The organism is Phreatobacter oligotrophus, assembly GCF_003046185.1.
GTDB classification, from domain to species: Bacteria; Pseudomonadota; Alphaproteobacteria; order Rhizobiales; family Phreatobacteraceae; genus Phreatobacter; species Phreatobacter oligotrophus.
Map to the genome: position 1 here is coordinate 448,207 of NZ_PZZL01000003.1, position 54,703 is coordinate 502,909.

Annotated in this window: 54 protein-coding genes and 1 pseudogene (2 of these 55 running past the window's edge); 27 read left to right on the forward strand and 28 right to left on the reverse strand. The window is 69.4% G+C overall.

All coding sequences use genetic code 11. The features are described 5' to 3' along the window. Positions 1-1,300 carry the 5' end (the start) of a double-strand break repair protein AddB gene (gene addB, locus C8P69_RS09245; RefSeq protein WP_108176322.1) on the reverse strand. Its footprint begins 1,784 nt before the window's first position, so 1,300 of the gene's 3,084 nt are visible here — the first part of the coding sequence; the start codon lies at positions 1,298-1,300; its stop codon lies off the left edge, out of view. A gap of 191 nt (positions 1,301-1,491) precedes the next feature. Between addB and C8P69_RS09250 the strand changes: the two genes are divergently transcribed. Genes C8P69_RS09250 through C8P69_RS09260 form a run of 3 tightly spaced genes read left to right on the forward strand, consistent with a single transcriptional unit; the run spans position 1,492 to position 3,846 of the window. Continuing rightward, positions 1,492-3,108 (forward strand): ABC transporter substrate-binding protein, encoded by a 1,617-nt coding sequence (locus C8P69_RS09250; protein ID WP_425440752.1) that lies wholly within the window; start codon positions 1,492-1,494, stop codon positions 3,106-3,108. A gap of 48 nt (positions 3,109-3,156) precedes the next feature. Next, positions 3,157-3,459, forward strand: coding sequence for a type II toxin-antitoxin system HigB family toxin (locus tag C8P69_RS09255; RefSeq protein WP_108176324.1), 303 nt, complete (start codon positions 3,157-3,159; stop codon positions 3,457-3,459). Positions 3,460-3,468: 9 nt separating this feature from the next. Next, positions 3,469-3,846 (forward strand): helix-turn-helix domain-containing protein, encoded by a 378-nt coding sequence (locus C8P69_RS09260; protein WP_108176326.1) that lies wholly within the window; start codon positions 3,469-3,471, stop codon positions 3,844-3,846. A 140-nt stretch (positions 3,847-3,986) separates the two neighbouring features. Here the strand turns inward: C8P69_RS09260 and C8P69_RS09265 are convergent, their stop codons facing one another. Next, on the reverse strand, positions 3,987-5,105 hold the full coding sequence (locus C8P69_RS09265) for an NAD(P)-dependent oxidoreductase (RefSeq protein WP_342750200.1): 1,119 nt from the start codon (positions 5,103-5,105) through the stop codon (positions 3,987-3,989). On the opposite strand from C8P69_RS09265, the gene C8P69_RS09270 reads away from it, so the two are divergent. The 3 genes from C8P69_RS09270 to C8P69_RS09280 are packed head-to-tail and all read left to right on the forward strand — an operon-like array spanning position 4,995 to position 6,897. Next, positions 4,995-5,534, forward strand: coding sequence for a phosphonopyruvate decarboxylase (locus C8P69_RS09270; protein ID WP_108176574.1), 540 nt, complete (start codon positions 4,995-4,997; stop codon positions 5,532-5,534). The two genes, C8P69_RS09265 and C8P69_RS09270, sit on opposite strands and share 111 nt — an antisense overlap. Further along, positions 5,531-6,121: a thiamine pyrophosphate-dependent enzyme gene (locus C8P69_RS09275; RefSeq protein WP_108176330.1), complete on the forward strand. Its 591-nt coding sequence runs from the start codon at positions 5,531-5,533 to the stop codon at positions 6,119-6,121. The genes C8P69_RS09270 and C8P69_RS09275 overlap by 4 nt, the downstream gene beginning before the upstream one ends. Then, on the forward strand, positions 6,121-6,897 hold the full coding sequence (locus C8P69_RS09280; protein ID WP_108176332.1) for a HesA/MoeB/ThiF family protein: 777 nt from the start codon (positions 6,121-6,123) through the stop codon (positions 6,895-6,897). The genes C8P69_RS09275 and C8P69_RS09280 overlap by 1 nt, the downstream gene beginning before the upstream one ends. Before the next feature lie 148 nt (positions 6,898-7,045). On the opposite strand, the gene C8P69_RS09285 is transcribed toward C8P69_RS09280, so the two are convergent. Beyond that, positions 7,046-8,044, reverse strand: coding sequence for a 2-hydroxyacid dehydrogenase (locus C8P69_RS09285; RefSeq protein WP_108176334.1), 999 nt, complete (start codon positions 8,042-8,044; stop codon positions 7,046-7,048). A gap of 210 nt (positions 8,045-8,254) precedes the next feature. Between C8P69_RS09285 and C8P69_RS09290 the strand changes: the two genes are divergently transcribed. Both C8P69_RS09290 and uraD read left to right on the forward strand, forming a co-directional pair. Beyond that, positions 8,255-8,782 carry an SH3 domain-containing protein gene (locus C8P69_RS09290; RefSeq protein ID WP_108176336.1) on the forward strand — a complete coding sequence of 176 codons (528 nt, stop codon included), beginning with the start codon at positions 8,255-8,257 and terminating at the stop codon, positions 8,780-8,782. 56 nt (positions 8,783-8,838) lie between these two features. Continuing rightward, positions 8,839-9,339: pseudogene (uraD, locus tag C8P69_RS09295) on the forward strand (2-oxo-4-hydroxy-4-carboxy-5-ureidoimidazoline decarboxylase); the annotation flags it as partial. A 198-nt stretch (positions 9,340-9,537) separates the two neighbouring features. On the opposite strand, the gene C8P69_RS09300 reads toward uraD, so the two are convergent. Then, on the reverse strand, positions 9,538-10,896 hold the full coding sequence (locus C8P69_RS09300; RefSeq protein ID WP_108176576.1) for a formimidoylglutamate deiminase: 1,359 nt from the start codon (positions 10,894-10,896) through the stop codon (positions 9,538-9,540). 70 nt (positions 10,897-10,966) lie between these two features. Here C8P69_RS09300 and hutI point away from each other — a divergent pair, with 70 nt between their 5' ends. From hutI to hutU, 4 genes are all read left to right on the forward strand, one after another. Continuing rightward, on the forward strand, positions 10,967-12,172 hold the full coding sequence (gene hutI / locus C8P69_RS09305; protein WP_108176340.1) for an imidazolonepropionase: 1,206 nt from the start codon (positions 10,967-10,969) through the stop codon (positions 12,170-12,172). Further along, a complete protein-coding gene (gene hutH / locus C8P69_RS09310; protein ID WP_108176342.1) occupies positions 12,172-13,707 on the forward strand; it encodes a histidine ammonia-lyase in 1,536 nt (511 codons plus the stop codon). The genes hutI and hutH overlap by 1 nt, the downstream gene beginning before the upstream one ends. A 220-nt stretch (positions 13,708-13,927) precedes the next feature. Continuing rightward, a complete protein-coding gene (hutG, locus tag C8P69_RS09315) occupies positions 13,928-14,728 on the forward strand; it encodes an N-formylglutamate deformylase (RefSeq protein WP_108176344.1) in 801 nt (266 codons plus the stop codon). Between the two features lie 2 nt (positions 14,729-14,730). Beyond that, entirely contained in the window at positions 14,731-16,404 is a 1,674-nt protein-coding gene (gene hutU / locus C8P69_RS09320) for a urocanate hydratase (protein WP_108176346.1), read from the forward strand. 543 nt (positions 16,405-16,947) lie between these two features. Here hutU and C8P69_RS09325 read toward each other — a convergent pair. From C8P69_RS09325 to C8P69_RS09335, 3 genes are all read right to left on the reverse strand, one after another. After that, positions 16,948-18,153 (reverse strand): acetyl-CoA acetyltransferase, encoded by a 1,206-nt coding sequence (locus tag C8P69_RS09325; RefSeq protein WP_108176348.1) that lies wholly within the window; start codon positions 18,151-18,153, stop codon positions 16,948-16,950. Positions 18,154-18,155: 2 nt separating this feature from the next. After that, on the reverse strand, positions 18,156-19,616 hold the full coding sequence (locus C8P69_RS09330) for a 3-oxoacyl-[acyl-carrier-protein] synthase III C-terminal domain-containing protein (RefSeq protein ID WP_108176350.1): 1,461 nt from the start codon (positions 19,614-19,616) through the stop codon (positions 18,156-18,158). A 178-nt stretch (positions 19,617-19,794) separates the two neighbouring features. Then, on the reverse strand, positions 19,795-20,709 hold the full coding sequence (locus C8P69_RS09335) for an SDR family oxidoreductase (RefSeq protein ID WP_108176352.1): 915 nt from the start codon (positions 20,707-20,709) through the stop codon (positions 19,795-19,797). A 170-nt stretch (positions 20,710-20,879) separates the two neighbouring features. On the opposite strand from C8P69_RS09335, the gene C8P69_RS09340 reads away from it, so the two are divergent. Both C8P69_RS09340 and C8P69_RS09345 read left to right on the forward strand, forming a co-directional pair. Further along, positions 20,880-22,019: an acyl-CoA dehydrogenase family protein gene (locus C8P69_RS09340; RefSeq protein ID WP_108176354.1), complete on the forward strand. Its 1,140-nt coding sequence runs from the start codon at positions 20,880-20,882 to the stop codon at positions 22,017-22,019. A 131-nt stretch (positions 22,020-22,150) separates the two neighbouring features. Further along, positions 22,151-23,008: a MaoC/PaaZ C-terminal domain-containing protein gene (locus tag C8P69_RS09345; RefSeq protein ID WP_108176356.1), complete on the forward strand. Its 858-nt coding sequence runs from the start codon at positions 22,151-22,153 to the stop codon at positions 23,006-23,008. Positions 23,009-23,023: 15 nt separating this feature from the next. Here C8P69_RS09345 and C8P69_RS09350 read toward each other — a convergent pair whose 3' ends face one another. The 7 genes from C8P69_RS09350 to C8P69_RS09380 all read right to left on the reverse strand — a co-directional run bounded on the left by C8P69_RS09350 (position 23,024) and on the right by C8P69_RS09380 (position 29,580). Next, entirely contained in the window at positions 23,024-24,013 is a 990-nt protein-coding gene (locus C8P69_RS09350; protein WP_108176358.1) for a Bug family tripartite tricarboxylate transporter substrate binding protein, read from the reverse strand. 113 nt (positions 24,014-24,126) lie between these two features. After that, on the reverse strand, positions 24,127-25,110 hold the full coding sequence (locus tag C8P69_RS09355) for a Bug family tripartite tricarboxylate transporter substrate binding protein (RefSeq protein WP_245901952.1): 984 nt from the start codon (positions 25,108-25,110) through the stop codon (positions 24,127-24,129). Positions 25,111-25,241: 131 nt separating this feature from the next. Next, entirely contained in the window at positions 25,242-26,063 is an 822-nt protein-coding gene (locus tag C8P69_RS09360) for an IclR family transcriptional regulator domain-containing protein (protein ID WP_108176360.1), read from the reverse strand. A 291-nt stretch (positions 26,064-26,354) separates the two neighbouring features. Next, entirely contained in the window at positions 26,355-27,233 is an 879-nt protein-coding gene (locus C8P69_RS09365) for an SDR family oxidoreductase (protein ID WP_108176580.1), read from the reverse strand. 28 nt (positions 27,234-27,261) lie between these two features. Further along, positions 27,262-28,050 (reverse strand): enoyl-CoA hydratase/isomerase family protein, encoded by a 789-nt coding sequence (locus tag C8P69_RS09370; RefSeq protein WP_108176362.1) that lies wholly within the window; start codon positions 28,048-28,050, stop codon positions 27,262-27,264. A 98-nt stretch (positions 28,051-28,148) separates the two neighbouring features. Then, positions 28,149-28,856 (reverse strand): AprI/Inh family metalloprotease inhibitor, encoded by a 708-nt coding sequence (locus tag C8P69_RS09375; protein ID WP_170118188.1) that lies wholly within the window; start codon positions 28,854-28,856, stop codon positions 28,149-28,151. A 43-nt stretch (positions 28,857-28,899) separates the two neighbouring features. Then, positions 28,900-29,580: a transglycosylase domain-containing protein gene (locus C8P69_RS09380; RefSeq protein WP_108176582.1), complete on the reverse strand. Its 681-nt coding sequence runs from the start codon at positions 29,578-29,580 to the stop codon at positions 28,900-28,902. Here C8P69_RS09380 and C8P69_RS09385 point away from each other — a divergent pair. The 3 genes from C8P69_RS09385 to C8P69_RS09395 all read left to right on the forward strand — a co-directional run bounded on the left by C8P69_RS09385 (position 29,579) and on the right by C8P69_RS09395 (position 34,195). Beyond that, the gene (locus tag C8P69_RS09385) at positions 29,579-30,334 is read left to right on the forward strand and encodes a DUF429 domain-containing protein (RefSeq protein ID WP_108176366.1); all 756 of its coding nucleotides are present in this window, start codon (positions 29,579-29,581) and stop codon (positions 30,332-30,334) included. The two genes, C8P69_RS09380 and C8P69_RS09385, sit on opposite strands and share 2 nt — an antisense overlap. A 48-nt stretch (positions 30,335-30,382) precedes the next feature. Beyond that, the gene (locus C8P69_RS09390) at positions 30,383-31,324 is read left to right on the forward strand and encodes a threonine/serine dehydratase (RefSeq protein WP_108176368.1); all 942 of its coding nucleotides are present in this window, start codon (positions 30,383-30,385) and stop codon (positions 31,322-31,324) included. A 93-nt stretch (positions 31,325-31,417) separates the two neighbouring features. Beyond that, positions 31,418-34,195 (forward strand): TIGR02302 family protein, encoded by a 2,778-nt coding sequence (locus tag C8P69_RS09395; RefSeq protein ID WP_245901953.1) that lies wholly within the window; start codon positions 31,418-31,420, stop codon positions 34,193-34,195. 16 nt (positions 34,196-34,211) lie between these two features. On the opposite strand, the gene C8P69_RS09400 is transcribed toward C8P69_RS09395, so the two are convergent. The 3 genes from C8P69_RS09400 to pgsA are packed head-to-tail and all read right to left on the reverse strand — an operon-like array spanning position 34,212 to position 36,213. Then, complete coding sequence (locus C8P69_RS09400) at positions 34,212-35,330, reverse strand: MBL fold metallo-hydrolase (protein WP_108176372.1); 1,119 nt, start codon at positions 35,328-35,330, stop codon at positions 34,212-34,214. Between the two features lie 11 nt (positions 35,331-35,341). Beyond that, positions 35,342-35,593 (reverse strand): molybdopterin converting factor subunit 1, encoded by a 252-nt coding sequence (gene moaD / locus C8P69_RS09405; RefSeq protein ID WP_108176374.1) that lies wholly within the window; start codon positions 35,591-35,593, stop codon positions 35,342-35,344. Then, positions 35,590-36,213, reverse strand: a complete 624-nt coding sequence (gene pgsA / locus C8P69_RS09410) for a CDP-diacylglycerol--glycerol-3-phosphate 3-phosphatidyltransferase (RefSeq protein ID WP_108176376.1) — start codon at positions 36,211-36,213, stop codon at positions 35,590-35,592. The genes moaD and pgsA overlap by 4 nt, the downstream gene beginning before the upstream one ends. A gap of 100 nt (positions 36,214-36,313) precedes the next feature. Between pgsA and C8P69_RS09415 the strand changes: the two genes are divergently transcribed. After that, positions 36,314-36,868, forward strand: a complete 555-nt coding sequence (locus C8P69_RS09415; RefSeq protein ID WP_108176378.1) for a disulfide bond formation protein B — start codon at positions 36,314-36,316, stop codon at positions 36,866-36,868. Between the two features lie 4 nt (positions 36,869-36,872). Here the strand turns inward: C8P69_RS09415 and C8P69_RS09420 are convergent, their stop codons facing one another. Then, entirely contained in the window at positions 36,873-37,436 is a 564-nt protein-coding gene (locus C8P69_RS09420; RefSeq protein ID WP_170118195.1) for an HNH endonuclease, read from the reverse strand. On the opposite strand from C8P69_RS09420, the gene C8P69_RS23830 reads away from it, so the two are divergent. Beyond that, positions 37,384-37,554 (forward strand): hypothetical protein, encoded by a 171-nt coding sequence (locus tag C8P69_RS23830; protein ID WP_170118159.1) that lies wholly within the window; start codon positions 37,384-37,386, stop codon positions 37,552-37,554. The genes C8P69_RS09420 and C8P69_RS23830 overlap by 53 nt on opposite strands. Positions 37,555-37,569: 15 nt before the next feature. Here C8P69_RS23830 and C8P69_RS09425 read toward each other — a convergent pair whose 3' ends face one another. Then, positions 37,570-38,217 carry a DNA-3-methyladenine glycosylase family protein gene (locus C8P69_RS09425; protein ID WP_108176380.1) on the reverse strand — a complete coding sequence of 216 codons (648 nt, stop codon included), beginning with the start codon at positions 38,215-38,217 and terminating at the stop codon, positions 37,570-37,572. Between the two features lie 59 nt (positions 38,218-38,276). Here C8P69_RS09425 and gluQRS point away from each other — a divergent pair, with 59 nt between their 5' ends. Beyond that, entirely contained in the window at positions 38,277-39,173 is an 897-nt protein-coding gene (gluQRS, locus tag C8P69_RS09430; protein ID WP_108176382.1) for a tRNA glutamyl-Q(34) synthetase GluQRS, read from the forward strand. Positions 39,174-39,507: 334 nt separating this feature from the next. Here gluQRS and C8P69_RS09435 read toward each other — a convergent pair whose 3' ends face one another. The 4 genes from C8P69_RS09435 to rpoN all read right to left on the reverse strand — a co-directional run bounded on the left by C8P69_RS09435 (position 39,508) and on the right by rpoN (position 45,638). Then, a complete protein-coding gene (locus C8P69_RS09435; protein WP_108176384.1) occupies positions 39,508-41,049 on the reverse strand; it encodes an acyl-CoA synthetase in 1,542 nt (513 codons plus the stop codon). A gap of 27 nt (positions 41,050-41,076) precedes the next feature. Continuing rightward, entirely contained in the window at positions 41,077-42,639 is a 1,563-nt protein-coding gene (locus C8P69_RS09440) for a long-chain-fatty-acid--CoA ligase (RefSeq protein ID WP_245901954.1), read from the reverse strand. A gap of 212 nt (positions 42,640-42,851) precedes the next feature. Then, a complete protein-coding gene (gene cysE, locus C8P69_RS09445) occupies positions 42,852-43,706 on the reverse strand; it encodes a serine O-acetyltransferase (RefSeq protein ID WP_108176386.1) in 855 nt (284 codons plus the stop codon). 402 nt (positions 43,707-44,108) lie between these two features. Then, positions 44,109-45,638 (reverse strand): RNA polymerase factor sigma-54, encoded by a 1,530-nt coding sequence (gene rpoN / locus C8P69_RS09450; RefSeq protein WP_108176388.1) that lies wholly within the window; start codon positions 45,636-45,638, stop codon positions 44,109-44,111. A 195-nt stretch (positions 45,639-45,833) separates the two neighbouring features. On the opposite strand from rpoN, the gene C8P69_RS09455 reads away from it, so the two are divergent. After that, entirely contained in the window at positions 45,834-46,292 is a 459-nt protein-coding gene (locus C8P69_RS09455) for an SgcJ/EcaC family oxidoreductase (protein WP_170118189.1), read from the forward strand. Between the two features lies 1 nt (position 46,293). On the opposite strand, the gene lptB is transcribed toward C8P69_RS09455, so the two are convergent. From lptB to C8P69_RS09475, 4 genes are all read right to left on the reverse strand, one after another. Beyond that, positions 46,294-47,094 (reverse strand): LPS export ABC transporter ATP-binding protein, encoded by an 801-nt coding sequence (lptB, locus tag C8P69_RS09460; protein ID WP_273511160.1) that lies wholly within the window; start codon positions 47,092-47,094, stop codon positions 46,294-46,296. A 102-nt stretch (positions 47,095-47,196) separates the two neighbouring features. Continuing rightward, positions 47,197-47,871, reverse strand: a complete 675-nt coding sequence (locus tag C8P69_RS09465; RefSeq protein WP_108176392.1) for an LptA/OstA family protein — start codon at positions 47,869-47,871, stop codon at positions 47,197-47,199. After that, positions 47,868-48,617 (reverse strand): LPS export ABC transporter periplasmic protein LptC, encoded by a 750-nt coding sequence (gene lptC, locus C8P69_RS09470; RefSeq protein WP_108176394.1) that lies wholly within the window; start codon positions 48,615-48,617, stop codon positions 47,868-47,870. The genes C8P69_RS09465 and lptC overlap by 4 nt, the downstream gene beginning before the upstream one ends. 116 nt (positions 48,618-48,733) lie before the next feature. After that, positions 48,734-49,351, reverse strand: coding sequence for a ribonuclease D (locus C8P69_RS09475; RefSeq protein WP_108176396.1), 618 nt, complete (start codon positions 49,349-49,351; stop codon positions 48,734-48,736). A 97-nt stretch (positions 49,352-49,448) separates the two neighbouring features. Between C8P69_RS09475 and C8P69_RS09480 the strand changes: the two genes are divergently transcribed. After that, a complete protein-coding gene (locus C8P69_RS09480; RefSeq protein ID WP_108176398.1) occupies positions 49,449-49,880 on the forward strand; it encodes a DUF2948 family protein in 432 nt (143 codons plus the stop codon). 4 nt (positions 49,881-49,884) lie between these two features. Here C8P69_RS09480 and C8P69_RS09485 read toward each other — a convergent pair whose 3' ends face one another. Next, positions 49,885-50,766, reverse strand: coding sequence for a LysR family transcriptional regulator (locus C8P69_RS09485; protein ID WP_108176400.1), 882 nt, complete (start codon positions 50,764-50,766; stop codon positions 49,885-49,887). Positions 50,767-50,904: 138 nt separating this feature from the next. Here C8P69_RS09485 and C8P69_RS09490 point away from each other — a divergent pair, with 138 nt between their 5' ends. The 5 genes from C8P69_RS09490 to C8P69_RS09510 form a co-directional block, all read left to right on the forward strand. After that, complete coding sequence (locus tag C8P69_RS09490) at positions 50,905-51,720, forward strand: putative hydro-lyase (protein ID WP_108176402.1); 816 nt, start codon at positions 50,905-50,907, stop codon at positions 51,718-51,720. Continuing rightward, a complete protein-coding gene (locus C8P69_RS09495; protein ID WP_108176404.1) occupies positions 51,717-52,130 on the forward strand; it encodes a cupin domain-containing protein in 414 nt (137 codons plus the stop codon). The genes C8P69_RS09490 and C8P69_RS09495 overlap by 4 nt, the downstream gene beginning before the upstream one ends. 62 nt (positions 52,131-52,192) lie before the next feature. Continuing rightward, a complete protein-coding gene (locus C8P69_RS09500; protein ID WP_108176406.1) occupies positions 52,193-53,266 on the forward strand; it encodes a TRAP transporter substrate-binding protein in 1,074 nt (357 codons plus the stop codon). 134 nt (positions 53,267-53,400) lie between these two features. Further along, positions 53,401-54,039: a TRAP transporter small permease subunit gene (locus C8P69_RS09505; protein WP_108176408.1), complete on the forward strand. Its 639-nt coding sequence runs from the start codon at positions 53,401-53,403 to the stop codon at positions 54,037-54,039. Continuing rightward, a protein-coding gene (locus tag C8P69_RS09510) for a TRAP transporter large permease (RefSeq protein ID WP_108176410.1) crosses the window boundary here: on the forward strand, positions 54,036-54,703 show its 5' portion. 709 nt of this gene lie beyond the right edge of the window; only the first 668 of its 1,377 coding nucleotides appear in the window; it begins with the start codon at positions 54,036-54,038; the stop codon falls past the right edge of the window. The genes C8P69_RS09505 and C8P69_RS09510 overlap by 4 nt, the downstream gene beginning before the upstream one ends.

Consider the following 54,703-nt stretch of genomic DNA (forward strand, 5'->3'; position numbering starts at 1 on the left):
GCGCCGGCTCCTGCAGGGCCAGCGCTGCCGAAAGCCGCGCCACCGTCGCCCCAGCCGTGCCGGTCAGCGGCCGGCCGCCGGAATCATCGACCGCGACATTCCAGCGCCCGAGCTCGGCCATGACGCGGCGGGCAAGCTCGCGGTCCGGCGTGACGAGGGCGGCCTCACGCGCGGGGTCTTCCGCCACCTCGCGCAGGACGATGGCGATGGCGAGGGCCTCCTCGCGCTCGTTCGACGCCTCGATCACGGTGATGTCGTCGAGCGCCGCATCGGCAATGGCGATGCCGCCTGCCGCCCAGCGGTCAGTGGTCGCCGCCGGCCGCATCGCCTCCGACACGAGCGCCTCCCGGCCATGGGGCGCGGGCGGCGTTAGCACCGTGACGGAGTCCCGGTCGATGCCGACATGGGTGATGAGCCGCTTCAGGCCGAACTGCGGATGGGCGTGGGATGCGGCGCCCCCCTCGGCATCGATCGCCTCCCAGCCGGCCGCGTCGAGATCCATGTCGAGGCCGGGCAGCACCAGGGCCCCGCGCGGATGATGGGCGACGGTGCGCAGCAGGTCGCGGGTTGCGAGGATCGAGCCTGTGGAACCGGCGGCGATGATCGGGCCGGGCAGGGTTGCGAGGCGCGCGGCCTCGGCCGCGATCATCCGGTCGCGGCGGATGGCGGGTTCCTCCAGCCCCTTCTCGGCGAGATGGGCCGGCCAGGCCTCCCGGGCGATGCGCAGGAACTCCGCCGTCATCCGCCAGAACGGGTCGAGGGAGGAATCCACGATGGTGTCGAGCTGTGCCCACGGCACCCGCTCGGTGGCGACCTGGTCCATCAGCCGCATGAGGTCGGCGGCCAGCGCCAGGGCATCGGCAGTGCCGGTGGAGACGATCAGTGGGTCATCGGGCTGCAGCCTGAGGATCGCCTTGTCGACGCTTGCCGCCCAGTGCCGCACGAGGGTGGCCAGCGTCAGCCGGCGGTCCATGGCCGGCACTTCCGGGCCGATGGCATCGAGGCCGAGCGCGTCCAGCGGCATTGGGTCGGCAAAGGCCCATTCCTCCTCGTCCACATCGCCGATCGGGGCGATGCGCGGCAGCAGCACCGCGCCCTCCGTCGCCAGCTCGGCGAAGATGTCGCGCATGGCCCGGCAGGCCCGTCGGTTCGGCAGCAGGATGGTCCCGGCGGCGAGCGACAGCGGGTCCGCGCGGTCGGGCCAGCCGGGAATGACCTCGCCGGCGAGGATCGCCTCGGCCAGCACCTTCAGATGCGGGCGGGAGGCGGGAATGGTCAGGACGCGGGGGTGAGTCGGCATGTCCTAGTCGTGCCCCGGCGCAGGGCCTGCGACAAGTTCGCCACTGCACAGGAACGCAGCATTGCTGACATTTGTCTGGTCGGTGATACCACGACACTGCCCAAAGCCTGTTCAAAGGCAGCGCATATCTTCGTCTCGACAGATGTTGCACTGCAACTAGCCTCTCCGGGTCCTCGAGCCGGAGTTTTCCCATGACGATTGATCGCATCGACCGCCGCGACCTCATGAAGGGTCTCGCGGCCGCCTCGGGTCTCGCCATGCTGCCCGCGGGCGCCGCGCAAGCCCAGGAAAAGGTCATCCGCTACGGCATCTCCATGGCGGACATTCCCCAGACCACCGGCCAGCCCGACCGCGGCGCCGGCGGCTACCAGTTCACCGGCCACACCCTCTACGACCCGCTGGTCGCCTGGGAGATGAATGTCGCCGACCGCCCCGGCAAGCTCGTGCCCGGCCTCGCCACCAGCTGGGCCACCGATCCCGCCGACAAGAAGAAGTGGGTCTTCAAGCTGCGCGACGGGGTCAAGTTCCATGACGGCTCCGCCTTCGACGCCGACGCGGTGATCTGGAACTTCGAGAAGGTCCTCAACAACCAGGCGCCGCATTTCGACCAGCGCCAGTCCTCGCAGGTCCGCGCGCGCCTGCCCTCGGTCGCCAGCTACCGCAAGGTCGACGCCATGACGGTGGAGGTCACCACCCGCACGGTCGACGCCTTCTTCCCCTACCAGATGCTCTGGTTCCTCGTCTCCAGCCCGGCCCAATTCGAGAAGGTCGGCCGCGACTGGCAGAAGTTTGCGCTCCAGCCCTCGGGCACCGGCCCGTTCCGCCTCGCCCGCCTTCAGCCGCGCGAATTCGCCGAGCTCGTCCGCAATCCCGACTACTGGGACAAGAGCCGCATCGCCAAGGCGGACCGCATCGTCCTGTCCTGCCTGCCGGAGCCGATCACCCGCACCAACGCCATGCTGGCGGGCACCGTCGACTTCATCGAGGCGCCCGCCCCCGACGTAATGCCACGCCTTCGGCAGGCCGGCTTCCGGCTGATCGACAACGTCACGCCGCATGTGTGGAACTATCACCTGTCGACCCTGCCGGGCTCGCCCTGGACCGACATCCGCACCCGCCGCGCGGCGAACCTCGCCATCGACCGCGCCTCGGTGGTGGAGCTGATGGGCGGCCTCGCCAAGCCCGCCTATGGCCAGGTGGACCGCACCAATCCGTGGTTCGGCAAGCCGAGCTTCGAGATCAAGTATGACGTGGACGGCGCCCGCAAGCTGATGACGGAAGCCGGCTACTCGCGCTCGAACCCGCTGAAGACGCAGTTCATCATCGCCTCGTCGGGCTCGGGGCAGATGCTGTCGCTGCCGATCAACGAGCTCTGCCAGCAGATGTTCAAGGAGGCCTTCATCGAGGTCGACTTCCGCGTCGTCGAGCTGGAGCCGCTCTACCAGGCCTGGCGCCAGGGCGCGGCGCACGAGTCCCTGCGCGGCATCACCGCCAACAACGTCGCCTATCTCACCTCCGACCCGCTCTACGCCTTCATCCGCTTCTTCCATTCGGGCCAGATCGCGCCGGTCGGCGTGAACTGGGGCCACTACAAGAACCCCGACGTGGACAAGCTGATCGACGACGCGCTGGCGACCACGGTCGAGAGCGAGCAGAACGCCCTGATGGCCAAGGTCCACGAGAAGGTCGTCGACGACGCCCTGCTCGTCTGGGTCGTCCACGACACCAACCCGCATGTCGCGAACCCCAAGGTGTCGAGCTACACCCAGGCCCAGCACTGGTTCCAGGACCTGACGACGCTGGGGTGAGACGAAGCCAGAGTTGTTCCCGCCACGGGAACATGCTAGGGTTTCCCCATGCGGATCATTGCGCGCAGCACCCTTGTGGCGTTCGCCGATCGGCCTCCGCCGACGGCGGCGTCAGTGGACCATTGGCAGCGGATGGTCAGAAGGGCGAACTGGGCCACCCCGCAGGAGGTTCAGGCGGCCTTTTCCAAAGCCAAAGTGCTGAGCGGCGACCGGGTCCGCTTCGAGGTGAGCGGCGGCGACTTCCGACTGGTCGTCGCCTTTCGTTTCGACCTGCAGATCGCCTTCGTGAAGTTCATCGGCTCGCATGCCGAATATGACCGGATCGATGCGCTCACCGTGTCGCAGTATTAGGAGGCTGCCGTGGATCTTCGACCCATCAGGACCGACGAGGACCACCGCCGCGCGCTCGGCGAGATCGAACGGCTGTGGGATGCTGTGCCGGGTTCGGTGGAGGCCGACCGGCTCGATATCCTCACGACACTTGTCGAACGCTACGAGGAGGCGCGCCATCCTTTGCGGGCCGCCGATCCGGTCGAGACGATCAAGGCCCACATGGCTTGGACCGGGCGGAACCAGGCAGACCTCGCCGCCCTCCTCGGATCGCGTGCCAGGGCCTCCGAGATCCTCTCGCGCAAGCGCACCCTCACCATGGACATGGTCCGCAAGCTGACCAAGGTCTGGGGAATTCCGGCGGAGCCGCTGATCGAGCCCTACGCGCCTGTTGCGGCCGCCTCCTGATCATAGCCACACGACATCGCGGTCTCGCCCTGCGCGCCGAATGGCCTATGGAACCCGGCGCCGCCTGCACCGCATGCCCGCGATAAACCCGGGCATGACGGGCGGTGTGACGACCAGACGATGAGGGACCTGTGGCCCTCTCACGCCGGCGGCGTATAGCCCTTCGGCAGGCGCGCACGCTCGATCTGGGCGATGTCGCAGGCGACGTCCACCATGGCCGAGAAGTCGTTCTGCCCGTAGCCGCGGGCGCGGGCCTGCGAGAAGGCCTCGCGGGCCGCCGCCGCCACTGGGACCGGTACCCGGGCGGCGTTGGCCGCCTGGACGATCAGCGTCAGGTCCTTGTGGGCGAGGTCGATGGAGAAGCCCGGCTCCGTGTCCCCGGCCAGCACCTTGTTCGGCCAGTTGACCTTGAGCTGGCCGTTGGTCGCCGTCGTGCCGTAGAGCACGTCCAGCGTCTTGCCGAGATCCAGCCCGAAGCGCTGCGACAGCGACAGGGCCTCGGCATTGAGCTGGCAGAGGATGATGGCGAGGTAATTGTTGACCAGCTTCATCCGCGTGCCTGCGCCCGGCCCGCCGGAATGGTGGATCGTCGTGCCCATGGCCTGCAGCAGCGGCAGGGCGCGCTGGTAGTCGGCGTCATCGGCGCCGACCATGAACAGGCTCTGGCCGCGATCGGCATGCCAGGCGAGGCGGCCGACCGGTGCGTCGACGGCCGTCATGCCGCGCCGCCGCGTCTCCTCGTGGAGGCGGTCGGTGGTCTCCGGATCGATGGTCGACATGTCGAGGATCATCGTACCGGGCCTGGCATGGTCGAGGATGCCGCCGGGGGCGAGCACGACCTCCGCCACCTCCTTGCCGGTCGGCAGCATGGTGACCACGATGTCGCAGGCAGCGGCGATCTCGGCCGGCGTGCCGCGCTTTGCCCCCAGCGCCTCGAGCGCCGTCATCGGCGCCTCGACGACGTCATGGACCATGAGCGAGAAGCCCTTGGTCTGCAGGTTCGAGGCCATGCCCCGCCCCATCTTGCCCAGTCCGACGAAACCGATGGTCATGCCTGTCCTCCCCGTGGTCCTCTTGTGTCGGGCGGGGGCTGGCGTCATGGTCCGGCCCTCGCGAAGGACGGGGAGCCTATCCAGCCCATGAATGCCATGCACCCCCAGGCCGCGCATGCCTCGCCCGCCGGCTGGCCGATGGACATCTTTGCCGCCCTGAAGGCCGCGCATGTCCGGCAGGTCACCTATGTGCCGGACGGCGGCCATGCCCAGCTGATCCGTGCCGTCCATGACGATGCCGGCATGGTCGCCATTCCGCTCACCACGGAAGAGGAGGGCGTGGCGCTGGTCTCCGGCGCCTGGCTCGGCGGCGACCGCGCCTGCCTGCTCATGCAGTCCTCCGGCGTCGGCAACTGCGTGAACATGCTGTCGCTGGTGCGCAACATGGGCGGCCCCTTCCTCACCTTCGTGACGATGCGGGGCGAGTATGGCGAGTTCAATCCGTGGCAGGTGCCGATGGGCACCGGCACGCCCGACGCCTTCCGCCTGATGGGCGTGCATGTCATGCGCGCCGATACGCCCGACGCGGTCGGCCCGACGGCGGCTGCCGCCGCGCGGATGGCCTATGAGGGCGGCAATGCCGTCGCCGTGCTGCTCGGCCAGCAGCTCATCGGTGCCAAGGTCTTCGTGAAATGAGCGCGACCCCCGCCCGCCTCGACCGCCGCGCTGTCGTTGCCCGCCTTCTGCAGGACCGCGGCGACGCCATCGTCGTCACCGGCCTCGGCTCCCCGACCTATGACGTCGCGGCTTGCGGCGACCATGACCGCAACGTCTATCTCTGGGGCGCCATGGGCGGCTGCGCCGTGATGGCGCTCGGCATCGCGCTCGCCCGGCCCGATACGCCGGTCATCGCCGTCACCGGCGACGGCGAGATGCTGATGGGCCTCGGCTCCTTCGCCACCATCGCCGTCCAGGCGCCGAAGAACCTCACCGTCGTCGTCCTCGACAACAGCCTCTATGGCGAGACTGGCGGCCAGGCGAGCCACAGCGTGGTCACCGACATCGCCGCCGTCGCGGCCGCCACCGGCATCCAGGATGCCCGCGCCATCGCCGAGATCGGCGATGTCGAGGCGCTGGCGGGCCGCGCTACCTCGCTTGGCAACGGCCCCTGTGTCGCGGTGGTGAAGATCGACCAGGCCGAGCGCGAGCGCGTGCTGCCGACCCGCGACGGCCATGCCATCCGCGTCCGCGTGCGGCAGGCCCTCGGCCTGTCGATCGACTGATGTTCACGGCCGAAGAGCTCGAGCGCTACGCCCGCCACATCGTCCTGCGCGAGGTAGGCGGCCCTGGCCAGCAGCGGCTGAAGGCGGCGAAAGTGCTCGTCATCGGCGCCGGTGGACTGGGCGCGCCCCTGCTGCTCTATCTTGCGGCGGCGGGCGTCGGCACGATCGGCATCGTCGACGACGACGCGGTGGCGCTGTCGAACCTGCAGCGCCAGGTCATCCATCGCAGCGAGGATGTCGGAATCCTCAAGACCGAGAGCGCGGCCAATGCGATCCGCCGGCTCAACCCGCATGTCGAGGTCGTCTCCCATGTCGCGCGGCTGACGCCGGACAATGCGCCGGACCTCCTCGGGCCTTATGACATCGTCGCCGACGGCTCCGACAATTTCGCCACCCGCTATGCCGTCTCCGACGCCTGCTTTCATGCCGGCAAGCCGCTGGTGACCGCCGCGGTCGGCACCTTCGACGCCACGCTGACGACGCTGCGTCCGCACGAGTCCGGGCCCGATGGTCGCCCGAACCCGACCTATCGCTGCCTGTTCCCGGACGCGCCGCCGCCGGGCACCGTGCCCTCCTGCCAGGAGGCCGGCATCCTCGGCGCGCTCACCGGCATTGTCGGCTCGATGATGGCGCTGGAAGTGATCCGCGAGATCACCGGCTTCGGCGAGGGGCTCGTCGGCCGTCTGTTGATGATCGACACGCGCGCCATGCGCTTCGAGACGGTCCGCTACCGCTGGGACCCGGACAACCCGCTGAACGGTACGTCGGCGCGCTGAGGTTTGGAGCACGACCCCACCGCGTCATGCCCGCCCTTGTGGCGCGCAACCACGCCTTTGACACGGCTCATGGAGATGAAGTCGTGGATGCCCGGGACAAGCCCGGGCATGACGGTTGAAGCTGGGATGCCGGCCGGCGCGCTCCGGCTCAGAGCATGCTCGGCAGCACGCGATCCGGCGGCTTGTGGCCGTCCATGAAGGTCTTGATGTTGACGATGACCTTGTCGCCCATGTCGACGCGGCCCTCGACGGTGGCCGAGCCCATATGGGGCAGCAGCACGACCTTGCCGGCCTTGGCGAGCTTCAAGAGGCGCGGGTTCACCGCCGGCTCGTGCTCGAACACGTCGAGGCCGGCGCCCGCCAGCTCGCCCGCCTCGATCATCCGCGTCAGCGCCACCTCGTCGATGATCTCGCCGCGGGCGGTGTTGACGATATAGGCGTCCTTCTTGAGGAGCTTCAGCCGCCGCGCCGAGAGCAGGTGATAGGTCGCCGGCGTGTGCGGGCAGTTCACCGAGACGATGTCCATGCGGGCGAGCATCTGGTCGAGGCTCTCCCAATAGGTCGCGTCCAGCCCCTGCTCGAGCTTCTCCGGCAGGCGACGACGGTTGTGATAGTGGATCTGCATGCCGAAGGCGGCAGCGCGGCGCGCCAGCGCCTGGCCGATCCGGCCCATGCCGACGATGCCGAGGCGCTTGCCGTGGATGCGCTTGCCGAGCATCCAGGTCGGCGACCAGCCGCCCCATTCGCCATGCTCCAGCACCTCGAAGCCCTCGGCGAGGCGGCGCGGCACGGCGAGGATCAGCGCCATGGTCATGTCGGCCGTGTCCTCGGTGAGGACGCCCGGCGTGTTGGTGACGGTGATGCCGCGCTGCACGGCACTCGCCACGTCGATATTGTCGACGCCGTTGCCGAACTGGGCGATGAGCCGCAGCTGCGGGCCGGCCTGGGAGAGCAGCGCCGCGTCGATCTTGTCGGTGACGGTCGGCACGATCACGTCGGCCTCCTTCACCGCAGCGGCGAGTTCGGCCTGGCTCAGCGGCCGGTCGTCGACATTGAGCCGCGTTTCGAACAGCTCGCGCATCCGCGTCTCGACGCTGTCGGGGAGTTTCCTCGTCACGACGACGAGCGGCTTCTTGCGGTTCGCCATGCCCAAACCTCTGAAAAAGCGACACGTCCCGCTGGGGAACACGCGGCCATCAAGCCTGTCTTAACCCTGATGGGGGAGATTGGCCCTGGCGCGACCTCTCTAACAGAAGGGCTGCGCCAGACAAAGTCGTCGGACCGGCCGAAAGCCCCGTCTTTCGAAGGGTCCGCAGGCCTGTCGCAGGGGTTCCGTGCGTACCGGGTGAGTTGCGTCATGCGTTGCTTCCGACCGATTGCGGCCATTGCCGCCCTCGTCCTTGCCGTCGCCACTCCCGCGACGGCCATGGCCGAGGTCACCGGCTCCATCGGCTCGGCGACGCGCCTGCCGGTGCCGCGCTTCGTCAGCCTCAAGTCCGAGCGCGTCAATGCCCGCATGGGCCCGACCCGCGACCATCAGGTGGTCTGGATCTACCAGCGCTCCGGCCTGCCCGTTGAGGTCACCGCCGAGTTCGAGAACTGGCGCCGGATCCGCGACCACGAGGGCACCGAGACCTGGGTCTTCCACTCCATGCTCTCGGGCCGGCGCACCGGCATGGTCATGCCGCGCGGCAACACGAGCGAGCTCATCTCACTGATGAACCGCCCCGCCGGCGACCGCATCGTCGCCCGGCTCGAGCCGCGCGTGCAGGCCTCGGTGAAGAGCTGCAACGGCGCCTGGTGCCGGATCATCGGCCCGGGCTTTGACGGCTGGATCGAGCAGACGCGGCTCTGGGGCGTCTATCCCAACGAAAAGGTCGAGTGACGGCGCGCTTAGCCCTCGCTAGGGTCCGGCAATCCACTGCCGGAGCCGTCATGTCCCTGCCGTCCCGTCTCGACCGCGTCGCCTTCCTTGCGCGCTTCGCCGCCGTCTGGGAGCATTCGCCCTGGATCGCGGAAGGCGCCTTCGATCGCGGCCTCGGGGCCGGGCAGGACACCGCCGAGGGCCTCCACGCCGCGATGGTCCAGATCATGCGCGCCGCCGGCGACGAGGCCAAGATGGCGCTGATCCAGGCCCATCCGGATCTTGCGGGCAAGCTTGCCGCGGCCGGTCGTCTCACCGCCGAATCGACCGGCGAGCAGGCCTCCGCCGGCCTTGATCGCCTCACCGATGCCGAGCGCGCCGACTTCACCCGGCTGAACGAGGCTTACAAGGCGCGCTTCGGCTTTCCCTTCATCCTGGCGGTGAAGGGGAAGACCAAGGACGAGATTCGTGCGGCCTTCGAGGCGCGGCTGAAGAACGATGCCGCGGCCGAGTTCGCCGAGGCGCTGACCCAGATCGAGCGCATCGCGCTGCTGCGGCTGAAGGATCTGCTGCCCTGAGGCGCTGAGTCCTCGAGACAGCGCGAGCCGCATATGGCGCAGGAACCGCTGCCGTCATGCCCGGCCTTGTGCCGGGCATCCACGAATTGTCTTCCCAAGGACGGTGTTCAAGTCGTGGATGGCCGGGACAAGCCCGGCCATGACGCGGAACGGGTGGCGTGAGGGCGGCAGCCGATGAGCGAGCCGCAAGGCTGGCCCTTACCCTCCGATGACCCGCTCGAGCACTTTCCGCGCCCGTGTCTCCACCGGGCTGCGCGCCACGTGCCGGCCGCCCTCGACGACGCGCCGGCCCGACACCCAGACCTCGCGGATCGCGCCCGTCGAGGGCCCGAAGATCCAGGAATCCAGCACGGCATCCCCGCTCCGTCCCGCGAAAGCCATGTGCCCGGCATCCAGCACCACGAGATCCGCCGGCGCCCCGACCGCGATCCCCGCCGCGCCGAGCCCCAGCGCCTGCGCGCCGCCGGCAAGGCAGGCCTCGACCAGCGTCCGTCCCGTGGAGCGGCCGCGATCCGCCATGGCGGTGCGGCGGCGCGTGGCGAAGCGCTGGGCATAGTCGAGCATCGACAGCTCGCCCGTCGCCGAGATCGCCACGTTCGAATCCGTTCCGATGCCGAATCGACCGCTCCGGGTCTTGAAGTCCACGCCGGCGAAGAGCCCGTCGCCGAGATTGGCCTCGGTCACCGGGCACAGGCCGACCACCGCGCCCGCCGTCGCCATCTGCTGGACCTCGGCGGCATCGGCGTGGGTGGCGTGGATGAGGCACCAGCGCTCCGACAACTCCGCCCAGTCGCCGAGCAGGGCAATGGGACGGCGGCCATGGGCGGCGAGGCAATCCTCGACCTCCTTGACCTGTTCGGAGACATGGATGTGGACAGGACCTTGCGGGAAAGCCGCGAGCAGCGCGGTCAGCTCCGCCTCGGTGACGGCCCGCAGCGAATGCGGCGCGATGCCGAAGCCGCCGCGGGCATAGGCCCCCGCCGCCGCCCGGGCGCCCTCGCAGACGCGGCTGAACAGGTCGAGATCGCTGATGAAACGCCGCTGGCCCTCGCCCGGCGGCAGGCCGCCGAAGCCGGAATGGGCGTAGAAGACCGGCAGGATGGTGATGCCGAGGCCCGTCGCCTCCGCTGCGGCGATGCAGCGGCGGGCAAGCTCGGCCGGGTCGGCATAGGGCCGCCCGTCGCGGCCGTGATGGAGGTAGTGGAACTCGCCGACCGTGGTAAAGCCAGCCTCCAGCATCTCGACATAGGCGAGCGCGGCGATGGCCTCGACATCCTCCGGCTCGAGCGCCAGGGCGAAGCGGTACATCCAGTCGCGCCAGGTCCAGAACGAGTCCTCGCCCGTCCCGGCGACCTCGGTCATGCCGGCCATGCCGCGCTGGAAAGCGTGGGAGTGCAGGTTCGGCAGGCCCGGCAGCGCGATGCCGGGAATGCGCCTTGCGCCGGCTTCCGCGCCCTCGCTGATCGCTGTGATTCGCCCGTCCGCGCCGACCGTCACGGTCACGTTGTCGCGCCAGCCCTCGGGCGTCAGCGCCCGGTCCAGATGGAGCTTGTCCATCGCCGTCTCCATGCTACGGTTTTTCGCCTAGCACTGTTGGGCGAGGAATACGACGTGCCGAGAGCATCCCATGCGCGTTGACCGGCTCTTCCGCGACGCGCGGCTTGCCACCATGGCCGGAACCGGCGCGGACCATGGCCTCGGCCTGATCGAGGACGGCATCGTCGCGACCTCCGGCGGCCGCATCGTCTTTGTCGGCCAGCGCGCGGACGCCCCAAGGCTCGATCCCGTGGAGACCATCCGCTGCGACGGCCGCTGGCTGACCCCCGGCCTCATCGATTGCCATACCCACCTCGTCTATGCCGGCAACCGCGCCCACGAATTCGAGCTGCGGCTGAAGGGTGCGAGCTACGAGGAGATCGCCCGGGCGGGCGGTGGCATCGTCTCGACGGTGAAGGCGACCCGCGCCGCCAAGCCCCGCGACCTCGCCGAGGCGACCCTGCCCCGCCTCGACCAGCTGATTGCGGAAGGGGTCACGACGGTCGAGATCAAGTCGGGCTATGGCCTCGACCTCGACACTGAGGAAAAGCAGCTGCAGGTCGCCCGATCGCTTGCCGAGGCGCGGGATGTCGGCGTGGTCACGACCTTCCTCGGCGCCCATGCCCTACCGCCCGAGGCCCATGGCGACAAGGCGGCCTATCTCGAGCTCGTCTGCCACAAGATGATCCCCTCCATCGCCCGCCACGGTCTCGCCGATGCGGTGGACGCCTTCTGCGAGGGCATCGCCTTTTCGCCCGAGGAGACGGCGCGGGTCTTCGCCGCCGCGGCCCGGCATGGCCTGCCGGTGAAGCTCCATGCCGACCAGCTGTCGAACCTCCACGGCGCCAAGCTCGCCGCCGACCATGGCGCGCTCTCGGCCGACCATCTCGAATATACCGACGAGGAGGGCGCCGCGGCCATGGCCAAGGCCGGCACCGTCGCTGTCCTGCTGCCGGGCGCCTTCTATTTCATCCGCGAGACCAAGGTCCCCCCGGTCGAGGCCTTCCGCCGCCACGGCACGGCGATCGCGCTCGCGACCGATTCGAACCCCGGCTCCTCGCCGCTCACCTCGCCGCTCCTCGCCATGAACATGGGCGCGACGCTCTTCCGCCTGACCGTGGCGGAATGCCTGCTCGGCTTCACGCGTCATGCTGCGAAGGCCCTCGGTCGCGACGATATCGGCGTGCTGGAGCCGGGCCGGCGCGCCGACTTGTGCCTCTGGTCGGTGGAACGGCTCGCCGAACTCGTCTATCGGATCGGCTTCAACCCGCTTCACGCCCGCCATCGAGGCGCCTGATGACCGATCTGATCCGCGCCGGGGGCAATGCCCTCGGCCTCTGGCGGCGCGTTGCCGCCGGCGCCACCCCCGCCCTTGATCCGGCCACCGCGCCGGCCATCCAGCGGGGCCATGAGCTCCTCATGGCCAAGGCGCGGGGCAATGACGCGGCCTATGGCGTCAATACCGGCTTCGGCAAGCTCGCCAGCGTCCGCATCCCCGCCGACAAGCTGGCGGAGCTGCAGGTCAACATCGTCCGCTCGCACCAGGCCGGCATCGGCGAGCCGCTGGAGGAGCCCATTGTCCGTCTTGTCCTGGCGCTGAAGGCGGCGAGCCTCGCCCATGGCGCCTCGGGCGTGCAACCGGCGACCGTCGATCTCCTCGTCGCCATGCTGAAGGCCGGAGTCCTGCCGGTGATCCCGGCGCAAGGGTCCGTTGGCGCCTCCGGCGATCTTGCGCCGCTCGCCCATATGGCGGCCGTGCTGATCGGCGAAGGCGAGGCGACCCTCAACGGCGTACGGATGGATGGCGGCGCGGCCCTCGCCAAGGCGGGACTGAAGCCTGTCGTCCTCGGCCCGAAGGAGGGCCTCGCCCTGCTCAACGGCACGCAGGTCTCGACCGCGCTGGCCCTCCACGGCCTCTTTCTCATCGAGAACGCCTTCGCCGCGGCCCTTGTCACCGGTGCGCTCTCCACCGACGCCATTGCCGGCTCGGACACGCCCTTTGACGCGCGCATCCACACGCTGCGCGGCCAGCCCGGCCAGATCGTCGTCGCCGCCGTGCTGCGCGCGCTGATGGAGGGCAGCGAGATCCGCCGCTCGCATCTCGCCGACGATCCGCGCGTGCAGGATCCTTATTCCATCCGCTGCCAGCCGCAGGTGATGGGGGCGGCGCTCGACGTCATCCGCTCGGCGCAGGCCATGCTCCTCGCCGAGGCCAATGGCGTCACCGACAATCCCCTCGTCATGGCCGACAATGGCGACGTGCTGTCGGGCGGCAATTTCCACGCCGAGCCGGTGGCCTTCGCCGCCGACATGCTGGCGCTCGCGGCCTGCGAGGTCGGCAATCTCGCCCAGCGCCGCTGCGCCATGCTGGTCGATCCGGTGCTCTCGGGGCTCCCGGCCTTTCTCGTCCGCGAGCCGGGGCTCAATTCCGGCTTCATGATCGCCGAGGTGGCGAGCGCCGCGCTTGCCTCCGAGAACCGCCAGAAGGCGGCGCCAGCGGTGACCGACACGATACCGACCTCCGCCAACCAGGAGGATCACGTCTCCATGGCCACCCACGGCGCCCGCCGCCTCGGGCCCATGGCCGAGAACCTCTGCCGCATCATAGGCATCGAGGCGCTGATGGCGGCGCAGGGCATCGACATGCGCGCGCCGCTGCGCACCAGCCCTTTGCTGGAAAAGGCCCATGCGGCCATCCGCGCCATCGCCCCGATGCTCGACCGCGACCGGCCGCTCGCCGCCGAGATGGCTGCGGCCTCTGCGCTCGTCGCCGGCGGTGGCCTGACGACGCCCTTCGGGCACGTGGTCGAGCGGTTGTTCGGGGAGGCGTGAGGATGGCGCGCGCCTTGATCGCCCGAGCTTCCTCTTCACCTCTCCCCGGCGGGGAGAGGTCGGCCGAAGGCCGGGAGAGGGGGCGAGCCGCGTCCCCGCGAAGGCTCCCCCTCACCCGCTCCTCGCTGGCGCGCGGATCGACCTCTCCCCGCCGGGGAGAGGTGCGCCGCAGCGCCTTGCCCGGCTCGCAATCGCGCACCAAACAGCGTGTGAAGTCGCCATGACCCCCGTCACCGTCATCCCGGGCGATGGCCCGCTCGTCCTCGGCCAGCCCCATGCCGGCACCATGATCCCGCCTGAGGTGTCGGTGGAGCTGAACGATCTCGGCCGCTCCGTCCCCGACACCGACTGGTGGATCGACCGGCTCTACGAGGGCATCGCCCGCCGTACCGGCGCGACCGTCGTCCGGCAGAACCTGTCGCGCTTCGTCATCGACGTGAACCGCGACCCCTCCGGCGTCTCGCTCTATCCGGGCCAGAACACCACGACGCTCTGCCCCACCACCACCTTCGACGCCGAGCCGATCTACCGCGAGGGCCGCGAGCCCGGTCCGGCCGAGATCGGCCGGCGCAAGCAGCTCTATTTCGCGCCCTTCCATGCCGCCATGGCCGCGGCCATCGAGACCACGCGCATCCGCCACGGCTATTGCGTGCTCTACGACTGCCATTCGATCCGGTCGGAGGTGCCCAACCTCTTCCCCGGCACGCTCCCCGTGTTCAACATCGGCACCAACGACGGCGCGTCCTGCGCCACTGCCATCCGGGAGGCCGCGATCCGCGAGGCCGAAGCCTCCGGCATGACCTTCGTCGCCGATGGCCGCTTCAAGGGCGGCTGGATCACCCGCCATTACGGTGCGCCGGAGCGCCGAGTCCACGCCGTCCAGATGGAGCTGGCGCAATCGGCCTACATGCTGGAAAGCCCGCCCTGGACCTATGACGAGGCGGTCGCCGCCCGCACCGAAGCCGTCCTCACCCGCATCGTCGCGGCCATTCTCGACGCCGCCGCCACCCTGGAGCCCTGACCATGGCGACCCGCCTCGACAATTCCCGCCTCATCCGCGCCCCCCACGGCATGGCCATGACCGCCAAAACCTGGGGCGCCGAGGCGGCCTTGCGCATGCTGATGAACAATCTCGACCCGGAGGTGGCGGAGCGCCCCAACGAGCTCGTCGTCTATGGCGGCATCGGCCGGGCTGCGCGCGACTGGGAGAGCTTCGACCGCATCGTCGCATCCCTGCGTTCGCTCGAGCCGGACGAGACCTTGCTCATCCAGTCCGGCAAGCCGGTCGGCATCTTCCGCACCCATGCCGATGCGCCGCGGGTGCTGCTGGCCAATTCCAACCTCGTCCCGGGCTGGGCGACCTGGGACCATTTCCATCACCTCGATAAGCTCGGGCTGATGATGTACGGCCAGATGACCGCCGGCTCGTGGATCTATATCGGCAGCCAGGGCATCGTTCAGGGCACCTACGAGACCTTCGCCGAGGTGGCGCGCCAGCATTTCGGCGGCTCGCTCAAGGGCAAGTGGATCCTCACCGGCGGCCTCGGCGGCATGGGCGGCGCCCAGCCGCTCGCCGCCACCATGGCCGGCGCGTCGATGATCGCGGTGGAATGCCAGCCGAGCCGCATCGAGATGCGCCTGAAGACCCGCTATCTCGACGCCGAGGCGCGCAGCATCGACGAGGCGCTGGAGATCGTCGACCGCTCGCACAAGGCCGGCAAGCCGATCTCGGTCGGCCTCCTCGGCAATGCCGCCGAGATCTTCCCCGAAATGGTCCGCCGCGGCATCCGCCCGGACGTCGTCACCGACCAGACCTCGGCCCATGACCCGCTCAACGGCTACCTGCCGGCGGGCTGGAGCCTCGCCCAGTGGGAAGAGGCGCGCGAGCGCAATCCGAAGGCGGTCGAGGCGGCGGCGAAGGAGTCCATGGCGACCCATGTGCGCGCCATGCTCGACTTCCACCGCATGGGCGTGCCGACGCTCGATTACGGCAACAACATCCGCCAGATGGCGAAGGACATGGGCGTGGCGGACGCCTTCGACTTCCCCGGCTTCGTCCCGGCCTATATCCGCCCGCTCTTCTGCCGCGGCATCGGTCCGTTCCGCTGGGCCTCGCTCACCGGCAACCCGGAGGACATCGCCAGGACCGACGCCAAGGTGAAGGAGCTGATCCCCAACGATCCGCACCTCCGCACCTGGCTCGACATGGCCAAGGAGCGCATCCAGTTCCAGGGCCTTCCCGCCCGCATCTGCTGGGTCGGCCTCGGCGACCGCCACCGCCTCGGCCTCGCCTTCAACGAGATGGTGGCGAAGGGCGAGATCGGCCCCATCGTCATCGGCCGCGACCATCTCGATTCCGGCTCCGTCGCCTCGCCCAACCGCGAGACCGAGGCGATGAAGGACGGTTCGGACGCCGTCTCCGACTGGCCGCTGCTCAATGCGCTGCTCAACACGGCCTCGGGCGCCACCTGGGTGTCGCTCCACCATGGCGGCGGCGTCGGCATGGGCTATTCGCAGCACTCAGGCGTCGTCATCGTCGCCGACGGAACGCCGGAGGCCGCGGCGCGGCTCGGACGGGTGCTGTGGAACGATCCCGGCACCGGCGTCATGCGCCATGCCGATGCCGGCTACGACATCGCCATCGATTGCGCCCGCGAGAAGGGGCTGAAGTTGCCCGCCCTCGGCATCGGGGTGTGAGGGGTCTCGCTCTGTCCGTCATTCCCGGCCGAGCGAAGCGAGGGGAAGGGAATCCAGGGGCCTCGGCTCCGCCCGTGATTCCTGGACCCCCTTCCCTCGGCCTTCGGCCTCGCCGGGGGTGACGGACTGGCGAAGTCCTCGCGGCGGATCGACCTCTCCCCGCTGGGCAGAGGTGAACGGCGGAGCCCTCTCTTCAGTCCAACGCCGCCCCTCACGGCGTCATGCCCGGCCTTGTGCCGGGCATCCACGACTTGACCACGACGCAGGTCGAAGGGGCGCCGGCCAGAATTCTGGAAGACGCATCGCCCTGGAACCAATTCGTGGATGCCCGGGCCAAGCCCGGGCATGACGGAGAAGGCGGTGGAGGCCATGGCCCCACCCTTACCCTCCCCTTGTTCGCTCCGCTCCAAGAGAGGGGGACCACAGCGTCGTGTTGGGCCGGCGACGGCGGGGCCAGGCCCAGCCGATTCATAATGCGCGCGAGGTCATAGTCTCCCTCCCCTCGCGAGAGGGGAGGGTAAGGGTGGGGCCGTTTTTGAACCTCTACCCCTCGTACTGCCCGACGATCGAGATCGAGCAGACGTTCTGGTGCGGGAAGCCGCCGAGATTATGGGTGAGCCCCAGCCGCGGCAGGTCCTTGCGCTGGCGCTCGCCGGCGCGGCCCTGCATCTGCAGGTACATCTCGTAGATCATCCGGAGGCCCGAGGCGCCGATCGGGTGGCCGAAGCACTTGAGGCCGCCGTCGATCTGGCAGGGGATCGTGCCGTCCGCGTCGTAGAAGCCGTCGAGGATGTCGTGGATGGCCCGGCCCTCGGCGGAGATGTGCAGGTCCTCCATGGTGACGAGCTCGGTCACCGAGAAGCAGTCGTGCACCTCGATGAGGTTGATCTCGTCGCGCGGCTTTTCCACGCCCGCTTCCTGGTAGGCGCGGGTCGCGGCGATGCGGGTCGTCGCGAAATAGCTGCCGTCCCAGGAATTGTGCTGCGCCTCGGTGCCGTTCGACACCGCCACCTGCAGCGCCTTCACCGAGACGAGGTCCCGCTTGCCGAGGCTGCGGGCGATCTCCGGCGTCGTGACGATGGCGCAGGCCGCCCCGTCCGACACGCCGCAGCAATCGTAGAGCCCGAGCGGCTCGGCGATCATCGGCGAGTTCAGCACCGTGTCGATGGTGATCTTGTTCCTGAGATGCGCCTTGGGGTTCCTGCCGCCATTGTCGTGGCTCTTCACCGAGACATGCGCCATGGCGCGCTTCAGGTCCTGCGGCGCCGAGCCGTACTTGGCGCGGTAGGCGGCGGCGAGCTGGGCGAAATAGCCGGGCGCCGAGGCGTTCGGCCAGGTCATGTTCGGAAGCGTCCCGCGGCCACGCTGCGGCAGGCCGCCATAACCGGTGTCCTTGAGCTTCTCGACGCCGAGGGCAAGCGCGATGTCGGCGGCACCGGAGGCCACCGCATAGACCGCGCCGCGGAAGGCTTCCGTGCCGGTGGCGCAGAAGTTTTCGACACGCGTCACCGGGATGTAGGGCAGGCGCAGCGCTACCGCGAGCGGCACGGCGGACTTGCCGACATGCTGCTCCTCGATGGCCGTGCCGAGCCAGGCCGCATCGATCTGCTTGGTCTCGATGCCGGCATCGCCGAGCGCTTCCGTGTAGGCCTCGACCATCAGGTCTTCGGCGTTCATGTCCCAGCGCTCGCCGAATTTCGAGCAGCCCATGCCGAGAATGGCGACCTTGTCGCGAATGCCTTTGGGCATGGTCAGGCCCTCCCAGAGAGATCGGTTGTGGCGGCGGGTGCCGCCTTCCAGAAATAGCGGCGGAAACCGCGCTGGCTGTCGATGTCCTTCACCCGGAACATCATGCGCATGGGATGGCCGACGGCGAGGTCCTTCTCGTCCACATCGGTGAAATCCATCATCCAGCGGCCGCCCTCGTCGAACTGGATCATGCCGTAGCAGGCGGGCGGATCCGGCGAATAGGTCAGGCGGTCGGCGGTGTAGGAGTTGATCTTGCCGATCTTGCCCGAGAAGGGCTCCGGCTCCTGCGTGTCGATGGCGGTGCAGTTGGGGTTCACGCAGACCCGCGTCTTGGGGAACTGCAGCGTTCCGCACTTGGAGCACTTGCCGCCGACGAAGGATGTTACCGTGTGGCGGTTGCGCCAGAGGGCGGAGAGCGCCGTCTGCTTGTCAGCCTCGGCGCGCATGCCGCGCTCCAGCTCCACCGTGTCGTTGAAGGCGAGGAACTTGGCGTAGTTCGTCTCCTCGCGGCGGCGGGCGAGGTGGCCCTTCACGCCGAGGCGAGGGGCGAGAGCGCTGATCTGGTCCGTGACCTCAAAGAGCAGCACGTCGGCGCCCTGGCCGAAGCCGACCACCATGATGCGGTCGCCGGGCTTGGCCTCCTCCAGCGCCGCCACCAGCATGACGAGGGGATGGGCCGTGCCGGTCTCCCCGCAGACGGCATGGAGATTGTCGGCCACCGCCGCATCCGGGATGCCCGCGCCCTTGGCGACGGAGTTCGCGACCTTCGCAAGGACCGCCGGCATGCAGAACCGCGTCACCGCTTCCGGGCCGAGGCCCGCCTTGGCGAGGCAGGCCTTGATGACCGGGGGCACCAGCGGCATGTAGCCGGCGTCGCGGATCCAGCGCTCCTCCCACTGGTAGTCATATTCGGATTCCGGCGTGCGGTAGTGGTCGACGAAATCCGCCGTGCGCGTGGCGCTGGCCAGCAGCGTCGCCACCGGCTTGCCTTCGCCGACGAGGATCGCCGCCGCGCCGTCTCCGGCTGTCATCTCGATGGGGCTCGCCGCCTTCACCGGCCGCTTCTCGGCGGCGACGATGAGGGACGGGCCGCCGCCGCGCAGCGCGGCCAGCAGCGCCGAGGTCGCGGCACGCTGGGTCTGGCCGGCATCCGCCGTGGCGAGATCCTGGCCGAGCGCGAGCGCTTCGGCGACGACGCCGGCATTCAGTCGGTCGAGGAAGGGGAAGGTGGTCGAGGCGAAGGTCAAAGCTTCCAGGCTCACCGGGCCGAGGCCGGCGAGGCAGTCGCGGCCCGCCTCCACCGCCATGGTCACTGGATCCTCGTCCCAGTTGGCGATGGCGCGCTCGCCCTTGCCCTGGCCCTTGAGGGCCGAATTGAACCAGCCATGCGCATCCGCGATCGCCTTTCGCTGCAGGCGCAGGCGCGGGATGTAGGCGCCGAAGGAGAGAATGCCGAAGGTCATCAGATCACGTCCCGAAGACTGCGGGTGCCGGCAACGGCACCGGAGAGGCTACCCACCTCTCCCCGGTGGGGAGAGGTCGACCGAAGGTCGGGAGAGGGGGTGAGGATGGTCCGCGAGGGGCGGCCCCCTCTCCCCGCCGGGGAGAGGTGACGCGCCGCGCCCGTCATCCCCGGGCTCCTCACACCGGATCCCACGAGAAGATGTCGGCGGAACGGTCGAGCGGATAGAAGGACGACTTCAGCGCCGGAATGCCGTGGCTGGCGAGGCTATCGCAGGTCCAGCCCCCGTCGCGATGGATGGAGCGGATCGGCCGCGACTGGCCCATCAGGAAGATCTCGTTCATCCGCACCGCGAAAATCTGACCGGTGACGTCCTTCGCGGCGTCCGAGGCGAGGAAGGCCGAGAGCGGCGCGATCTTCTCCGGCCCCATGACCTGCATGCGGGCAACGCGCGCCTTCTCGGCTTCCGTCTCGGTCGGGATCGTGCCGATGAGCCGGCTCCAGGCGAAGGGCGAGACGCAGTTGGAGCGCACGTTGAACCGCGCCATGTCCAGCGCGATCGACTTCGACAGGCCGACGATGCCGAGCTTGGCCGCGGCATAGTTCGCCTGGCCGTAATTGCCGATGAGGCCCGAGGTCGAGGTGAAATGCACGAAGGCGCCCGACTGCTGTTCGCGGAAGATCCGCGCGGCGGCGTGGGAGACGTAGAAGGTGCCCATCAGGTGCACCTTGATGACCAGTTCGAAGTCGGCGACCGACATCTTGTGGAAGATGGCGTCGCGCAGGATGCCGGCATTGTTCACCACCGCGTCGAGCCCACCGAAGGCATCCACCGCCGCCTTGACGATGGCATTGGCCGAGGCTGGCTCGGCGACGCTGTCGAAATTCGCGACGGCCTTGCCGCCCTTGGCGCGGATCTCCGCGGCGACCTCCTCGGCCGGCGCGGCGCTGGCGCCCGAGCCGTCGGCGGCGCCGCCAAGGTCATTGACCACCACCTTGGCGCCCTCGGCCGCCGCGGTCAGCGCGATCTCCCGGCCAATGCCACGACCTGCGCCGGTGACGATGACCACCTTGTCCTGGAGTGCGCCTGCCATGGATGCCGTCCTTGCGAGATTGGGGATCGGCGCCGCACCCCGCGACGCCGGCTGCACCATAGTCCGTCCGACCATCCGACGAAATCCCGTTTCAGTCTTCGAAACGCCTGTCTTATGGTGGAGGGCAGTTGCGGCCCCGAAGAGCCGCTGCCTGGACGGAGACGCCGCCGATGACCGCCACCGCCTCCTACTACAGCGAGGAGCACCACCTCTTTCGCGAGGCCTGCCGCCGCTTCGTCGCCGAGGAGATCGCGCCGCACCATGCCCGCTGGGAGAAGGAGGGCAAGGTGGACCGCGAGGCCTGGCGCAAGGCGGGCGAGGCGGGGATGCTGCTCACCAACATTCCCGTCGAATATGGCGGCGGCGGTGCGGACTTCCTGACCAGCGCCATCTTCATCGAGGAGATGATGGGCCATGTCTTCACCGGCCCGGGCTTCCGCCTGCACTCCGACATCGTCGCCCCCTACATCCTCAACAACGCCTCCGAGGACCTGAAGCGCCACTGGCTGCCGAAAATGGCGAGCGGCGAGGCCATCGGCGCCCTCGCCATGACCGAGCCGGGCGCAGGCTCCGACGTCCAGGCCATCCGCACCACGGCGATCCGCGACGGCAACCACTGGGTCATCAACGGCCAGAAGACCTTCATCACCAATGGCCAGCTCGCCGACATCATCGTCGTCGCCTGCAAGACCGATCCGAAGGCCGGCGCCAAGGGCGTGAGCCTCATCCTGGTCGAGGCCGACCGCGAGGGCTTCAAGCGCGGCCGCAACCTCGAGAAGATCGGGCTGAAGGCGCAGGACACATCCGAGCTCTTCTTCGACAATGTCCGCGTGCCCGCCACCAACATCATCGGCGAGGAGGGGCGCGGCTTCGCCTACATGATGAACGAGCTGCCGCGCGAGCGCCTGCTGGTCGCCATTTCGGCGGTGGCTGTCATGGAAGCGGCGCTGAAATGGACGGTCGAGTACACCCGTGACCGCAAGGCCTTCGGCAAGTCGCTGGCCGATTTCCAGAACACCCGATTCAAGCTCGCCGAGGTGAAGACCGAGGTGACGGTGGCGCGCGTCTTCCTCGACGATTGCATCGCCAAGTTCCTGACGGGCGAGTTCGATGTCGCCACCGCCGCCATGGCCAAGTGGTGGCTGACCGAACTCCAGGGCCGCGTGGTCGACACCTGCCTGCAGCTCCACGGCGGCTATGGCTACATGTGGGAGTACCCCATCGCCCGTGCCTATGCCGACAGCCGCATCCAGCGGATCTATGCCGGCACCACCGAGATCATGAAGGAAATCGTCGCCCGCTCGCTGTGAGCGGGGCGGCGCGCCCGTTCGTCATGGCCGGGCTTGTCCCGGCCATCCACGGCTTGAACACGGCGCCTGCAGAATTCGTGGATGCCCGGGACAGGCCCGGGCATGACGGGTCAGTTTCCCAGGACACGCCCATGCCCATCGACTACGCCAAACTCAAAGCCTGGCCCTTCCCTGACCTCGAGCACAGCTACACGGCCAAGGACACGATCCTCTATGCCCTGGGCGTCGGCTGCGGCGCCGATCCCGTCGACCGCTCCGAACTGCCCTTCGTCTATGAGGACGGCCTGAAGGCACTGCCGACCATGGCCGTGGTGCTCGGCTATCCCGGTTTCTGGCTGAAGGACCCGAACACCGGGGTCGACTGGCGCAAGGTGCTGCATGGCGAACAGGGCCTCCTCATCCACAAGCCGCTGCCGGCGACCGGCACGGTGATCGGCCGCACCCGCGTCACCGAGATCATCGACAAGGGCCCCGGCAAGGGCGCGCTGCTGCTCTCCGAGCGCGACGTGATCGACAAGGCCTCGGGCGACCTGCTGGCGACGCTCACCTCGACCACCTTCATCCGCGGCGAGGGCGGCTTCGGCGGGCCGTCCGGTCCGTCTCCCGAACCCCATCCGCTGCCTGAGCGCGCGCCGGACTTGGCCGTCGACCTGCCGACCCTGCCGCAGGCGGCGCTGATCTATCGCCTCTCCGGCGACTACAACCCGCTCCACGCCGATCCGGATGTCGCCACCGGCGCCGGTTTCCCGCGGCCGATCCTGCACGGGCTGTGCACCTACGCCGTGGCGGGCCGCGCCATCCTGAAGGCCTGCTGCGACAACGATCCCGCCCGCCTGACGCGGCTCGACCTGCGCTTCTCCGCCCCCGTCCTGCCCGGCGAGACGGTGCGCACCGAGATCTGGCGCGACGGGAGCGCGGTGTCGTTCCGCGCCCGGGTCGTCGAGCGCGACGTCGTGGTGCTGAACAACGGCCGCGCCACGGTGGCGTGACGCGGCCGCCAGGGCTCAGGCCGGCGTCAGGCCCAGCGCCTTGACGTTCTCGATCCAGATCGGGCCCTCGGTGTCATAGACCTTCTTGAAATCGGCATGGCCGAGGACGGGATCATCGATGCCGAAGGTCTCGTTGAGCTTCTGGATGCGCTCGGTGCGCGCCGCCTCCAGCATGAGGTTCGAGATCGTCTCGACCATGGGCTGGGGAATGGACGAGGTGCCGAGGAAGCCGACCCAGCTGAGCAGCCGGAAGACCGGGTTGTCGAGGCCCTGCTCCTGGAAGGTCTGGGCATTCGGCAGCACCCGCATCCGCCGCGTCGAGGGGATGGCGATGGCCGTGCCGGCATTGGCGTCGAGCACCGCCTTGGCGGCGGTGTAGCTGCCGAGCGCGATCTGGCTGTTGCCGGTCAGCACGTCCTGCCACATCGGCGCTTCGCCGCGATAGTTCACCACCGTCATGTCGAGGCCAAACTGCTGGTTCAGCTTGTTGCAGACGATGTGCGCCATGGAGCCGGCGGCATAGGAGCCGAAGCTGATGCGGTTCCTGCGGGCATAGTCGACGAACTGCGCGATGTTGGTCGCCCCCGTCGCCTTGGCGGCGACCAGCGGCAGGCTCCCGGTCGGCAAGAGGGCGAGCAGGGAGAAGTCCTTGTCCGGGTCGTAGGCGAGGCTCTTGAACATGACGCGGTTGCCGAACAGCGTCGTCGAGATGGTGATCATGATCGTGTGGGCGTCGTCGGGCGCCGACTTCATCGCCTGCGCGGCGATGCCGCCGCCGGCGCCGGGCCGGTTCTCGACCACCACCGTCTGCCCGCTCTTCTGGCCGATATACTCGCCATAGGCGCGGGCGAAGGCGTCGGTGATGCCGCCTGCCGGGAAGGCGCAGATGATGCGCAGTGACTTGGTCGGCCAGGCCGCGCCTTGCGCCCGCAGGATGGATGGGGATGCGAGGGGGAGTAGGGCGCCGGCAGCGACAAGCCCGCGGCGGGAAAAGACGATGCTCATAATGCGTTTCCTCAAGTGATGCAGGCGGGCTTCTGCGTCCCGCATGATTCAACGTCGTCGCAGTGTAGGACCACGCGTCGCCGCCCTGCCCTGTGACCAATCGTCAGGGTCGTTCAGCTCGGCGTCACGCCGAGGCGGCTGAGATGATCGAGCCAGATCGGACCCTGGGTCTCGTAGATCTGGCGGAAGAACCGGTGGTCCTGCGCGGTGTCGTCGATGCCGAAGGTGGCGGTCAGGTTGCGGATCCGCTCGGTCTTGCCGGCCTCGACCATGAGGTCGGAGATCTGCTGCACCATCTCCGCCGGCATCGAGGCCTTGCCGAAGAAGCCGGCCCAGCTCATCAGGTTGAAGACCGGATCCTTGAGACCCTGTTCGGCATAGGTTGCAACGTCCGGCAGCGTCGACATGCGCTTTGACGTCGGCACGGCGATGGCGACGCCGGCCCCCGTGTCGAGCACCCCCTTGGCGGCGGTGTAGCTTCCCATGGCCACCGCGCTGTTGCCCGTCAGCAGGTCCTGCCACATCGGCGCCTCGCCGCGGTAATGGACGATCGTCATGTCCAGGCCGAACCGGCGGTTGAGCTCGGCACCGACGATATGGGCGAAGGAGCCGGCCGCGTAGGAGCCGAAGCTGGTCCGGTTCTTCCTTGCGAAATCGACGAACTCGGCGATGGTCCTGGCGCCCGTGTTCTTCTGCGCGACCAGCGGCAGGTGGCCGGTCGACATGATCGCCAGGAACGAGAAATCCCTGTCCGGGTCATAGGGCAGGTTCTTGAACATGACCCGGTTGCCCAGCATGGTCGACGAGATGGTGATCATCAGCGTGTGACCGTCGTCCGGCGCGCTTTTCAGCGCCTGCGCGGCGATGCCGCCACCGGCGCCGACCCGGTTCTCGACGACGACGGTCTGGCCGCTTTTCTGGGCGATGTAGTCGCCATAGGCGCGGGCATAGCCGTCGGTGATGCCGCCGGCCGGGAAGGCGCAGAGAATGCGGACGGGGCGGTTCGGCCAGGCGCCCTGGGCCTTGAGCAGGCCGGGCGCGGCGACAGCGGCTGCACTGGCGGCGATGAGGCCGCGGCGGGTCATGCGAAACGACATGGGGCTTCCTCTGGACATCTCTGGCGAGGCAGGGCCTCGGCGGGCGTTTTCGCCCTTGGGTCTTTGACCGGCCGCGATGGTCCCACGGCCGGCTGGACCGGTCAAACCTGTCTGGCGCCCACGGCGCCCTGTCACTCCGCCTTGGCGCCTCCCGGGGCCCAGAGCGTGGCGCGGAACTTGTCGGTCAGCGCAGCGGCGATCTGCGCGGCGGTTTCCCGCAGCGGCCCGAGGAAGCCCTTCACCGCATCCTCCACGGTGATGACCCCGTGCAGCATCATGATGTTGATCGAGGCGAAGACCTCGTCGCCGTCGCGCACCGGCACGCCCATGGCCCAGACGCGCCCGTCAAACACGTGCTGGCTGTAGCTGTCGTCCATCAGCGCGTAGCCCTTCTCCCTGACATCGGCGAGGAGCTGGGCGAGCTTCTTCGGCTGGCGCGCGAGGTCGGTGGACTTGCCCGGAATGGCGGCGAGCAGGGTGATGATGCGCTCCTGCTGTTCGGGCGGGCAGAAGGCCAGATAGGCCCGGCCCATGGAGGTCGAGAGCAGCGGAAAGCGGAAGCCCGGCCGTCGGCTGAACAGCATGGAGCCCGGCTCGCGCGTCGTCTGGGCGACGATCATCGCGTCGCGGTCGAAAATGGCGATGTCGGAGGGCCAGCCGATCTGCTTGCGGAACTCGTGCATGATCGGCTCGGCGACCCCGCCAATCCACAGGTGCTGGTCATAGCCGTGGGAGAGCAGCAGGCAGCGCCCGGTCGGCAGATATTCCGAGCGGGCCGCGTCGCGCATGACGTAGCCCTCGTGCTCCAGCGTCTCCAGCATGCGCACGATGGTCGCCTTGTTGAGCCCGGTCGCCTTGTGCAGCGAGCCGACGGTGGAGCGCCGTTCGGCATTCAGCACGCGGAGGATCTCGAGGCCGCGGGACAGCGCGATGACGGGTTCGAACGACGGCATAAGGGCTTCCTGAACTCCCGGAGGGCTTTAGCCCGTCCGGAACGGCGCGATAACACCACAAAGCTCACGCTCTGTCCCGTAGCGGTGAGAACCCGCCTGGTGATGAAGGCCCCACCTTTACCCTCCCCGCGCTTTGCGCAGGGAGGGGGACTTTGACCTCCCACTCCACGCGGGTCCGTTGGGCTTGGCCCAACCGTTCCGGGCCGGGCGGGACGTCGAAGTCTCCCTCTCCTCGCGTGAGCGAGGGGAGGGTGCGGGTGGGGCCCTTTTGGGTGTCCCCGCCCGTAATTCTCACACGCTGCGCTGCGCCTTGTCCTTGTCGTTGGCGGCGCGGATCATCTCCGCCATCTCCTGCCACTGGCCGTCCGACAGGGCCGACAGCGAGTAGAAATTGCCGCCGCTGGCGTTGTAGCGCGCCCCGTCGATGGCGATGGTCTGGCCGGTCAGGTACTCGCAGCCATCCGCCATGAGGAAGGTCGCGAGGTTCTTGAGTTCGTGCATCTCGCCGTTGCGGCCCATGGGGCTGCCCTCGCGGCCCTTGTCCTGCTCGGCGGCAAGGCCCGGATTGAGCCGCTCCCAGGCGCCCTTGGTGGGGAAGGGGCCCGGCGCGATGGCGTTGAGGCGGATGCCGTAGCGGCCCCATTCGGCGGCGAGCGACTGGGTCATGACGTTGATGCCCGCCTTCGACATGGCGGAGGGGACGGTGAAGGGCCCGCCATTCCACACCCAGGTCGTCAGGATGGAGATGACCGAGGCCTTGTGGCCGCCGGCGATCCAGCGCTTGCCGCAGGCCAGCGTCACATAGAACGAGCCGTGGAAGACGATTCCGGCGATGGCGTCGAAGCCGCGCGGCGAGAGATCCTTGGTCGGGCTGATGAAATTGCCGGCGGCATTGTTGACGAGGCCGGTGAGCGGTCCCATGGCGAAGATCTCGTCGATCATCTCCTCCACCGCCTGGGCGACGCGGATATCGACCGAATGCGTGTGGACCTGCCCGCCATGGCGGTCCATCAGCTCCTTCGCGGTGTCGTCGAGCACGCCCTTGCGCCGCCCGCAGATGTGCACGGTCGCGCCGAGGCGCAGATAGTCCTCCGCCATCTCGCGGCCGAGACCGGTGCCGCCGCCGGTCACCAGGATGCGCTTGCCGGCGAGAAGGCCGTCCTTGAACATCGTCGTCATCGCTGTCTCCCGCGGGTTCTCAGTGGCCCTTGAAATCCGGCTTGCGCTTGGCCTTGAAGGCGGCAACGCCCTCGTCGAAATCGCCGCTGCCGAAGGCCACCACCTGGGCCATGGCCTCGCTCTCCAGGAATCCTTCGAGCGGCAGCTCATAGGCGCGCCGCATCAGCCGCTTGGTCAGCGCCAGCGAGACGGTCGGTCCGGCGGCGAGTGCCTGCGCCAGCTCCATCGCAGTCGCCATCAGCGCCTCGGGCTCGGCAAGCCGGGCGACGAGCCCCATGGCATGGGCCTCCTCGGCGCCGACCTCGCGGTTGGTGAGCAGGATGTCGCTGGCGCGCTGGTGGCCGATGGCCCGCGGCAGGGTATAGGCGAGGCCGAGATCGGCCACGGCGCCGATGCCGGGGAAGCCGGCCTTGAACCGGGCGTCGCGCGCCGCGACGATGAGGTCGGCGGTGAGGGCCAGCGACAGGCCGGCGCCCGCCGCCGCGCCATTGACCGCCGCGATGATCGGCTTGTCGGCGGTCAGGAGCGGGATCAGCCAGCGATAGGTCCGCGTCATCCGCGTCTTCACCGAGAGCGTCGCCCGGTCGTCCATGGAGCGGATGTCGCCGCCGGCGCAGAAGGCCTTGCCCGTGCCGGTGAGGATGATGGCCCGCACGCCGGAATCGGCGAGGAGCCCGGGCAGATGCGTCTCGATCCCCGCCTTGATGCCCGCCGACATGGCGTTCATCGACTTCGGCTCGTTGAGGATGAGGGTCGCGACCGCCCCCGTCCTCTCCACCCGGACCGAGTCCCCGGCGCCTTCGCTCATGATCGTCCTCCCGATGCGTCCGGTTCCGACGGACGAAGCATCGTTTCAGTGGACGAAATCGGCGGGACGAAAGCCACTCCCCATTTCGGGCAGGGGCGTCAGGGGCGGGTGAGCACCAGCGGCCGGTTGTCGGCCGGCGTCTTGACCCAGCGCCCGCCATCCTCGCGGCGGAAGGAGAGGGTGCCGCTTTTGCCCAGGATGACGAGGATCTCGCGGTCGAGCCGCCACGATGTGAGGCCGAGTGCGGCGACCGAGCGCTCGCAGCCGCTGGCGACGTCGAGGGCAAAGCGCTGTTCGAGGGCGCCGGCATCCGCCGCCAGCTCCTGTTTCAGGCCGAGGCTGCACAGGGCGCGTCCTGTGGGCTGGCCGAGGTTCCAGCCGCCGGCGACATCGTCCGCCGTGGGCAGGGTCCGTCCGGCGAGCCCGAGATTGGTGAGGAAATAGACGGTGGGATCGCCGGCCCTGAGCGATTCGAAGATGCCGACCTCGGTTTCCTCGAAATCGAAGGCCGGCTGTCCCGCGCGGTCGAGCCAGCGGATCGCGCCGGTGGGCGCCACCGACCAGGCCGCGACGTTCGCCACCGCCGGGAAGGCGGCCGCGCAGCCCTCGGCCAGCGTCAGGCCGCGGCCCGGTCCCGCCCGTTCGGCGCGGAAGGTCACGGCGCATTTGCGGCTGCCGGAGGGGTTGGAGAGCTCCCAGGGGCCGACGGCGCGCTCCACCAGCGCGGCCTCGGATTGCGCGGGCGCCTGCGCCCTGGCGGGCGGCGGGACGATGAGGGCGGCGACGAGGAGCAGCGCGGGAACCATGGGCCGATTTGAAACGCGAAACCGGTCCTTCGTCCACCCGCCGTCAGTTGTCCTGGAGCCGCAGGCAGGAGAGATCCGCCGCCCCCGCCCGGCGGGTGATGATCGCCGCCTTGCGCCGAACCCCCGGCCCCGGCGCCCGCGCATCGCGGCGGATCGGGTTCGGCAGGATGGAGACCAGAAGGGCCGCCTCGCCCGTGGTCAGCCGCGCCGCCGGCTTGCCGAAGGCGCGCTGCGCCCCGGCTTCGATGCCGAACTGGCCGGTCGGACCCCATTCCGCGACGTTGAGATAGATTTCCATCATCCGCCGCTTCGACCAGATGAGGTCGATCATCAGCGCCAGGGGGATCTCCAGCCCCTTGCGGAGGACGGCCGTCGGCCCGGTATCGCCCTGCCAGAGGAAGAGGTTGCGGGCGACCTGCATGGGCAGCGTCGAGGCGCCGCGGCTCGGGCCGTCCTCGTCGTCGATGACGGCCATCAGTTCGCGCCAGTCGACGCCGCGATGGCGGCAGAACTGCCCGTCCTCCGAGGCGATGAGCACGGCCGGAACGGCCCGCGCCACCTGGTCCAGCGGCACGATGGTGCGCTCGTAGCCCTGCAGGGTCACCATACGCCAGACCATGCGGGTCGAGATCGGCGTCACCACCGTATAGACCAGCGTCAGGACGAGGGGCGTCAGGGCAAGGACAAGGCCGGCGAGGACCAGGCGGCGGAGGAAGCGGAGCATGACCATCGCATCGGAGGGAACGACCGCTCCCGGCCGGGAGCGGCTGGTGCGCGGCATCGATGGATGCCCCGCCGGCTGGATCGCCGTGACGATCGCCGCCGAGGGTCCGCTCGCGCCGAGCGTCACGATAACGCGCGATTTCGCCGATCTCACCGTCGGCGTCGAAAAAATCGCCGTGGACATGCCCATCGGCCTGCCCGACCGGGCGGGACCCGGCGGGAGAGGGCCGGAATCGCTGGTGCGCCCGCTCCTCGGCGAGCGCCAGTCATCGGTCTTTTCGGTGCCCTCCCGCGCCGCCGTCGAGGCGGAGGACTATCGGGAATGCTGCCGGCTGGCGCTGGAGACCTCCGATCCGCCCCGCAAGGTGTCGAAACAGGCCTTCTTCCTCTTCCCCAAGATCCGTGAGATCGACCGGCTGCTGCGCGCCGATCCCGCGCTGGTCCATCGCGTCCATGAGGTCCATCCCGAGGTCGCCTTCTGGCGGCTCAACGGCGAGACGGCGGTGCCGGAACCGAAGAAGGTGAAGTCGCGGCCGTATCCGCCGGGCCTTGCCTTCCGCCGGGCGCTGCTGGTCGCGGCAGGCTTCCCGGAAGCGCTTCTCCTCGCACCGCCGCGTGGCGCGGGGCCGGACGATCTGCTCGATGCCGCGGTCAATGCCCTCGTCGCCCGCCGCCTGCTCGCCGGCACGGCGCGGCCCTTTCCCGATCCGCCGCTGCGTGATGCGCATGGCCTGCCCGTCGCCATCTGGGCTTGACCCGGCGCGCCGGCCGGGCTCCCGTGCCCGGCCTCCAAGGACAGTCCCATGCTCACGCCCGACGACATCCGCGCCGCCCATGCCCGCATTGCCGGCCATATCCGCCACACCCCGACCCTGACCCTGCCGGCGGAGACCTTCGGCACGCCGGTGCCGGTGGCGATGAAGCTCGAATTCCTGCAGGTGACCGGCACCTTCAAGGCGCGCGGCGCCTTCAACACCCTGCTCGGCGGGACCATGCCGGCGGCCGGCGTCTGTGCCGCCTCCGGCGGCAATCATGGCATCGCCGTCGCCCATGCCGCGGCGACCCTTGGAATCCCCGCCCGCATCTTCGTTCCGGAAATCTCATCGCCCGCCAAGATCGCCCGCATCCGCGAGACAGGCGCCGACCTTGTTGTCGGCGGCGCCCGCTATGCCGAGGCGCTGGCTGCCTGCGAGGCCTTCGCGGCCGAGACCGGCGCGCTCTCCGTCCACGCCTATGACGCCTGGGCGACCATGGCCGGCCAGGGCACGGTCGGCCTGGAATGGGAGGCGGATGCCGGCCCGCTCGACACGGTGCTGGTCGCCGTCGGCGGCGGCGGCCTCATCGGCGGCATCGCCACCTGGTTCGGTCGTCGGGTGAAGGTCGTCGGCGTCGAGCCGGAGGGCTCCCGCGCCCTCCACGCGGCGCTCGCCGCCGGCGGGCCGGTCGATGTCGACGTCCAGTCGGTCGCCGCCGATTCGCTCGGCGCCCGCAATGTCTTCGGCCGCGTCTACGAGACCGCCAAGGCCCATGTGGACCATGTCGTCCTCGTCCCGGACGATGCCATCCGTGAGGCGCAGAAGCGGCTGTGGCTCGGCCTGCGCGCCGCCAGCGAACCGGGCGGCGCGGCGGCCCTTGCGGCCCTCATCTCCGGCGCCTATCGCCCTGCGCCCGGCGAGCGCGTTGGAGTCCTCGCCTGCGGCGCCAATGTCGATCTGGCCGCCCTTGCCGCGACGGTCGCCGGCTGAACGATCCGTGATCGTTTGCCGCCTTGAAATGGTGGTTTTTGAGGACGACCATGGTAGCTTGTGCACTGCACGAGCCTCGAACCGGAGCGGATCTTGAGCGACGGCATGGACAAGGACCGCCCGCAGGAATCCCGCCAGGATCAGGCCCCGGCCCGCAACGGCTATGACCTGGCCCTCTCCCATGCGATCGACCGGGCTCGCCTGGTGCTCCTGTGGGAGCAGATCTGGCCGCGCCTCGTCCTGTTCCTCGTCATTTTCGGCGGCGTCCTGTCCGTGTCCTGGCTGGGCTTCTGGCAGGTCGTGCCCTACTGGGCGCGCTTCGGCGGCGTTGTGTTCGTCGTGGCGCTGCTGTTCGGCGCAGCCTGGCCGCTGTTCACCATCCGCCGTCCGAGCGAGCAGGAGGCCCTGCGCCGCATCGACCGCATGACCGAGGGCGGCCACCGCCCGGCCACCGCGCTTGCCGACGACCTCGCCACCGCCAACGACCCCTTCGCCAAGGCGCTCTGGGCCGAGCATCGCGCCCGTGTCGCGGCCGCGGCCGGCCGGTTGCGCACCGGCATTCCGACGCCGCGCATGCCGGCGCTCGACCGTTACGCCATGCGTGCGCTCGCCCTGCTGCTGATCGTGCCGGCCTACTTCCTCGCCGGCGATGAGCGCATGGCGCGCCTCATGACCGCCTTCGACTGGCGCGCCCCGCCGACCCCCATCACCTACCGCATCGACGCCTGGGTGACGCCGCCGGCATATACCGCCCGCCCGCCGGTGATCCTGCCGACGCGCCGCTCCGGCGAGCCGCAGCCGGTCCAGGCCGAGCCCGAGATATTCCGCGTGCCCGCCGGCTCCGTGGTGACGCTGCGCGTCGCCGGCCTCGCCGATGTCGCCGTGAAGCCCGAGGGCGGCGTCGCCGAGGCGCCGGCGCCTGAGCGCCCGGCCAATGCCACGGCTGCGGCCACCGGCACGCCTGCCCCCGCTCCCGCCGCACCCCAGCCCGGCGCCGCGGCCCTTGCCGAGACGCGGTGGACCGTCAGCCGCGCCGGCACGCTCGCCGTCAGCGGCACGGGCGCTGCCCCCATCGTCTGGCGCTTCGAGGCCATCGCTGACGGCGCGCCGACCATTGCCTTCGAGCGTCCGCCGCAGGCCGACCAGCGCAACCAGATGGTTCTCGCCTACAAGGTCGAGGACGATTACGGGGTGAAGGAGGCCGAGGCCACCATGACCCTCGCGCCCTCCGCCCAGGCGCTGCAGCGCCCCGGCGCGCGGCCGCTGGCCGAATTGCCGCCACTTCCCCTCACCCTGCCGCAGGCGCGCACCCGCGCCGGCAACGGCCAGACGGCGCGCGACTTCACCACCCATCCCTTCGCCGGGCTCCAGGTGGCGGTGAAGCTGAAGGCCCGCGACGATGCCGGCAATGAGGGCTTCTCCGACACGCTCTACGGCACGCTGCCGTCCCGGGTCTTCTCCAAGCCCATCCCCCGCGTCCTCGTCGAGCAGCGCCGCCTGCTCGCGCTCGACGCCAATGCCGCCCCGCGCGTCGCCCGGGCGCTGGAGGCGCTGACCACCGCCCCGGACGTCTTCAGCGTCGAGACGCCTGTCTATCTTGGCTTGCGCACCGCCTATTTCCGCCTCGTCCGCGCCCGCAACGACGAGGCCCTGCGCGAGGTCATGGACTATCTCTGGGACATCGCCGTCCGCATGGAGGATGGCGACGTCTCCGAGGCCGAGCGTGCCGTCTCCCAGGCCGCCGAGCGCCTGCGCCAGGCCATCGAGCGCGGCGCCTCCGAGGAGGAGATCCGCCGCCTGTCGCAGGACCTGCGCCAGGCCATGGACCGGCTGATGCGCGAGCTTGCCGAACAGGCGATGCGCAACCGTCAGGACGGCCGCAACCAGCAGCAGCAGGCCCAGCGCGACCCGAACACCCGCACGGTCCGCCCGCAGGACCTGCGCGACATGCTCAACCGCATCGAGAACCTCGCCCGCAACGGCGCCCGCGACCAGGCCCAGCGCCTGATGCAGGAATTGCAGCAGATGCTGCAGGGCCTGCAGGCCGGCCGCCAGCAACAGCAGCAGCAGGGCGAGAACGGCGAGAGCGGCGAACAGGGCGAGAGCCCGCTCGACCGGCTCGCCGACATGATCCGCCGCCAGCAGCAGCTGCGCGACGACACCTTCCGCCGCCAGCAGGAGCAGCGCCGCGCCCAGCGCAACCAGCAGCAGCAGCGCAACGGCCAGCGCGGCCAGCAGGGCCAGCAGCAGCCCGGTCAGCAGGGCGAGAACGGCGAGCAGGGCGAACAGGGCTTCGACCAGCTCGGCGACGCCCAGCGCCAGCTGCGCGAGCTGCTCGACCAGCTGCGCGAGGAGCTCGGCCGGCAGGGCCAGGGCGGCGAGGGTCAGGAAGGCCAGCAGGGCCAGGGCCCCGGTGGCTCTGAGGCCGGCCGTCAGGCGCAGGAAGGCCTCGACGGCGCCGGACGCGCCATGCGCGAGGCCGAGGAAGCCCTCGGCCGTGGCAATGGCCAGGGCGCGACGGATGCCCAGGGCCGTGCGCTGCGCAATCTCCAGCGCGGCGCGCAGGGTCTCGCCCAGCAGATGCAGGAAGGCCAGGGCCAGGGCCAGGGTCCGGGACAGCCCGGCCAGGACGGGCAGGCCGGCCGCCTCGGCCAGGCCGGCAACCAGGACTACGACCCGCTGGGCCGTCCGACCCGCGGCCGCGAGGCCAATGACAATTCCGACGTCCGCATCCCCAATGCCGGCGAGGGCGCCGCCCAGCGGGCCCAGCGGGTGCTGGAGGAGCTGCGCCGTCGCCTCTCCGAGCAGGATCGCCCGCAGCTCGAGATGGACTATCTCGAGCGCCTGTTGCGCGGCCTGCAGATCCAGTAAGGGCCGTCGCCGGGCGTCAGGCCTCGGCGGCGGAGAGTTCCAGCACGTCGCCCGGCCGGATGGCGCGGAACAGCTCCGGCGCGATGCCCCGCTCGGCCAGCGCTGCGGCCAGGGCCTCGCGCGGCGCCTCGATGGCCTCGTTGGTGAGCTGCACCGTGCCCCAGTGATGGGCCAGCGCCCGCCGCGCCCCGCAATCGATCATCACCTGCACGGCTTCCGCCGGGTTCATGTGCTGGTCGCGCATGAACCAGCGTGGCTCATAGGCGCCGATCGGCAGGATGGCGAGGCGGAACCCACCGAACCGGCGCTTGGCCTCGCGGAAATGGTGGCCGTCGCCATAGCCGGTATCGCCGATGTGGTAGACGAGCCCGCCCGGCGCCTCCAGCACGAAGGCGGCCCACAGCGCCTTGTTGCGGTCGAACAGGCCGCGCGCCGTCCAGTGGCGCATGGGGGCGAGATGCACCGCCATGCCGTTGCCGATCTCGACCCGGTCGCCCCAGTCATGGGCCTCGGCGCGGATCGCGGCGTCATGGCTCTTCATGATCGCGTCCTGACCCAACGGGGTGATGACCCGCGGCTGATGGACCGCCTGCAGGCGCGACAGGGTCGCGGCGTCGAGATGGTCGTAGTGCCCGTGGCTGACGAGGACGAGGTCGATCTTCGGCAGGTCCTCGAAGGCGATGCCCGGCGGGTTCGCGCGCTTCGGACCCGCGAAGGAGACCGGCGACATGCGCTCCGACCAGACCGGATCGAGCAGGATGTTGAGGCCCCGCGTCTGCAACAGGAAGCTCGCATGGCCCACGTAAGACAGGCGGATCGCATCGCCCTCGACCCGGGCCGGCGGCTTGTCTTTGGCGGCGAGCGGCCACGTCTCGGGCCAGCGCGCCTTCTCGTCATTGCCGAACTGCCAGCGCAGCAGGTCGGTGAAGGGCTTGGGCGGCACGCCGTGTGGGTCGAAGAACCGGGTGCCGTCGAAATGGTCGCTCACCGGCCCGCTGTAATAGGCCTGCCGGTTGAAGGCGACAGCGCCGCCCGCCCCGCCGATCACCGGCACGCTCGCCAGCAGCGCCAGCAGCCGGCGGCGGCTGAAGCGGCGGGATTTCTGCGGCGGGGGCGAAGCGTCGGGGGGCGCCATGGAAAGGGAGTCTAGCCCCCTGTCATGGGCGGAAAGAAGGCGATCTCCTCGGCATCGTCGAGGGTCGCATCCGGCTTCACGTGAACCTGATCGAGCGCGGCGCGGATCACCGTGCGGTTCTCGAAGGCATGGGCATAGGTCTCGTCGAGCGAGATCAGGTGGTCGATGAGGTCGGAGACGGTGCGCACGCCCGGCGGCACGGCGATCTCCTCGGAGGATTTGCCGATGCGCTCGCGCACCCAGGCGAAATAGAGGACCTTCACCGCTCGTCTTCCTCGATCAGGTGGCCGGCGCCGGCGCGGAAATAGTCGTAGCCGGTGTAGAGCGTCAGGATCGCCGCGGCCCAGAGCAGCACGATGCCGGTGAGCGTCACGCCGGCGATGATCTGGTCGCCCGCCGGGCCGGCGATGAGGAAGCCGACCGCCACCAGCTGCACCGCCGTCTTCCACTTGGCGAGCCGCGTCACCGGCACCGAGACGCGCAGCTCGGCGAGGAATTCGCGCAGGCCCGAAACCAGGATCTCGCGGGCGAGGATCACCATGGCCGCCCAGAGCGACCAGCCGAGGATCGTGCCGTCGGCGGCAAGGAACAGCAGCACCACGCCGACGAGCAGCTTGTCGGCAATGGGATCCAGCATCCGGCCGATGGCCGAGTGCTGCTGCCAGGCCCGTGCGAGGTAGCCGTCGAAATAGTCGGTGATGGCGGCCGCGACGAAGATGCCGAGCGCCACCCAGCGCAGCCAGATGCCGCCCTCGTAGATGACCTGCACGAAGAGGCACGCGGCCAAGAGTGGCACCGCCACCACCCGGCCGTAAGTCAGCAGGTTGGGAACGCTGTAGGTTCCCCCGCCGCGACGGCGGGTGATCGGATCGGCCGAACTCATGATCTTGTGATGGACGAGGGGGCGCTTCGGGTCAATGGAATCCCTCGTCCGGGCCCGCTGGCTGTTGGACAGAACCCCGTGAAGGTCTAGAACGCGGGTCATGACGCTGACCTCCACCACCCCCCACGGATCCGCCCTCGGTGCGGTCGTCCTCGCCCGTCCCTGGCTCGCCGCGGCGCTGTTCATCGCCGCCGCCGGCACGGGGGCCATCCTCGGCGCCTACTTCTTCGAGTTCGTCGTCGGCCTCTCGCCCTGCCCGCTCTGCCTGCAGCAGCGGACGCCCTATTACGCGGTGATCCCGGCGGCTTTGGTCGTGGCGGCGCTGGCCTGGAAGCGGGCCCCGGCGCCGGTCATTCGCCTCGGGCTGCTCGTCCTCGCCGGGCTGATGATCTGGGGCGCGGGTCTCGGCGTCTATCACGCCGGCGCCGAATGGGGCTTCTGGCAGGGGCCGACCACCTGCGCCCAGCCCATCGCCATCGCCCGCAATCCCGGCGACCTTCTCCGCCAGATCCAGACGGCGAAGCCGCTGGCCGACTGCACGGTGGCGGCCTGGCGCTTCCTCGGCGTGTCGCTGGCGGGCTGGAACGTGGTGATCGCCACGGTGCTGGCCGCCGTGGCGCTGGTGGCGGCGAGCCGGCCGCGCGAGACCGCCTGAGCCCTTACGGCTCCAGTTCGGTGTCCCAGTAGAGATAGTCCATCCAGCTCTCGTGCAGATAGTTCGGCGGGAAAAGCCGGCCATTGGCGTGCAGGTCCTGGACCGAGGGCGCGAAGGGCAGGCGGCCCAGCGTGAGGCCGGATTCCTTCAGCGTCATCGAGCCCTTGCGGAGGTTGCAGGGCGAACAGGCGGTCAGCACGTTGTCCCAGGTGGTCTGGCCGCCCTTCGAGCGCGGGATCAGATGGTCGAAGGTGAGGTCCTCGCCGTGGCCGCAATACTGGCAGCGGAAACGGTCGCGCAGGAAGACGTTGAACCGGGTGAAGGCCGGGTTGCGCGACGGCTTCACGTAGGTCTTGAGCGAGACGACGCTGGGCAGGCGCATCTCGAAGCTCGGCGAGTGGATCGCCTTGTCGTAGGTGGAGACCACGGTGACGCGGTCGAGGAAGACGGCCTTGATCGTGTCCTGCCAGGACCAGAGCGACAGGGGGTAGTAGCTCAACGGGCGGTAATCCGCGTTGAGCACCAGGGCCGGCCATGAACCCGGAGAGATTGCGGTCGAAACCGGCAATGCCTCGGGCGATACGGCGACCGTCAAGATGAACTCCTTGCGATCGGGCGGCTCGGTGATTCGCGAGCCGCGAATTCAGGCACTGATGAATAGTATGGGGTTCGTGTCGCTCTTGTGAAGCCCTCGGAGCCCATCAGCTCTGCGTGACCGGCGCACCGGAACGGCCCTTGAGCAAGGCGTAATGGGCCCAGAGGAGGCGCGCCGCCACGGCGCGATGCGGACGCCAGCGCTCGCCGAGAACTCGCATCTCCGCTGCGTCTGGCCGTGCGGGAAGCCCCAGCGCATCGGCTGCCGCGGCCTGCAGGGCGATGTCGCCGGCCGGCCAGGCATCGGGATGGCCGAGGCAGGTGAGGAGATAGACCTCCGCCGTCCAGGGGCCGATGCCGGAGACGCGGGTCAGCGCCGCTTCGGCCTCCTCGGCCGGCAGCGAACCGATCTGGTCGAGGTCGAGCGTGCCGTCGAGAACGGCTGCTGCCACCGCCCGGAGCGTCCGGGTTTTCGGCCGCGACTGGCCGGCGGCGCGATAGGCCTCGTCGCTGCCTGCCGCCAGCGCCTCCGGCGTGATGGCCCCGAAAACCCCGCGGGTGCGATCCCAGATCGCCTGCGCCGCCAGCGTCGAGATCTGCTGGAAGACGACGACGTGCACGAGCCCCTCGAAACCGGCGGGACGCCGGCGCAGCGGCGGCCGGCCGTTGGCCGCGGCGAGCCTCGCCATGACCGGGCAGGCGGCCGAAAGCGCCGCCATGGCCCGGTCGAGGTCGTCATCGCTGGCGATGGTCATGCGTGTCCCTTGCCGGTCGCCTCTTGTCGAAGGACCATGCCTTGACCATAGGCTCCCCCATGGCACCAGCCCACCACCTCGAACCGCAGGCGGTCCTGCGTTTCGCCCCGAGCCCCAACGGCTATCTCCATCTCGGCCATGCGCTGAGCGCGCTGGAGAACGAGCGGCTGGCGGCCGTGCTCGGTGGCCGGCTGCTGCTGCGCATCGAGGATATCGACCGCGCCCGCTGCCCGCCGCATCTGGAAGCGGCGATGATCGAGGACCTCGCCTGGCTGGGGATCCCCTTCGAGCCGCCCCACCGGCGCCAGTCCGAGCATCTCGCCGACCACCGCGCCATGCTGGCCCGGCTCCAGGCAATGGGCCTCGTCTATCCGAGCTTCGAGAGCCGCAGCGACCTGAAGGCGCTGGCGGAGGCCCGGGCGCGGGAGACAGGCCGCCCCTGGCCGAACGATCCCGACGGCGCGCCGCTCTATGCCGGATCGGGGCGTGCCATGCCGCCGGAGGAGGTCGCCGCGCGGCTGGCGGCGGGTGAGCCCCATGCGCTCCGCCTCGACATGGCGGCGGCGCTGGCCCGGCTCGACGCGCCGCTGACCTGGACCGAGGTGGATGCGGCCGGCCAGCCCCTGCGCGTCGTGCCCGCCCATCCCGCGCGCTGGGGCGACGTGGTTCTCGCCCGCAAGGACCTCGGCACCAGCTACCACCTCGCCGTCGTCACCGACGACGCGCTGCAGGGCGTGACCCATGTGGTCCGCGGCATGGACCTGTTCGAGGCCACCGCCGTTCATCGTCTGCTGCAGGAGCTGCTGGGGCTCCCCGCGCCGCTCTATCGCCACCATGACCTGCTGCTCGGGCCGGACGGCCGCAAGCTCTCGAAGAGCGACCAAGCCGAGGGATTCCGGGCGCTGCGGGAGGCGGGCGTGACGGCGGCGGAGCTCAGGCGGCAATTGGGGTTCTGACGAAGCCCCTCACCCTTCCCTCTCCCCGCGTGCGGGGAGAGGGGGCAACAGCGTTGAGGCTTCATCGGCGACGGTCGTGCTTGGCACCGCGACAGAGAAACAGCGCGACATCGTGGTCCTCCTCTCCCCGCCTGCGGGGAGAGGGGGCAACAGCGTTGAGGCTTCGTCGGCGACGGTCGTGCTTGGCACGACGACAGAGAAACAGCGCGACATCGTGGTCCCCCTCTCCCCGCGTGCGGGGAGAGGGAAGGGTGAGGGGCCATCCGCCCACCCGAGCCACAGAGGACGGCAAGGGGGGCGGATCAATCGTCGGCCCGATGAGCCCGTTCGCCCCTCAGATCGTCCGGCCCGCCGCCGCCCAATAGGGATCGCGCAGCCGCCGCTTGAAGATCTTGCCGGAATCCTCCCGTGGGAGGTTGTGGCTGACTTCGATCGTCCGCGGCACCTTGTAGTCGGCGATGCGCGCGGCGAGCTTCGCCTTCAGCTCGTCGACGCGGATCTCGACGCCCGGCTGCGGCTCCACCACCGCCATGACGCTCTCGCCGAACTCGGCATGGGGGATGCCGAAGACGGCGCAGTCGCGCACCTCCGGCAGGCCGAGCAAGGCGGCCTCGATCTCGGCGGGATAGATGTTCACGCCGCCGGCGATGATCATGTCGCGCTTGCGGTCGCAGAGGAACACGTGGCCGTCGGCATCGACATAACCAACGTCGCCGCAGGTGATGAAACCGTCGCGGTCGACCTCGCGCCGCTTCTCCGGCGCCTTGTGGTAGGTGAATTCGGGATAGCCGGCGATGCGGCAATAGAGTTCGCCGATGGCGCCCTGCGGCAGCACGGCGCCCGTCTCGTCGACGACGCGGATCTCCGCGCCCGGTGACAGCCGCCCGACCGTCCCGGGCTTCAGGAGCGCGTCCTGCGAGGTCGCGAAGGTCACCGGCCCCGTCTCGGTGCCGCCGTAGAACTCATGGATCACCGGCCCCCACCAGGCGATCATCGCCGCCTTGACGTCCGCGGGGCAGGGCGCGGCGGCATGGATGACGAAGCGCAGCGAGGAGCTGTCGTAGCGGGCGCGGACCGCCTCGGGCAGCTTCAGGAGCCGCACGAACATGGTCGGCACCATGAAGATCGTATCGATCCGGTGCTCCTCGATCAGTCGAAGCATCTCCTCGGCATCGAAGCGCGGCATGAGCACCAGCACGCCGCCGAGGCGCCCCGCGCGGATGCCGAAGGAATTGGGCGCGGAATGATAGAGCGGCCCCGGCAGCAGCGCGCGGACGCCGGGCCTCAGGCCATAGACGAGGGCGCGCAGGCCCTCGGTCGCCTTGGCTTCCTCCGGGGTCGGCGCCTTGCGGCGCACGCCCTTCGGCCGGCCTGTCGTGCCGGAGGTGTAGATCATGCTCATCGGCGCCGGGCGGGCGGCGCCCGCATAGGGCTCCTGGCGCGCCATCCAGGCCTCCAGGGCCTCGGCGCCGGCGAGGGCCGTGCCCGGCCTCTGCGGGAAATGCTCCGCCACCTCCGGCGGCACCGGCACGGCGAGCACGGTGAGCCCCTCCGGCAGGTGGCCTGCGAGCGGCTCCAGCAGGTCGTCATGGCCGACCAGCACCTTGGCGTCGCAATCGTCGAGGATGTAGCGGATCTCGTCGGGCTTCAGGTGCCAGTTCACCGGCACCGCATAGGCGCCGAGCGTTGCCGCCGCATAGGTCGCCTCGAGGAAGGCGATGTCGTTGCGCATCAGGATGGCGACGCAATCGCCGGGCCCGACGCCGAGCCGCTCCAGCCCGCCGGCGATGCGCCGGGTGCGGGTTTCGATGGCCTCGGGGTCGCGCTGCCGCGCGCCGCTGACGATGCCGCGCGACAGGGGTGTTTCCTCAGGCATGGCGGCCCTCCCGGCCTCCTCGCGCCCTCAGTTGACGGCGCGCGCCCGCCCCTCCCAATGGGGGCTTCTCAGGGCGGTTTTCAGGATCTTGTTCGCCTGCGACAGCGGCATCTCGTCCCTGACCTCGATGGTCTGCGGGCATTTGAAGCCGGCGATGCGCGTCTTGCAGTGGGCGATGATCTCCTCCGCCGTGGCGCTCTGCCCGGCCTTGAAGGTGACGACGGCGTGCACCGCCTCGCCCCAGATGTCATGCGGCACGCCGATGACGGCGCATTCGCGGATCGCCGGGTGGGTGAGGACGGCGTTCTCGACCTCGATCGAATAGACGTTCTCGCCGCCGGTCACGATCATGTCCTTGATGCGGTCGGAGACGAAGAGATAGCCGTCGGCGTCGAGATAGCCGGCATCGCCGGTGTGCATGTAGCCGCCGCGCAGGGCCTCCGCCGTCATTTCCGGCTGGCCCCAGTAGCCCTTCATCACCGTCGCTCCGGCGACGATGATCTCGCCGATCTGGCCGACCGGCACGTCGCGGTCGTTCTCGTCCACCACCCTGATGTCGCAGCCGACGATGGCCCGCCCGCCCGAGGCGAGGCGATGCACCTTGGCGGGGTCGAGCGAATGGTCCGCGGGCTCGAGATAGGTGCAGGCCGGGGAGAGCTCGGTCATGCCATAGGCCTGGGCGAAGCGGACATGCGGCAGCCGCTGGATCAGCGCCTCAAGCGTCGCCACCGGCATGGGGGCGCCGCCATAGCCGATGAGCTGCAGCGAGGAGAGATCGTAACGGTCGAGATCCGGCTCGTTGAGGATCATCGTCATCATGGTCGGCACCATGGAGGTCATGGTGATCCGATGGGTCTGGATGGCCTCCAGAACGCCCTTCACCGTGAAGCGCGGAATGACGACATGGGTCGCGCCCAGCAGCGTGTTGGTGAAGACGCGGGATCCCGCGGCCGCATGATAGAGCGGCCCGGCATGGAGCCCGACCACCGAGCTGTCGAGCTTGGTGTGGACCATGCCGCCGAAGGAATTGGCCATGCAGTTGGTATGGGTGAGCATGACGCCCTTGGAGCGCCCGGTCGTGCCGCCCGTGTAGAACAGCACCGCGATGTCGTCGCCGCCGCGCCGCGCGTCCGGGGCGGGCTCCGCGCCCGCCAGAGCCGCGTCATAGGCGATCATGCCGGCCGGGCAGGGCCCTTCGCCGGCATGGATCATGTGGGCGAGGTCCGGGCATTGCGGCTTCAGGGCCTCGGCCATCTCGACGAAGTCGTCGCCGACGAGAAGGACCTTGGCGCCGCAATCCTGCATGAGGAAGGTCGTCTCCGGCAGCGCATAGCGGGTGGAGACCGGCACGGCGATGCCGCCGGCCCAGAAGGCCGCGAAGAAGAACTCGAGGTAGCGGTCGGAGGAATGCGAGAGCATGGCGACGCGGTCGCCCGGCTGGAAGCCGAGACCCTTAAGGACCCCCGCGAGCCGCGCCACCCGGTCCAGGAACTGCGTGTAGGTCCAGCGCCGCTCGGCGAAGACCACGGCGGTCTTGTCCGGAAACAGCCGTTGCGCCCGGTGCAGGGCAAGGGTGAGCTGCATCGTCATGGCGCGGTCCCCCGCCTCGCCCCACGATGGCCTGCCATGCCCGTCATGCCGTCCGCCCCATCTGCCCCGGTGGTGCCGGGCTCATTCATGAAGCGCTATTTCTCACCATGAAACGCCCCGCTGCAACCGCGCCGGACGGGGGAGGGGTCGGGACGACAAAAGCCCGCGCCGGGCAGCGCGGGCCTTGCATCGGGGATGTCTGAGGGGAGGCGTCAGATCACGTAGTTGAAGCCGTCCACCGCCTCGCGGGCGAGGATCTGGTCCATGGAGCGCGAGGGCTCGGCGCAGCCCGCCGTGCCGACGGGCTTGGCCGGCACGCCGGCGACCGTCGTGTTCGGCGCGACAGGCTGGAGCACCACCGAACCGGCGGCGACGCGCGCGCAGCGGCCGATCTCGATATTGCCGAGGATCTTGGCGCCGGCGCCGATCAGCACGCCGCGGCGAATCTTCGGATGGCGGTCGCCCGCCTCCTTGCCGGTTCCGCCCAGCGTCACGCCCTGGAGGATCGAGACGTCGTCCTCGATCACCGCCGTCTCGCCCACGACGAGGCCGGTGGCATGGTCGAGGAACACGCCCTTGCCCATGCGCACGGCCGGGTTGATGTCGGTCTGGAAGACCTCCGACGAGCGGCTCTGCAGGTAGAGCGCGAAGTCGCGGCGGCCCTGTCCGAGCAGCCAATGGGCGACGCGATGCGCCTGGATGGCGTGGTAGCCCTTGAAGAACAGCACCGGCTCGATCAGCCGGTCGGCGGCCGGGTCGCGGTCGATCACCGCGGCGGCGTCGGCGCGCATGGCCTCGGCGATGGCCGGGGAGGCCTCCAGCGCTTCGGTGAAGGCGTCGTGCACCACATCCGCCGGCACGTCCGACGTGGCGAGGCGGGCGGCGACGCGGCGGGCCACCGCATCCTCGAAGGACGAGGCGCGGCCGATGGTGCGCAGCACCAGCGTGGCGATCTCGGGATTCGCGGCAGCGCTCGCCTCGGCCTCGGTGCGCAGGCGGTGCCAGGCGAGGTCGGCGGTGTCGGACGGCAGCGGGATGACGGTGCCGGTGGTCTGCGGCTTGGCCATGAGGGAAAAATCCTCCGCAGGATCAGCTTGGAGGGGGAATAAGACCTCCGTACGACGCCGATTCAAGTCAATTCGACGGGATAGAATGGTCGTCTGCGAACGCGGTGAACGACGGAATGACCTTTCCGTTCCCTGCCTTGTCGAGAGGTGATTGATCCTCGTGACAGCGGCGCGCATTGCACAGCGCGAGTGCGTCCTTCGAGGCTCGCCGCTGATGCTGACGCATCATGCGGCTCGCACCTCAGGATGAGGATGGACGGAGATTTGCACGCAAAAGGGCGGCAGCCCAGTTCGATCCGCCCTGCAGGTCACCCCATTCCTCATCCTGAGGTGCGAGCGGCAGCGAGCCTCGAAGGACGCACTTCCTTGATGCAGCGACAGATGCGGACAGAGGCCAGCGCCTCACACCGCCATGGCCTGCTTCTCGCGCCGGCGCTGCACGGAGGAGGGAATGCGCAGGGCCTCGCGATACTTCGCCACCGTGCGGCGGGCGATGTCGATGCCGGCGTCCTTGAGCTTGTCCATGATCGCATCGTCCGAGAGCACGTCGTCCGGCGTCTCGGCATCGATCATCTGCTTGATGCGGTAGCGCACGGCTTCCGCCGAATGGCTCTCGCCGCCCTCCGAGCTCGCGATCGACGAGGTGAAGAAGTACTTCATCTCGAAAATGCCGCGGCTGGTGGCGATCGACTTGTTCGAGGTGACGCGCGACACGGTCGATTCATGCATGCCGATGGCGTCGGCGATGGTCTTGAGGTTCAAGGGCCTCAGATACTGCACGCCGAGGGCGAAGAAGGCGTCCTGCTGGCGGACGATCTCGGTGGCCACTTTCAGGATCGTGCGGGCGCGCTGGTCGAGGGCGCGGGCAAGCCAGGTCGCGGTCTGCAGCGCATCGGCGAGGAAGGCCTTCTCGCCGTCGCTCTTCGTCGTCTTCGACACCCGCGCGTAGTAGCTCTGGTTGACCAGCACCTTCGGCAGCGTCTCGCTGTTCAGCTCGACAATCCAGCCGCCATCCGGGCCGGCGCGCACCATCACGTCCGGCACGAGCGGCTGCACCGGCGCAAAGCCGAATGCGAGGCCCGGCTTGGGGTTCAGGCGGCGGATCTCGGCGACCATGTCGGCGAGGTCCTCCTCGTCCACGGCGCAGAGCTTGCGGAGCTGGGCGTAGTCGCGCTTCGCCAGGAGGTCGAGATGGCCGACCAGCACCTGCATGGCCGGGTCGTAGCGATCCTTGTCGCGCAGCTGGATGGCGAGGCATTCGGCAAGGTTGCGGGCGGCAACGCCCGAGGGCTCGAAGCTCTGGATGACCTCCAGCACGCTGACGACATCCTCGACCTCGGCGCCTAGCCGCTCGGCGACATCCTCGACCGTCACGGTGAGGTAGCCGGCATCGTCGATGGCATCGATCAGCATCTGCCCGATCAGCCGGTCGGCCGGCACCTCGACCGCCAGCGCCAGCTGGTTCGATAGATGGTCCTGCAGCGACAGGTCGGCCGAGACGAAGGCTTCGAGATTGTAGTCCTCGTTGTCACTGCCGCCTGAGCCGACATTGGCCCAGGACGAGGTCATCGGGTCGGAGGCCGCGTCCACGTGCTTGGCCTCGGGACCCTTGTCGTCCGGAAAGACATTTTCGAGTTCGGTGCCGAGCCGGTCCTCGATATCGGTCCGGCTGTTGCCCATGTCGTCGCCGAGCCAGTCGCCGGCCTGGGCATCGCCGCCATCGGCGATGGTGGGAGCCTCCGGCGCCTCGCCCTCGACCGAGGGCTCGGGCGCATCGGCACGCTCCAGGAGCGGATTCTTCTCCAGCTCCTGTTCGACATAGGCGACGAGATCGAGGTTCGACAGCTGCAGGAGCTTGATGGCCTGCATGAGCTGGGGCGTCATGACCAGGGACTGGCCGACGCGAAGCTCCAATCGTGCAGACAGGGCCATCGGTATCCTTTTGCTTCACCCGGATTGGGCGCGATGGCCGATCATAGGGGGCGGCCGCCGCGTTTAGCAAGGTTCATGCCATGGTTGATGGCACGACACCGATGACTGACGGGTTAAGAGCGGCGCGAGAACATCCTTGACGCCGGCGCCCGTTGAGTCACCTGTGACATGACGCAGCGGAAGAGGATGATCCTGATGCGCCGATTTTGGCTGGCCGTCTCTGCCCTGTCCATCGCCCTCATGGGGGCCTTCCCAACGCTCGCCGCAGCCGCGCCGGCGGACGAAGCCAATGCCGTGGTGGATGCCTGGGTGGCGCGCTACAGCGCCAATGATCGCGACGGCGTCGTCGCGCTCTATGCCCCCGATGCGATCCTCCTCGGCACCACCAGCCCCGTCATCTCCGAGGGGACGGAGCAGATCCGCACCTATTTCGATGAGCTTCCCGGCAGTGGCCGGTCCAACCGCATCACCGATCGCCGCACGCGCGTCCTGTCGCCCGATGCGGTGCTGTCGACGGGCTTCTATGCCTTCGCCCGGGCCGCCGAGGGCAACGTGCCGCGCCCCTCGCGCTTTTCCATGCTGCTGGTGCGACGGGACGGCCGCTGGCTGATCCTGCATCACCACTCCTCGCCTTACTCGGCGGTGCGGCGCTAGGTCAGAGCCGGAATTCTTCGCCGAGATAGAGGCGGCGCACGTCCGGATTGGCGACGATCTCGTCCGGCGTGCCTTCCATCAGCACCTGGCCGGAATGGATGATGTAGGCGCGGTCGATGAGGCCGAGCGTCTCACGGACATTGTGGTCGGTGATGAGCACGCCGATGCCGCGCTCCTTCAGGTGCCGGACCAGGTTCTGGATGTCGCCGACTGCGATCGGGTCGATGCCGGCGAAGGGCTCGTCGAGCAGCATGAAGGAGGGCCGCGTCGCCAGCGCGCGGGCGATTTCGAGACGCCGGCGCTCGCCGCCCGACAGGGCGATGGCCGGGCTCTTGCGCAGCCGGGTGATGGTGAACTCCTCGAGCAGCTCGTCGAGGTCTCGCTCGCGCTTGGCCTTGTCCTTCTCGGTCACCTCGAGGACGGCGCGGATATTGTCCTCGACATTGAGGCCGCGGAAGATCGAGGCCTCCTGCGGCAGGTAGCCGATGCCGAGGCGGGCGCGGCGATACATGGGCAGCGCGGTGATGTCGTGGCCGTCGAGCTCGATATGGCCCTTGTCGGCCTCGACCAGGCCCGTGATCATGTAGAAGACGGTGGTCTTGCCAGCCCCGTTGGGGCCGAGCAGGCCGACGGCCTCGCCGCGCCGCAGGTCGAGGCTGACGCCGCGCACGACGGCGCGGCCCTTGTAGCTCTTCCACACGCCATGGACCGACAGCACGCCCTGGCCGGAGCGTGGCTCTTCCTGTTCACGCGGCAGCGGGGCGGGCGGCGGCTGGTCGAGCTCGGCGACCTGCGCCGCCATTTCCTTCACCAGCCAGTCCCCGTCGACGGGCTCCGGCGCCGGAGCCGGCTTGCGGCCCATCAGGCCGGTGACGCGATCGAGGACGGACACGAGGCGGGGGCCTCAGCCGCGCGAGCCGCGGACTTGCGGCCGGCTGGGCGCGCAATCCGGATTGTTGGCGCCGCCGCCCGGCGCGCCGCCACCGCCACCCTGCAGGATGCCGGAGACACGTCCGCCCGAGGGAGCCGCATCCAGGCGGACGCGGTTGGCGGTGAGATCGGCATGCAGGCGGGCGCCGCGCAGCACGTTCTCGCACTGGGTCAGCGTGACATTGCCCTCCATGATCGCCTCGTTGCGGCGGGCGTCGAAGGAGCCGCGCTCGGCGGTCGCCGTCTGGTTCTTGGAGCGCACCACGACGCCGCCCTGCATCTCGAAGCGGCGGACGTTCTGCGTCGGGGTATTGCCGCCGGGGGCCGCCTGGCCCTGGCGCGGCGTGGTGGTCGCGGCGCGGCCGGCAGCCGAATTGTCCTCGTAGAAGATGACGAGGCGAGCGGTCTGCAGCGTCGACTCACCCTGCTGGATGCGGACATTGCCGGAGAGGACGGCGCGCTTCTCGTTGTCGAAGACCTCGGCCCGGTCGGCCTCGAAATTGATCGGCTCGCTGCGGTTCTGGGTGAAGCCCACGAAGGGGCTGCCCGCCTGCTGGGCGAGGGCCGGCGAGGCGAGTCCGAGGGCCAGGACGGCTGCCGCCGAGGCGCGCCGCAGGACGGAAACCGGGGCGGTGCAAGCCGGCATCATGGGGAAGCTCCGGGGCGACCACGCGGCGGCGAGGGCTGCGACAGGTCGGTAATGGTGGGGTCGGGCGGTTCGGGCATGAAGTTACCACGCACCCTGCCTTCAAGCACGATCACCTTGCCATTGTCACTAACCTGCATGCGGTCGGAGAACAGTTCGCCGCGCGGGGACGCCAGCTGCACCGGCCCATTCGACATGATGGTACCGGCGCGGGTGTCGACGAGGGCATGGCCGAGCGTGCCGCGCTGGCCGTCGGTGGTCGTCACCGTGACATTGTCGTTGAGTTCGACCTTGCCCGTCTTGGTGTCGAGGAGGCCGGCGGAGGAGACGACACGCGCCGTGCCGCCGCCCTCGAGCTGCATTTCCGCATCGATGGCGGAGAGCGCCACGAGGTTCGCCTGGGTCACGTCATGTTCCGCCTTGGTGGCGGCGACGCGGTAGAAGCGGTTGTCGTCGGTGTAGCCGGTGAGGCGGGGCGCCTCCATCGTCACCTTCGAGCCCGAGAGCGAGATGGCGCCGATGGAGATGGGCAGGTTCAGCGCCTTCAGCGGGTCCCACCAGGAGACGAAGACCACGCCGGAAAAGATCAGCACGGCAAGGCCCGGCACCAGCACGCGCAGGCGGCGCACGCGCTTCGAGTGCCGGTAGGCGGCCCGGAACGCGGCCTCGCGATCGACGCGGTCGGAGAAGCCGCTGCGGTCGCTGCCGCCGGCCGTCCCGCCAAAATCCTCGATCCGCTTCGCAGCCATGCCCTGTCCACGCCTCACCCATGCCGGCAGTGCCGGCCTCAGGGCGTCAGACCACCATTCTATGGCCCGACCATGGCCAAGGCAAAGCGGCCATCGGGCGGGATCGTCTCAGACGCTTACGAATGCGCGAAGATGTCGGTTTCCGGCCACCCCGCCAGATCGAGCTCGGCGCGGGTGGGCAGGAAGGCGAAGCAGGCTTCGGCGAGATGCGTGCGGTTCTCGCGCGCGAGCATGGCGTCGAGCCTGTCCTTCAGCGCGTGCAGATGCAGCACGTCCGAGGCGGCATAGTCGAGCTGCGCCGGGGTCAGCGTCTCGGCCGCCCAGTCCGAGCTCTGCTGCACCTTGGACATGTCGATGCCAAGGAGCTCGCGCGACAGGTCCTTGAGGCCGTGGCGGTCGGTATAGGTGCGCACCAGCTTCGAGGCGATCTTGGTGCAGTAGATCGGCGAGGTGACCACGCCGAAGGCATGCTTCAGCACCGCCACGTCGAAACGGGCGAAATGGAACAGCTTGATCACCTTGGGGTCGGTCAGCAGCGCGCAGAGGTTCGGCGGCGCCGGCTGGCCGGGCCGGATCTGCACGACGTCGGCCGACCCGTCGCCCGGCGAGAGCTGCACGACGCAGAGGCGGTCGCGGTGCGGAATGAGGCCGAGGGTCTCGGTGTCGATGGCGACGATGCCGGTGCGGTAGTGGCTGAGGTCGGGCAGGTCGCCGACATGCGAGCGGATGGTCATGGGTGGCACCGGGTGCGCGAAGGAGACGAAGGCCGCGCCGCTGGCGTGGACGCGGGGCCATGTCAGGTCCTATAGGGCGACGGGCCCGAGAAATCCAATGACCGCCACGCCGCTCAAGCTCTACGCCTTCGATGCCGAGGATCTTGCCGTGCTCTCGGCGCACCTGCAGGACGCGGTGGTGACCGCTTCCGAGATGGCTTTCCTCGCCCGCGAGCGCCGCTTCGCCCTGGTCTGCAACCGTTTTGACTGGACCGCCGCCCTCGACGGCCAGCCGCAGCGCCGGCGGGCCGGCCTGCGCCTCGAACGGGTGACGGCGGTCAAGGCGCGCGGCGTGCCGAAGGGCGAGGACAAGCCGCTGGCGCTGCTCGCCATCAACTATGCGCCGGAGGGGCCGGACACGCCGGCCGGCACGGTGGAGCTGGTCTTCGCCGGTGACGCGGCCCTGCGCCTCACCGTCGAGTGCATCGAGGCGGCGATGGACGATCTCGGGCCGGTCTGGACCGCCGAGGCCATGCCGCGGCACGACTGACGGCTCAGCGCTCCGCCGCAACCTCCGCGGCAATCGTCGCCACCGCCTCGGGCGTCGCCGCCTCCGGGGTCATGCGCCAGGAGGCGAAGAAGTCGAGTTCCGGGAGCACCACCGTCGTCTCAAGCCGTCGCAGCCGGCCGCTCGCCAGCTCCAGCCGCGCGATCGCTTCCGGCACGGCGGCGATCCCCAGCCCGTCCTCCGCCATGCGCAGGATCGTCGCCATGGAGGAGGAGGCGTGGATGCGCACCGGCGGCAGGCCGGGCGCCGAGAACATCTCGCGCAGCACCAGATAGGGCTTGGTGTTGCGCGAGAAGGTCATGATCGGGTGGGTGGCGAGCGTCGCGAGGTCCACCGGCTGTGGCAGGGCGAGGCCGGGCCCGGCGAGGAAGGCGAGCTTGTAGGTGGAGAGCGGCAGGTTCTTCAGCTGCGCCGCGGCAAAGGCCCCGAGGGCGAAGACGAGGTCGAGCTCCTGCGCCACCAGCCGGTCGCGCAGGTTCGGCGTGATATCGACCTCGATCTCCAGCACCAGGCCCGGATAGGCCTTGGCCATGCGCTCGACGAAGCGCGGCAGCCAGGTGTGGACGATGGTCTCGGCGACGCCGAGGCGCAGCGTGCCGCGGATGGCGCTGCGGTCGGCCACGGCGTGGAGCATCTCGGCCCGCAGCTTCAGCAGCCGCTCGGCATAATCGAGAACGCGCCGGCCGGCATCGGTCGGCACCACCTGCCGCTTCTCGCGCACCAGCAGCCGCTGGCCGACTTCGGCCTCGAGCTGGGCGATGCGCTGCGACACCGCCGGCTGCGTGGTGTTCAGCCGTGCCGCGGCCCGGTGGAAGCTCTGGAGCGTCGCCACCCAGACCAGCGTCTCCAGCGCCTTGAAGTCCACCATCAACCGGCGCTCCGATAAATCCACCTTATCAAAAGCGATCCAAACTTCGGATTGGACCCAATGCAAGGGGAATGATCGACTACCAGCCCAAGGAAGCGTGGGACCCTGTTCTGTCGAGGGGCTTCCTTGGGGGACACCATGGCCATTGCCCAGTTTCGTGCGCCGCACGTCGCCGACGTGACCGATCCGGCCGCTGTGCGCCGGGCCATCCGCCGCGGCGACATCACCGGGCATACGGCGGGCCTCGCGCCCGGCCGCGTCCAGGGCAATCTCGCCATCCTGCCCAAGGATCTCGCCGCCGATTTCCTGCGCTTCTGCACCCTCAATCCCAAGCCCTGCCCGATCATTGGCCTCTCCGAGCCCGGCGACCCCGCCGTGCCCTCGCTCGGCGCCGATCTCGACATCCGCACCGACCTGCCGCGCTACCGCGTCTGGAAGGACGGCGTCATGGTCGACGAGCCGACCGACATCCGCTCCTGGTGGCGCGACGATCTCGTCTCCTTCGTCATCGGCTGCTCCTTCTCCTTCGAGGAGGCGCTGATCCAGGACGGCATCCCCATGCGCCATATCGGCTGCAACACCACCGTGCCGATGTGGCGGACCAACATCGCCTGCGCGCCGGCCGGCCCCTTCGCCGGGCCGATGGTCGTCTCGATGCGGCCGCTGAAGCCCGCCGACGCCATCCGCGCCGTGCAGATCACCTCGCGCTTCCCCGCCGTCCACGGCGCGCCGGTCCATCTCGGCCTGCCCGAGCAGATCGGCATTCGCGACATCACCAAGCCCGACTACGGCGACCCGGTCGAGGTGAAGCCGGACGAGCTGCCGGTCTTCTGGGCCTGCGGCGTCACTCCCCAGTCGGTCATTGCCGCCGCCAAGCCGCCCTTCGCCATCACCCACGCGCCGGGCTCCATGCTCGTCACCGACCTCACCAACAGCCGGATCGCCGCCCTGTGACCGCCGCCCCGACGCCGCACCCCGGCTTCGGGGCCTTCGGCAAGATCCACCGCGAGTTCTTCGACGCGCTTGGCCCCGAGGGCTGGACGGATGTCGCCGGCTACGCGGGCGTCAGCGAAAAGATCCTCTCTGGCCAGCTCGATCCCGAGCGCCGCGCCGGCGCCGTCACGCGCCTCGCCCGCTGGCAGCCGGGCGCCGCCGTCGCCACGACCGTGGCGCATGACTGGTGCGAGGAGGTCTTCATCGTCTCCGGCTCGCTCCGCATTGGCACGGCCGCTGCAAGGGACCAGTCCACGCGTCTGCCTGCGGGCACCTACGCCGTGCGCCCGGCGCATGTCGTCCATGGGCCCTTCTTCAGCGACGAGGGCTGCCTGCTGATCGAGTTCATGTACTACCCGCCGACCCCATAACCAGAACATCCAGAGACCGCCGCAACCCCGCCCCCGGGCGGACCCGACGAAGGAGTGACCCGATGTATCGATGGACGACCGCTGCGGCCGTGGCCGCGCTCACGCTCACCAGCGCCCTGCCGGTGCTGGCCCAGACCGTGCCGGCCGGGCCGCAGGTCAATGTGCAGATCGTCACCCAGCCGAACCCGACCATGCCGCAGTTCACGCGGGTCGATCAGCCGCTGCTGCGCGACGGCTTGGCCACCAAGTCGAACGGCCGCATCCGCGTGACGCTCGCCTCCTGGCCCGAGCGCAACCTCAACGGCCCGGAAATCCTCCGCCTCGTCCGCTCGGGTCAGGTCGATATCGGCGCCGTGCCGCTGAACACGGTGGCGGGCGACGTGCCGCTGCTCGACGTGGTCGATCTCGCCGGCCTCAACCCGAGCCTTGACCAGGCCCGCAAGGTCGCCGCCGCCATGCTGCCCGAGGCCAACCGGGAGCTGGAGCGCTTCGGCGTCCGCATCCTCGCCATGTACCCCTTTGCGGCGCAGGAATTCTTCTGCCGCGGCGAGGTGAAGAGCCTTGCGGACCTGCGCGGCAAGCGCATCCGCACCGGCGGCGGCTCCTCCAACGATTTCGTTTCCTCCATCGGCGGCCAGCCGACCGGCATCGGCTTCCCCGAGGTCTATTCGGCGCTGGAGCGCGGCGTCGTCGACTGCGCCATCACCGGCACCGGCTCGGGCAACTCGGCCCGCTGGTACGAGGTGACCCAGAGCCTCTACGCCCTGCCGCTCTTCTGGTCGGTCTCCGCCTATGTCGTGAACATCCAGTGGTGGAACCGCCTCGATCCGGCCGTGCGCGCAGCGATGGAAGCGACCATCAAGGAGGTCGAGGAGGCGCAGTGGAAGCTCGGCCTCGAACAGACCGAGGACGGCATCTCCTGCAACATCGGCGACCGCGCCAACTGCAAGCTCGGCCGGGTGCCCGACGCCAATCCGATGCGGGTCTTCCGCCCGGTGGACGCCGACACCGCGGTGATGCGCGCGACGCTGACCTCGACCATCCTGCCGAACTGGGTGAAGCGCTGCGGCGACCGCTGCGGCGAGGTCTATAACCGCGTCGTCGCGCCGATCACCGGCGTGCGCTTCGGCAACTGACCCGATGCGGCCCGGCGCGGGTGGGGACCCGCGCCGGAGCCGGTTTAAGTGCTTTTGATCACGACACCGATGGATGCCGGCGCGATCATCGCGCCGGGACGGGCGGGCCATTTGCCGGCCGTGAGGGAACTGTCATGCTGAACACGCTGATTGATGCCGCGGGGATGGGCCGAAGGGCCGTCGCCCGGATCGGCACCCTGATGGGCTATGTCGCGGGCTGGGGCTTTCTCGCCATCTCCGCGCTTATCACCTTCGACGTGCTGGGCCGCCGCTTCTTCGGCATCTCCACCCAGGCCACCACCGAATTGTCGGGCTATGCGCTGGCCTTCGGCATGGCCTGGGGCCTCGCCCACACGCTCTCCATGCGCGCCCATGTGCGCATCGACGTGGTGGTGAACCTCTTTCCCCCGCGCATTCGCCAGTGGCTGCACCTAACGAGCCTCGGCTTCCTCGGCGTGCTCACCGGCTACCTCTTCTACGGGGCGTGGACGCTGGTGGAGGAGTCCATGCTGTTCAACGCCACTGACATCAGCGTCATCCGCACGCCGCTGGCCATCCCGCAGGGGCTCTGGGCGGCCGGCATCGGCGTCTTCTTCGTCCTCATCATCGCGCTCTTCGTCGAGGCGCTGCTGCTTGTCCTCGCCGGCCGCACCGGCGAGGCCGAGGCCCTGCTTACCAGCCGCACCTACCAGGAGGAGGTCGCCGAAGCGCTCGAAGCCGTCGGCGAGCCCGTTCCCGAATCCACCACCGCCAGCCCCGAGGTGAAGCCGTGATCGCCGTCGTCTTCCTCCTCATCCTCGTCGGCATCATGGTCGGCATGAGCTTCACCGGCTATGCGCCGTCGGGCGAGCTCATGGGCGAGGTCCTGCTCCTCGTCGGCCTGTTCATCGTCTTCTTCGGCATGGGCATCTATGTCGGCGCCGCCCTCGGCGTCCTCGGCCTCATCGTCGGCTATGCCTTCTCCGACCGGCCCTTTTGGCTGTTCATCGGCCAGACGATCTGGAACCCGTCCTCGTCCTTCGTCCTCGTGGCCGTGCCGCTCTTCCTGCTGATGGGCGAGATCCTCCTGCGCGCCGGCCTCTCCGACCGGCTCTACAAGACGCTGAACATCTGGCTGAACCGCATGCCGGGCGGCCTCCTCCACACCAACATCGCCGCATCCGGCGTCTTCTCGGCCATCTCCGGGTCGTCGGTCGCCACCGCCGCCACCATGGGCTCGGTGGCGCTGCCCTTCTTCCAGGGCAAGCCCTACGACCCGAAGATGGTGCTGGGATCGCTCGCCGCTGGCGGTGCGCTGGGCAACCTCATCCCGCCCGGCATCACCTTCATCATCTACGGCCTCATCACCGAGACCTCGGTCGGCGCGCTCTATGTCGCCGCCATCGGCCCGAGCATCCTCGTCGTCGCCCTCTTCATCGCCATCATCCTCTTCAAGGC

Excerpts from the sequence above, each read along its gene's own strand:
- C8P69_RS09250 (WP_425440752.1), top strand. The coding sequence starts at position 1,492 with ATGACGATTGATCGCATCGACCGCCGCGACCTCATGAAGGGTCTCGCG.
- C8P69_RS09255 (WP_108176324.1), top strand. The coding sequence starts at position 3,157 with ATGCGGATCATTGCGCGCAGCACCCTTGTGGCGTTCGCCGATCGGCCT.
- C8P69_RS09270 (WP_108176574.1), top strand. The coding sequence starts at position 4,995 with ATGCACCCCCAGGCCGCGCATGCCTCGCCCGCCGGCTGGCCGATGGAC.
- C8P69_RS09265 (WP_342750200.1), bottom strand. The coding sequence starts at position 5,105 with ATGGCCGCCGTCCGGCACATAGGTGACCTGCCGGACATGCGCGGCCTT.
- C8P69_RS09275 (WP_108176330.1), top strand. The coding sequence starts at position 5,531 with ATGAGCGCGACCCCCGCCCGCCTCGACCGCCGCGCTGTCGTTGCCCGC.
- C8P69_RS09280 (WP_108176332.1), top strand. The coding sequence starts at position 6,121 with ATGTTCACGGCCGAAGAGCTCGAGCGCTACGCCCGCCACATCGTCCTG.
- C8P69_RS09285 (WP_108176334.1), bottom strand. The coding sequence starts at position 8,044 with ATGGCGAACCGCAAGAAGCCGCTCGTCGTCGTGACGAGGAAACTCCCC.
- C8P69_RS09290 (WP_108176336.1), top strand. The coding sequence starts at position 8,255 with ATGCGTTGCTTCCGACCGATTGCGGCCATTGCCGCCCTCGTCCTTGCC.
- C8P69_RS09300 (WP_108176576.1), bottom strand. The coding sequence starts at position 10,896 with ATGGACAAGCTCCATCTGGACCGGGCGCTGACGCCCGAGGGCTGGCGC.
- hutI (WP_108176340.1), top strand. The coding sequence starts at position 10,967 with ATGCGCGTTGACCGGCTCTTCCGCGACGCGCGGCTTGCCACCATGGCC.
- hutH (WP_108176342.1), top strand. The coding sequence starts at position 12,172 with ATGACCGATCTGATCCGCGCCGGGGGCAATGCCCTCGGCCTCTGGCGG.
- hutG (WP_108176344.1), top strand. The coding sequence starts at position 13,928 with ATGACCCCCGTCACCGTCATCCCGGGCGATGGCCCGCTCGTCCTCGGC.
- hutU (WP_108176346.1), top strand. The coding sequence starts at position 14,731 with ATGGCGACCCGCCTCGACAATTCCCGCCTCATCCGCGCCCCCCACGGC.
- C8P69_RS09325 (WP_108176348.1), bottom strand. The coding sequence starts at position 18,153 with ATGCCCAAAGGCATTCGCGACAAGGTCGCCATTCTCGGCATGGGCTGC.
- C8P69_RS09330 (WP_108176350.1), bottom strand. The coding sequence starts at position 19,616 with ATGACCTTCGGCATTCTCTCCTTCGGCGCCTACATCCCGCGCCTGCGC.
- C8P69_RS09335 (WP_108176352.1), bottom strand. The coding sequence starts at position 20,709 with ATGGCAGGCGCACTCCAGGACAAGGTGGTCATCGTCACCGGCGCAGGT.
- C8P69_RS09340 (WP_108176354.1), top strand. The coding sequence starts at position 20,880 with ATGACCGCCACCGCCTCCTACTACAGCGAGGAGCACCACCTCTTTCGC.
- C8P69_RS09345 (WP_108176356.1), top strand. The coding sequence starts at position 22,151 with ATGCCCATCGACTACGCCAAACTCAAAGCCTGGCCCTTCCCTGACCTC.
- C8P69_RS09350 (WP_108176358.1), bottom strand. The coding sequence starts at position 24,013 with ATGAGCATCGTCTTTTCCCGCCGCGGGCTTGTCGCTGCCGGCGCCCTA.
- C8P69_RS09355 (WP_245901952.1), bottom strand. The coding sequence starts at position 25,110 with ATGTCGTTTCGCATGACCCGCCGCGGCCTCATCGCCGCCAGTGCAGCC.
- C8P69_RS09360 (WP_108176360.1), bottom strand. The coding sequence starts at position 26,063 with ATGCCGTCGTTCGAACCCGTCATCGCGCTGTCCCGCGGCCTCGAGATC.
- C8P69_RS09365 (WP_108176580.1), bottom strand. The coding sequence starts at position 27,233 with ATGTTCAAGGACGGCCTTCTCGCCGGCAAGCGCATCCTGGTGACCGGC.
- C8P69_RS09370 (WP_108176362.1), bottom strand. The coding sequence starts at position 28,050 with ATGAGCGAAGGCGCCGGGGACTCGGTCCGGGTGGAGAGGACGGGGGCG.
- C8P69_RS09375 (WP_170118188.1), bottom strand. The coding sequence starts at position 28,856 with ATGGTTCCCGCGCTGCTCCTCGTCGCCGCCCTCATCGTCCCGCCGCCC.
- C8P69_RS09385 (WP_108176366.1), top strand. The coding sequence starts at position 29,579 with ATGACCATCGCATCGGAGGGAACGACCGCTCCCGGCCGGGAGCGGCTG.
- C8P69_RS09380 (WP_108176582.1), bottom strand. The coding sequence starts at position 29,580 with ATGCTCCGCTTCCTCCGCCGCCTGGTCCTCGCCGGCCTTGTCCTTGCC.
- C8P69_RS09390 (WP_108176368.1), top strand. The coding sequence starts at position 30,383 with ATGCTCACGCCCGACGACATCCGCGCCGCCCATGCCCGCATTGCCGGC.
- C8P69_RS09400 (WP_108176372.1), bottom strand. The coding sequence starts at position 35,330 with ATGGCGCCCCCCGACGCTTCGCCCCCGCCGCAGAAATCCCGCCGCTTC.
- pgsA (WP_108176376.1), bottom strand. The coding sequence starts at position 36,213 with ATGAGTTCGGCCGATCCGATCACCCGCCGTCGCGGCGGGGGAACCTAC.
- C8P69_RS09415 (WP_108176378.1), top strand. The coding sequence starts at position 36,314 with ATGACGCTGACCTCCACCACCCCCCACGGATCCGCCCTCGGTGCGGTC.
- C8P69_RS09425 (WP_108176380.1), bottom strand. The coding sequence starts at position 38,217 with ATGACCATCGCCAGCGATGACGACCTCGACCGGGCCATGGCGGCGCTT.
- gluQRS (WP_108176382.1), top strand. The coding sequence starts at position 38,277 with ATGGCACCAGCCCACCACCTCGAACCGCAGGCGGTCCTGCGTTTCGCC.
- C8P69_RS09435 (WP_108176384.1), bottom strand. The coding sequence starts at position 41,049 with ATGCCTGAGGAAACACCCCTGTCGCGCGGCATCGTCAGCGGCGCGCGG.
- C8P69_RS09440 (WP_245901954.1), bottom strand. The coding sequence starts at position 42,639 with ATGACGATGCAGCTCACCCTTGCCCTGCACCGGGCGCAACGGCTGTTT.
- cysE (WP_108176386.1), bottom strand. The coding sequence starts at position 43,706 with ATGGCCAAGCCGCAGACCACCGGCACCGTCATCCCGCTGCCGTCCGAC.
- rpoN (WP_108176388.1), bottom strand. The coding sequence starts at position 45,638 with ATGGCCCTGTCTGCACGATTGGAGCTTCGCGTCGGCCAGTCCCTGGTC.
- C8P69_RS09455 (WP_170118189.1), top strand. The coding sequence starts at position 45,834 with ATGCGCCGATTTTGGCTGGCCGTCTCTGCCCTGTCCATCGCCCTCATG.
- lptB (WP_273511160.1), bottom strand. The coding sequence starts at position 47,094 with ATGGCGGCGCAGGTCGCCGAGCTCGACCAGCCGCCGCCCGCCCCGCTG.
- C8P69_RS09465 (WP_108176392.1), bottom strand. The coding sequence starts at position 47,871 with ATGATGCCGGCTTGCACCGCCCCGGTTTCCGTCCTGCGGCGCGCCTCG.
- lptC (WP_108176394.1), bottom strand. The coding sequence starts at position 48,617 with ATGGCTGCGAAGCGGATCGAGGATTTTGGCGGGACGGCCGGCGGCAGC.
- C8P69_RS09475 (WP_108176396.1), bottom strand. The coding sequence starts at position 49,351 with ATGACCATCCGCTCGCATGTCGGCGACCTGCCCGACCTCAGCCACTAC.
- C8P69_RS09480 (WP_108176398.1), top strand. The coding sequence starts at position 49,449 with ATGACCGCCACGCCGCTCAAGCTCTACGCCTTCGATGCCGAGGATCTT.
- C8P69_RS09485 (WP_108176400.1), bottom strand. The coding sequence starts at position 50,766 with ATGGTGGACTTCAAGGCGCTGGAGACGCTGGTCTGGGTGGCGACGCTC.
- C8P69_RS09490 (WP_108176402.1), top strand. The coding sequence starts at position 50,905 with ATGGCCATTGCCCAGTTTCGTGCGCCGCACGTCGCCGACGTGACCGAT.
- C8P69_RS09500 (WP_108176406.1), top strand. The coding sequence starts at position 52,193 with ATGTATCGATGGACGACCGCTGCGGCCGTGGCCGCGCTCACGCTCACC.
- C8P69_RS09505 (WP_108176408.1), top strand. The coding sequence starts at position 53,401 with ATGCTGAACACGCTGATTGATGCCGCGGGGATGGGCCGAAGGGCCGTC.